This window comes from Arcobacter sp. LA11 (genome assembly GCF_001895145.1).
In the GTDB taxonomy this organism is placed as follows: domain Bacteria; phylum Campylobacterota; class Campylobacteria; order Campylobacterales; family Arcobacteraceae; genus Halarcobacter.
Genome location: NZ_BDIR01000002.1, coordinates 173,015 through 230,685, shown reverse-complemented (window position 1 = coordinate 230,685; position 57,671 = coordinate 173,015). Strand labels below are relative to the sequence as shown.

At 28.4% G+C, this 57,671-nt stretch carries 63 protein-coding genes (2 of these 63 running past the window's edge); 41 read left to right on the top strand and 22 right to left on the bottom strand.

From position 1 onward, the window contains the following. From BT997_RS03130 to BT997_RS03105, 7 genes are all read left to right on the top strand, one after another. Positions 1-157, top strand: the final stretch of a protein-coding gene (locus tag BT997_RS03130) for a hypothetical protein (RefSeq protein WP_072679982.1). 170 nt of this gene lie to the left of the window's left edge; the window shows 157 of its 327 coding nt (coding positions 171-327); its start codon lies off the left edge, out of view; its stop codon occupies positions 155-157. Between the two features lie 15 nt (positions 158-172). Beyond that, a complete protein-coding gene (locus tag BT997_RS03125; protein WP_072679981.1) occupies positions 173-847 on the top strand; it encodes a cytochrome c in 675 nt (224 codons plus the stop codon). After that, positions 837-2,255 (top strand): cbb3-type cytochrome c oxidase subunit I, encoded by a 1,419-nt coding sequence (locus BT997_RS03120; RefSeq protein WP_072679980.1) that lies wholly within the window; start codon positions 837-839, stop codon positions 2,253-2,255. Before BT997_RS03125 ends, BT997_RS03120 begins: the two co-directional genes overlap by 11 nt. Before the next feature lie 12 nt (positions 2,256-2,267). Then, a complete protein-coding gene (locus tag BT997_RS15495; RefSeq protein WP_174247185.1) occupies positions 2,268-2,420 on the top strand; it encodes a hypothetical protein in 153 nt (50 codons plus the stop codon). Positions 2,421-2,551: 131 nt separating this feature from the next. Then, positions 2,552-4,198 carry a nitrite reductase gene (locus tag BT997_RS03115; protein ID WP_072679979.1) on the top strand — a complete coding sequence of 549 codons (1,647 nt, stop codon included), beginning with the start codon at positions 2,552-2,554 and terminating at the stop codon, positions 4,196-4,198. A 78-nt stretch (positions 4,199-4,276) separates the two neighbouring features. Continuing rightward, positions 4,277-5,854: a nitrite reductase gene (locus BT997_RS03110; RefSeq protein WP_072679978.1), complete on the top strand. Its 1,578-nt coding sequence runs from the start codon at positions 4,277-4,279 to the stop codon at positions 5,852-5,854. Continuing rightward, entirely contained in the window at positions 5,854-6,660 is an 807-nt protein-coding gene (locus tag BT997_RS03105; protein WP_083568419.1) for a peptidyl-prolyl cis-trans isomerase, read from the top strand. Before BT997_RS03110 ends, BT997_RS03105 begins: the two co-directional genes overlap by 1 nt. A 13-nt stretch (positions 6,661-6,673) precedes the next feature. On the opposite strand, the gene BT997_RS03100 is transcribed toward BT997_RS03105, so the two are convergent. Continuing rightward, positions 6,674-6,859, bottom strand: coding sequence for a hypothetical protein (locus BT997_RS03100; RefSeq protein WP_072679976.1), 186 nt, complete (start codon positions 6,857-6,859; stop codon positions 6,674-6,676). A 123-nt stretch (positions 6,860-6,982) separates the two neighbouring features. Here BT997_RS03100 and BT997_RS03095 point away from each other — a divergent pair, with 123 nt between their 5' ends. From BT997_RS03095 to cobA, 4 genes are read left to right on the top strand one after another with little or no spacing between them, the layout of a single operon-like run. Further along, positions 6,983-7,312: a cytochrome c gene (locus tag BT997_RS03095; RefSeq protein WP_143145149.1), complete on the top strand. Its 330-nt coding sequence runs from the start codon at positions 6,983-6,985 to the stop codon at positions 7,310-7,312. Then, positions 7,313-8,434, top strand: coding sequence for a radical SAM/SPASM domain-containing protein (locus BT997_RS03090; protein ID WP_072679975.1), 1,122 nt, complete (start codon positions 7,313-7,315; stop codon positions 8,432-8,434). It begins immediately after the preceding gene. Positions 8,435-8,438: 4 nt separating this feature from the next. Beyond that, complete coding sequence (locus BT997_RS03085; protein ID WP_072679974.1) at positions 8,439-9,533, top strand: cytochrome D1 domain-containing protein; 1,095 nt, start codon at positions 8,439-8,441, stop codon at positions 9,531-9,533. A gap of 3 nt (positions 9,534-9,536) precedes the next feature. Next, complete coding sequence (gene cobA / locus BT997_RS03080) at positions 9,537-10,268, top strand: uroporphyrinogen-III C-methyltransferase (protein WP_072679973.1); 732 nt, start codon at positions 9,537-9,539, stop codon at positions 10,266-10,268. Between the two features lie 12 nt (positions 10,269-10,280). On the opposite strand, the gene BT997_RS03075 is transcribed toward cobA, so the two are convergent. The 5 genes from BT997_RS03075 to BT997_RS03055 form a co-directional block, all read right to left on the bottom strand. Next, entirely contained in the window at positions 10,281-10,913 is a 633-nt protein-coding gene (locus BT997_RS03075) for a Crp/Fnr family transcriptional regulator (RefSeq protein WP_072679972.1), read from the bottom strand. 95 nt (positions 10,914-11,008) lie between these two features. Further along, entirely contained in the window at positions 11,009-11,389 is a 381-nt protein-coding gene (locus BT997_RS03070; RefSeq protein ID WP_072679971.1) for a hypothetical protein, read from the bottom strand. Next, positions 11,386-11,958: a bifunctional precorrin-2 dehydrogenase/sirohydrochlorin ferrochelatase gene (locus BT997_RS03065; RefSeq protein ID WP_072679970.1), complete on the bottom strand. Its 573-nt coding sequence runs from the start codon at positions 11,956-11,958 to the stop codon at positions 11,386-11,388. Before BT997_RS03065 ends, BT997_RS03070 begins: the two co-directional genes overlap by 4 nt. A gap of 67 nt (positions 11,959-12,025) precedes the next feature. Then, on the bottom strand, positions 12,026-13,351 hold the full coding sequence (locus tag BT997_RS03060; RefSeq protein WP_072679969.1) for an ATP-binding protein: 1,326 nt from the start codon (positions 13,349-13,351) through the stop codon (positions 12,026-12,028). 2 nt (positions 13,352-13,353) lie between these two features. Continuing rightward, positions 13,354-13,740: a response regulator gene (locus BT997_RS03055; protein ID WP_072679968.1), complete on the bottom strand. Its 387-nt coding sequence runs from the start codon at positions 13,738-13,740 to the stop codon at positions 13,354-13,356. A 432-nt stretch (positions 13,741-14,172) separates the two neighbouring features. Here BT997_RS03055 and BT997_RS03050 point away from each other — a divergent pair, with 432 nt between their 5' ends. The 4 genes from BT997_RS03050 to BT997_RS03035 all read left to right on the top strand — a co-directional run bounded on the left by BT997_RS03050 (position 14,173) and on the right by BT997_RS03035 (position 17,756). Then, the gene (locus BT997_RS03050) at positions 14,173-14,838 is read left to right on the top strand and encodes a cytochrome C oxidase subunit II (RefSeq protein WP_072679967.1); all 666 of its coding nucleotides are present in this window, start codon (positions 14,173-14,175) and stop codon (positions 14,836-14,838) included. A gap of 2 nt (positions 14,839-14,840) precedes the next feature. Then, positions 14,841-16,478 (top strand): cbb3-type cytochrome c oxidase subunit I, encoded by a 1,638-nt coding sequence (locus tag BT997_RS03045; protein WP_072679966.1) that lies wholly within the window; start codon positions 14,841-14,843, stop codon positions 16,476-16,478. Between the two features lie 80 nt (positions 16,479-16,558). Then, positions 16,559-17,158: a hypothetical protein gene (locus BT997_RS03040; protein WP_072679965.1), complete on the top strand. Its 600-nt coding sequence runs from the start codon at positions 16,559-16,561 to the stop codon at positions 17,156-17,158. 1 nt (position 17,159) lies between these two features. Then, positions 17,160-17,756 (top strand): hypothetical protein, encoded by a 597-nt coding sequence (locus tag BT997_RS03035; RefSeq protein WP_072679964.1) that lies wholly within the window; start codon positions 17,160-17,162, stop codon positions 17,754-17,756. Here BT997_RS03035 and BT997_RS03030 read toward each other — a convergent pair. Next, the gene (locus BT997_RS03030) at positions 17,753-18,346 is read right to left on the bottom strand and encodes a hypothetical protein (RefSeq protein WP_072679963.1); all 594 of its coding nucleotides are present in this window, start codon (positions 18,344-18,346) and stop codon (positions 17,753-17,755) included. The genes BT997_RS03035 and BT997_RS03030 overlap by 4 nt on opposite strands. Positions 18,347-18,625: 279 nt before the next feature. On the opposite strand from BT997_RS03030, the gene BT997_RS03025 reads away from it, so the two are divergent. The 7 genes from BT997_RS03025 to BT997_RS02995 all read left to right on the top strand — a co-directional run bounded on the left by BT997_RS03025 (position 18,626) and on the right by BT997_RS02995 (position 25,833). Further along, positions 18,626-19,627 (top strand): Lrp/AsnC family transcriptional regulator, encoded by a 1,002-nt coding sequence (locus BT997_RS03025; RefSeq protein ID WP_072679962.1) that lies wholly within the window; start codon positions 18,626-18,628, stop codon positions 19,625-19,627. 12 nt (positions 19,628-19,639) lie between these two features. After that, a complete protein-coding gene (locus tag BT997_RS03020; RefSeq protein WP_072679961.1) occupies positions 19,640-20,026 on the top strand; it encodes a hypothetical protein in 387 nt (128 codons plus the stop codon). A gap of 192 nt (positions 20,027-20,218) precedes the next feature. Continuing rightward, positions 20,219-21,235, top strand: coding sequence for an amino acid ABC transporter substrate-binding protein (locus BT997_RS03015; protein ID WP_072679960.1), 1,017 nt, complete (start codon positions 20,219-20,221; stop codon positions 21,233-21,235). 77 nt (positions 21,236-21,312) lie between these two features. Continuing rightward, the gene (locus tag BT997_RS03010) at positions 21,313-22,497 is read left to right on the top strand and encodes an amino acid ABC transporter permease (protein WP_083568413.1); all 1,185 of its coding nucleotides are present in this window, start codon (positions 21,313-21,315) and stop codon (positions 22,495-22,497) included. Between the two features lies 1 nt (position 22,498). Further along, positions 22,499-23,578: an amino acid ABC transporter permease gene (locus BT997_RS03005; RefSeq protein ID WP_072679959.1), complete on the top strand. Its 1,080-nt coding sequence runs from the start codon at positions 22,499-22,501 to the stop codon at positions 23,576-23,578. 41 nt (positions 23,579-23,619) lie between these two features. Beyond that, a complete protein-coding gene (locus BT997_RS03000) occupies positions 23,620-24,348 on the top strand; it encodes an amino acid ABC transporter ATP-binding protein (protein ID WP_174247189.1) in 729 nt (242 codons plus the stop codon). Positions 24,349-24,468: 120 nt separating this feature from the next. Next, a complete protein-coding gene (locus BT997_RS02995) occupies positions 24,469-25,833 on the top strand; it encodes an L-serine ammonia-lyase (RefSeq protein ID WP_072679957.1) in 1,365 nt (454 codons plus the stop codon). 7 nt (positions 25,834-25,840) lie between these two features. Here BT997_RS02995 and blaOXA read toward each other — a convergent pair whose 3' ends face one another. Together blaOXA and ald are read right to left on the bottom strand one after the other, a co-directional pair. Continuing rightward, complete coding sequence (blaOXA, locus tag BT997_RS02990) at positions 25,841-26,611, bottom strand: class D beta-lactamase (RefSeq protein ID WP_072679956.1); 771 nt, start codon at positions 26,609-26,611, stop codon at positions 25,841-25,843. A gap of 96 nt (positions 26,612-26,707) precedes the next feature. Continuing rightward, positions 26,708-27,814 (bottom strand): alanine dehydrogenase, encoded by a 1,107-nt coding sequence (gene ald, locus BT997_RS02985; protein WP_072679955.1) that lies wholly within the window; start codon positions 27,812-27,814, stop codon positions 26,708-26,710. 162 nt (positions 27,815-27,976) lie between these two features. Here ald and BT997_RS02980 point away from each other — a divergent pair, with 162 nt between their 5' ends. Then, a complete protein-coding gene (locus tag BT997_RS02980) occupies positions 27,977-28,558 on the top strand; it encodes a helix-turn-helix domain-containing protein (protein ID WP_072679954.1) in 582 nt (193 codons plus the stop codon). 9 nt (positions 28,559-28,567) lie between these two features. Here BT997_RS02980 and BT997_RS02975 read toward each other — a convergent pair whose 3' ends face one another. Then, positions 28,568-29,104, bottom strand: coding sequence for a hypothetical protein (locus BT997_RS02975; RefSeq protein ID WP_072679953.1), 537 nt, complete (start codon positions 29,102-29,104; stop codon positions 28,568-28,570). A gap of 89 nt (positions 29,105-29,193) precedes the next feature. Further along, on the bottom strand, positions 29,194-30,087 hold the full coding sequence (locus BT997_RS02970; RefSeq protein WP_072679952.1) for a glycosyl transferase: 894 nt from the start codon (positions 30,085-30,087) through the stop codon (positions 29,194-29,196). A 194-nt stretch (positions 30,088-30,281) separates the two neighbouring features. On the opposite strand from BT997_RS02970, the gene napA reads away from it, so the two are divergent. From napA to BT997_RS02925, 9 genes are all read left to right on the top strand, one after another. Further along, complete coding sequence (gene napA, locus BT997_RS02965) at positions 30,282-33,083, top strand: nitrate reductase catalytic subunit NapA (RefSeq protein WP_072679951.1); 2,802 nt, start codon at positions 30,282-30,284, stop codon at positions 33,081-33,083. Positions 33,084-33,150: 67 nt separating this feature from the next. Further along, a complete protein-coding gene (gene napG, locus BT997_RS02960; protein ID WP_072680120.1) occupies positions 33,151-33,960 on the top strand; it encodes a ferredoxin-type protein NapG in 810 nt (269 codons plus the stop codon). Continuing rightward, the gene (napH, locus tag BT997_RS02955) at positions 33,960-34,790 is read left to right on the top strand and encodes a quinol dehydrogenase ferredoxin subunit NapH (protein WP_072679950.1); all 831 of its coding nucleotides are present in this window, start codon (positions 33,960-33,962) and stop codon (positions 34,788-34,790) included. Before napG ends, napH begins: the two co-directional genes overlap by 1 nt. Next, on the top strand, positions 34,777-35,385 hold the full coding sequence (locus BT997_RS02950) for a nitrate reductase cytochrome c-type subunit (protein ID WP_072679949.1): 609 nt from the start codon (positions 34,777-34,779) through the stop codon (positions 35,383-35,385). Before napH ends, BT997_RS02950 begins: the two co-directional genes overlap by 14 nt. 2 nt (positions 35,386-35,387) lie before the next feature. After that, on the top strand, positions 35,388-35,894 hold the full coding sequence (locus BT997_RS02945; protein WP_072679948.1) for a ferredoxin-type protein NapF: 507 nt from the start codon (positions 35,388-35,390) through the stop codon (positions 35,892-35,894). Positions 35,895-35,896: 2 nt separating this feature from the next. Beyond that, on the top strand, positions 35,897-36,838 hold the full coding sequence (locus tag BT997_RS02940) for a WD40 repeat domain-containing protein (protein WP_072679947.1): 942 nt from the start codon (positions 35,897-35,899) through the stop codon (positions 36,836-36,838). Between the two features lie 10 nt (positions 36,839-36,848). Next, positions 36,849-37,235 (top strand): chaperone NapD, encoded by a 387-nt coding sequence (locus tag BT997_RS02935; protein ID WP_072679946.1) that lies wholly within the window; start codon positions 36,849-36,851, stop codon positions 37,233-37,235. Between the two features lies 1 nt (position 37,236). Next, a complete protein-coding gene (locus BT997_RS02930) occupies positions 37,237-37,692 on the top strand; it encodes a PAS domain-containing protein (RefSeq protein WP_072679945.1) in 456 nt (151 codons plus the stop codon). A 45-nt stretch (positions 37,693-37,737) separates the two neighbouring features. Then, complete coding sequence (locus BT997_RS02925) at positions 37,738-38,118, top strand: hypothetical protein (protein WP_072679944.1); 381 nt, start codon at positions 37,738-37,740, stop codon at positions 38,116-38,118. Between the two features lie 340 nt (positions 38,119-38,458). On the opposite strand, the gene serS is transcribed toward BT997_RS02925, so the two are convergent. After that, positions 38,459-39,697: a serine--tRNA ligase gene (gene serS / locus BT997_RS02920; protein ID WP_072679943.1), complete on the bottom strand. Its 1,239-nt coding sequence runs from the start codon at positions 39,695-39,697 to the stop codon at positions 38,459-38,461. Positions 39,698-39,808: 111 nt separating this feature from the next. Between serS and BT997_RS02915 the strand changes: the two genes are divergently transcribed. The 3 genes from BT997_RS02915 (at position 39,809) to BT997_RS02905 (ending at position 43,562) form a co-directional block, all read left to right on the top strand. Further along, a complete protein-coding gene (locus tag BT997_RS02915; RefSeq protein ID WP_072679942.1) occupies positions 39,809-41,083 on the top strand; it encodes a TAXI family TRAP transporter solute-binding subunit in 1,275 nt (424 codons plus the stop codon). Positions 41,084-41,257: 174 nt separating this feature from the next. Further along, a complete protein-coding gene (gene trpS, locus BT997_RS02910) occupies positions 41,258-42,217 on the top strand; it encodes a tryptophan--tRNA ligase (RefSeq protein WP_072679941.1) in 960 nt (319 codons plus the stop codon). 10 nt (positions 42,218-42,227) lie between these two features. Continuing rightward, entirely contained in the window at positions 42,228-43,562 is a 1,335-nt protein-coding gene (locus tag BT997_RS02905) for a diguanylate cyclase (RefSeq protein WP_072679940.1), read from the top strand. Between the two features lie 2 nt (positions 43,563-43,564). Here BT997_RS02905 and BT997_RS02900 read toward each other — a convergent pair whose 3' ends face one another. The 7 genes from BT997_RS02900 to BT997_RS02870 form a co-directional block, all read right to left on the bottom strand. Continuing rightward, a complete protein-coding gene (locus BT997_RS02900) occupies positions 43,565-44,158 on the bottom strand; it encodes an FmdE family protein (RefSeq protein WP_072679939.1) in 594 nt (197 codons plus the stop codon). A gap of 77 nt (positions 44,159-44,235) precedes the next feature. Then, positions 44,236-45,117 (bottom strand): SdiA-regulated domain-containing protein, encoded by an 882-nt coding sequence (locus tag BT997_RS02895; RefSeq protein ID WP_072679938.1) that lies wholly within the window; start codon positions 45,115-45,117, stop codon positions 44,236-44,238. Positions 45,118-45,213: 96 nt separating this feature from the next. After that, the gene (locus tag BT997_RS02890) at positions 45,214-45,906 is read right to left on the bottom strand and encodes a bifunctional 2-polyprenyl-6-hydroxyphenol methylase/3-demethylubiquinol 3-O-methyltransferase UbiG (RefSeq protein ID WP_072679937.1); all 693 of its coding nucleotides are present in this window, start codon (positions 45,904-45,906) and stop codon (positions 45,214-45,216) included. Further along, positions 45,906-46,514 (bottom strand): ATP phosphoribosyltransferase, encoded by a 609-nt coding sequence (gene hisG / locus BT997_RS02885; protein ID WP_072679936.1) that lies wholly within the window; start codon positions 46,512-46,514, stop codon positions 45,906-45,908. Before hisG ends, BT997_RS02890 begins: the two co-directional genes overlap by 1 nt. Continuing rightward, positions 46,492-47,118, bottom strand: coding sequence for a type III pantothenate kinase (locus tag BT997_RS02880; RefSeq protein ID WP_072679935.1), 627 nt, complete (start codon positions 47,116-47,118; stop codon positions 46,492-46,494). Before BT997_RS02880 ends, hisG begins: the two co-directional genes overlap by 23 nt. 58 nt (positions 47,119-47,176) lie before the next feature. Then, a complete protein-coding gene (locus tag BT997_RS02875; RefSeq protein WP_072679934.1) occupies positions 47,177-48,037 on the bottom strand; it encodes a TraB/GumN family protein in 861 nt (286 codons plus the stop codon). A 9-nt stretch (positions 48,038-48,046) separates the two neighbouring features. After that, positions 48,047-48,376, bottom strand: a complete 330-nt coding sequence (locus tag BT997_RS02870; protein WP_072679933.1) for a hypothetical protein — start codon at positions 48,374-48,376, stop codon at positions 48,047-48,049. A gap of 101 nt (positions 48,377-48,477) precedes the next feature. Here BT997_RS02870 and BT997_RS02865 point away from each other — a divergent pair, with 101 nt between their 5' ends. From BT997_RS02865 to BT997_RS02855, 3 genes are read left to right on the top strand one after another with little or no spacing between them, the layout of a single operon-like run. Then, positions 48,478-49,260, top strand: a complete 783-nt coding sequence (locus tag BT997_RS02865) for an SdiA-regulated domain-containing protein (RefSeq protein ID WP_174247184.1) — start codon at positions 48,478-48,480, stop codon at positions 49,258-49,260. Further along, positions 49,261-50,055: a threonine/serine exporter ThrE family protein gene (locus tag BT997_RS02860; protein ID WP_072679931.1), complete on the top strand. Its 795-nt coding sequence runs from the start codon at positions 49,261-49,263 to the stop codon at positions 50,053-50,055. It abuts the gene before it with no gap. Beyond that, on the top strand, positions 50,056-50,526 hold the full coding sequence (locus tag BT997_RS02855) for a threonine/serine exporter family protein (RefSeq protein WP_072679930.1): 471 nt from the start codon (positions 50,056-50,058) through the stop codon (positions 50,524-50,526). A gap of 2 nt (positions 50,527-50,528) precedes the next feature. Here BT997_RS02855 and BT997_RS02850 read toward each other — a convergent pair whose 3' ends face one another. The 3 genes from BT997_RS02850 to BT997_RS02840 are packed head-to-tail and all read right to left on the bottom strand — an operon-like array spanning position 50,529 to position 52,615. After that, complete coding sequence (locus tag BT997_RS02850) at positions 50,529-51,350, bottom strand: hypothetical protein (protein WP_072679929.1); 822 nt, start codon at positions 51,348-51,350, stop codon at positions 50,529-50,531. Positions 51,351-51,356: 6 nt separating this feature from the next. After that, positions 51,357-52,007: an SDR family oxidoreductase gene (locus BT997_RS02845; RefSeq protein ID WP_072679928.1), complete on the bottom strand. Its 651-nt coding sequence runs from the start codon at positions 52,005-52,007 to the stop codon at positions 51,357-51,359. Then, positions 51,977-52,615, bottom strand: a complete 639-nt coding sequence (locus tag BT997_RS02840) for a DedA family protein (protein ID WP_072679927.1) — start codon at positions 52,613-52,615, stop codon at positions 51,977-51,979. Before BT997_RS02840 ends, BT997_RS02845 begins: the two co-directional genes overlap by 31 nt. 177 nt (positions 52,616-52,792) lie before the next feature. Here BT997_RS02840 and BT997_RS02835 point away from each other — a divergent pair, with 177 nt between their 5' ends. The 3 genes in view from BT997_RS02835 to BT997_RS02825 are tightly spaced (at most 9 nt apart) and all read left to right on the top strand, a layout consistent with a single transcriptional unit that may run on beyond the window. Further along, a complete protein-coding gene (locus BT997_RS02835) occupies positions 52,793-53,365 on the top strand; it encodes a biliverdin-producing heme oxygenase (protein WP_072679926.1) in 573 nt (190 codons plus the stop codon). A 9-nt stretch (positions 53,366-53,374) separates the two neighbouring features. After that, on the top strand, positions 53,375-54,859 hold the full coding sequence (locus tag BT997_RS02830; RefSeq protein WP_072679925.1) for a GAF domain-containing protein: 1,485 nt from the start codon (positions 53,375-53,377) through the stop codon (positions 54,857-54,859). Beyond that, positions 54,859-57,671, top strand: partial view of a CheR family methyltransferase gene (locus tag BT997_RS02825; RefSeq protein WP_072679924.1) — the 5' portion only. It continues 19 nt past the right edge of the window; the window shows 2,813 of its 2,832 coding nt (coding positions 1-2,813); the start codon lies at positions 54,859-54,861; the stop codon falls past the right edge of the window. The genes BT997_RS02830 and BT997_RS02825 overlap by 1 nt, the downstream gene beginning before the upstream one ends.

The following is a 57,671-nucleotide window of genomic DNA, read 5'->3' as shown; positions in this document are numbered from 1 at the left end:
GGTTTTACAAACATATTGTATGTACTACGTTGCTACAACGATTCAAAGTAATCATTTTACTATTAAAGCATTAATGGTAACTATGGTGTGTTATTTAATACTACCTCACTTATGGTATTACTTAAATCAGCGTGCAGAAGAAAGATACGAACAATAAAATTAGGAGGAACAAGTGTCAAAAAAAACTGTTTCAGTATGGACTAGTATCCCTTTCTGGCGAAGGTCAGCAGGTTGGGTAACTGGTTTTGCAGCGATGTTATTAATATGGCTTACATTTGATACCATGGGTCAAATAGCTATGGGAACAGATGCAGATCTTAAAAATGGTATTACTAAAAGAGTACCAGGACCAACAGTAATTAATTATAAAATTACTTACGAAATGTCTGATAAAAGAGGTCATGAGGTGCCAGTTATTGGTGAAAAAGAAAAATTCTTTGGTAGAGATGATTGGTCAGAAGAAGAAGCAAGAGAGTTATTACACTTAGGTAAACTAGGTTCTCAAGCTAAAAACTGTATGAACTGTCATACACTACTTGGTAATGGTGCTTATTATGCTCCAGATTTAACTAAAGCATGGTTAGATCCTGCATGGGGACCAAATGGACCATACTTAGGTATGACAAACTCAAAAACTAAAGAAGAAGCTATGTCTAAATTTTTACAGTTCCCTTCTCAATACCCTACACATGAGAGAATGATGCCTAACTTAGGTATTACTGAGAAAGAAGCTATGGGATTAGTAGCATTTTTAAAACATATGTCATCTATTGATACAAACGGTTTCCCAAGAAACTTTGGAAGAATGTCAACTGATGGTGTAACAGGAGCGATTCATGGCAAATAATTTAAAATTTGAATCTCAAAAATTAGCAATTAACTACTTTTTTGTAGCTGCTGTTTTATTTGGTGCACAATTATTAATGGGGCTTATTGCAGCAACACAATTCTTATATCCAAGTTTTCTTTTTGAAATCTTTGATTTTTCTGTTGCTAGAATGGTACATATTAATGCACTAGTTGTTTGGATGCTTTATGCAATGATTGGTTCTGTATATTACCTATTACCTGAAGAAACTGGAATTGAAACAGTTGGTATCAAACTTGGGAAATTAGCATTTTATATTTTAACTGCGGCTGTTACAGTTGTTGTTTTAGTATATATCTTAGTTCAAGTTGGACCAGCATCAGAATCTACTATCTGGTTAATTAATGAAGGTAGAGAATATATTGAAGCTCCTAGATGGGCTGATATTGGTATTGTTGTTGTTGTACTTGTTTTCGTATTCAATCTATTTGCTACAGCATTAAAAGGTGAGCAAACAGGTATCGTAACGGTACTTATGGCAGATGTTTTAGCACTTGCAGGTTTATACCTTGCTGGTATGTTCTTTACAGATAATATCTCTATGGATCAATACTGGTGGTGGTGGGTAATTCACTTATGGGTTGAAGCAACTTGGGAAGTATTCGTTGGTTGTTTATTATCTTATGGATTAATCAAAATTATTGGTGCTAGAAGAGAAGTAGTTGAAATGTGGCTATGGATTGAAGTTTCAATGTTATTTGGATCTGGAATCTTAGGTTTAGGACATCACTATTTCTGGATTGGTACTCCTGAGTACTGGTGGGAAATTGGAGCTTTATTCTCTGCATTAGAGCCTGTTCCATTAGTTGCAATGTTCGTTCACGTAGTTTATGACTGGGGTAAAGAAACTGGTCTTAAAGAAGGTCAAAATGAAGAAAAAATGATGACTAACTCACCTGCATTCGCATGGTTTGTTACAAATGCATTTGGTAACTTCTTAGGTGCTGGTGTTTGGGGATTCTTCCATACATTACCACAAGTAAATATTTATACACACGGTACGCAGTTTACTTCTGCACATGGTCACTTGGCATTCTTTGGAGCATATGCTACAATTTTAATAGGAATGTTCTATATGGGACTTCAAGGTAAAAATGGTATTACAAAATTAAGAGCTACTTTTGATTCTAAAATGGCGATATCATTAATTACTATTGGTGTTTTAGGGATGACAGTTTCTTTAACTATTGCAGGATATGGACAAGTACTAGTAGAAAGAGCACAAATGGGTGCTACATGGGAAGCATATTTTGTATCTCAAGACTTTGTATGGTTTGTTCAAGGTATGGGATGGAGACTTGCAACTGGAGTATTAACTTTTATAGGATTTATATTCTTAATAAAAGATTTATTAACTACTTCAAAGAATCCAATCCACGAAAGATAAAAGGAGAATATTATGTTTGAACCATTTACAGATGTTGTACCAAGTATTTTTGGTACATTAAATCAAGGTCCATTAACACTTACTTTATTTCTTCATACAATAATTATACTTCCAATGTTTTGGATTTATAAGTCTGAGAAAAAAAGATTAGAAGAAGAAAGTTAAGAAGTTTGCGGGGGATTGAACAATTCCCCCTTAAAAAAAGTTCGTAAAACTCGCCAAATATTAACGAGAATTTTACGCAAGATTAATAATTTGGCATTTAGTGTAGATTTTATATCAAGGAGAAGAGAAATATGAAATTGACAAAAGTATTAAGTTTAGCAACTATTGCTTGTATTGGATTGGTGTCGACTGCAAGTGCAGAGATTAAATTATCTGAAGCAGAAATGAAGAAAGCAACTCAAGTATATTTTGATAGATGTGCTGGTTGTCACGGTATGCTTAGAAAAGGTGCTTTAGGACCAAGTTTAGTAGCTGAAAAGTCTAAATCGATGGGTACTGAAACTTTAAAATATATCATTAACAACGGAACACCAGGTGGAATGCCAGGTTGGGGTAAAACTGGTGAGTTAACTGCTGAAGAAACTGAGTTAATGGCTAAATATATTCAAGTTAAAGCTCCACAACCACCTGAAAAATCAATGGCTGATATGAAGAAATCTCACAAGGTTCTTATTCCAGTTAAAGATAGACCAACAGCACCTGAAGCTAAAAACTGGAAAGATTACTTTGCAGTTATCTTAAGAGATGTAGGTCAAATTGCTATCGTTGATGGTGTTACTAAAGACGTAGTTTCTGTTGTTCCATCTGGATTCGCAACACACATTACTAGAACTGGTGCATCTGGAAGATACATGTATGTAATTGGTAGAGATGGGAAAGCATCTGTTATTGATTTATGGATGAAAGTTCCTAAAAACGTTGCTGAGATTAGAACTTGTAACGATGCAAGAGCAATCGATACTTCTAAACATCATGACTTTAAAGATAAGTATGCAGTAGTTGGTTGTTACTGGCCACCATCAATTGTTACTTTAGATGCTGATACACTAGCACCTTTAAAAATTGTTTCAACTGCAAGTTACACTTATGATACTCAAGAGTATACAAGAGAAGCTAGAGTTGCTGCAATTATTGCATCACATGATAAACCTGAATGGGTAATCAATGTAAAAGAAACAGGTCAAGTATGGTTATACGATTATTCAAACGTTAAAAACCCAAAAATTACAATGGTTGATGCAGAAAGATACCTTCACGATGGTGGATGGGATTTATCTAAGAGATACTTTATGACAGCAGCAAATGCTAAAAATATTATCTCTGTTATTGATACTAAAGAAGGTAAATTAGTAGCTAATATTCCTTCACAAGGTAACAAGCCTCACCCAGGTAGAGGTGTAAACGTTGATTCTAAACAATATGGTCCTATTTGGGGAACAGGTCACATCGGTTCTAACGATATCGTATTTATTGGTACTGACCCTGTAAACCATGCTAAAAATGCTTGGAAAGTAGTTAAGAAAATTGCATTACCAGGTAAAGGTGGAGGTAACTTATTTATTAAAGGTCACCCAAATTCACCATACATTTTTGCTGATAGACCAGTTAATCCAGATAGAAAATTACAAACTCAGCTTTACGTAATTGACAAAGAGACTTTAGAGGTTGTTAAAACTTTACCAATCCCTGCTAAGTACTTAACGTCTGCATTTACTGCTGATGGTAAAGAAGTTAAATCTAGAGGACCAGTTCACTTTGAATTCAATGCTGACGGTTCTGAAGTATGGACTTCAATTTGGGGGAACAAACTTAAAGCATCTCCAATCTTAGTTTTTGATTCAAAAACTTTAAAATTAAAATCAGTAATTGATGATAAAAGATTAATTACTCCTACAGGTAAATTTAACGTAACTAACACAATGACAGATACGTACTAATCTTTACTTACGTAATACCAAGCTTAGGCTTGGTATTATACTTCTTTAAAAAATTTATTTCATTCAAAGGATTATCAAATGAAAACAAAAATCCTAATTAAATCTTTTTTAGTAACTCTTTTTTTATGTAATGCTCACGCAATAGATGGTGCCGCAGGACATATGGTTGAAGCATTGCCTAAAAAAGAAGTTGGAAAAGAACTATATAATCAATACTGTGCAGATTGTCATCATAAAAAAAGAATTGGTTTAGATGGACCACCATTAATTCCAAAATTTTTACGAAAATACAAAGAAAAAGATTTAGCTGCAAAAATCAAAAATGGGTTTCCTCAAACTCTTATGCCTAAATATGAATTTTTAAATCCATATCAACTTAATCAAATAGCAAGATATATTAAATCTCCAATAAAAGAAAAGATTATTTGGGGAGACAAAGAGATCAATAATTCAGTTACACCTTTTAATGACCCAGTTAATCCTTTAGATATAAAAGATATTGAACAAGTATTACCAGTAGTTGAAAGAGATGGTGATAAAGTTTGGATTATGGAAGATACTAGAATTTTAAGTAAATTCCCTCTTGATAATGTTCACGGTGGTATTAAATACACTATGGATGGAGAAAATATTTATGTTCCCACAAGAGATGGTTGGGTTCAAAGATACTCATTAAAAACTGGTCAAAGGATGAACAAAGTTAGAACTTGTATTAACCTAAGAAATGTCTCTTTAAGTAGAGATGGTAAAAATGTTTTTGCTACTTGTTTATTACCAGAACAAATGGTAGTACTTGATTCAATGACAATGAAACCTAAAAAAATCACAGAAGTTGATGGAAAAGTATCTGCACTTTATGAATTCTATTCAAAAGATGAAGCAATTTTTACATTTAGAAATAAGCCTTTAATGGCAAAAGTTGATACAAAAACATTTGATATTACATATACAAAAATTAAAGAACCTATTGAAGACTTTTTTATTGATCCATTTGAAGACTATTTAATTGGAACTGCAAGACGTGGAAAAGTTTTAAGTGTTTATGATTTAAAAAACTTTGAAACTGTATTTGAACATAAAATGGAAGGTATGCCTCATTTATTCTCTGCAACATATTGGTACAATAATGGTAACTTTTATTTTGGAACACCTCATATTAGAAAACCATATGTAACTGTATGGAAAATGTATGACTGGAAATTTGAAAAACAAGTAAATATAGGTGGAGATGGATTCTTTGTTAAGACACATCCTTTTACTCCTTATCTTTGGGCAGATAATGGTAGTGATGAATTAGTTTTAATTAATAAAGATGATTACTCTATTAAAAAAATGGTTCCTAGAAAAGGTCAACAATATATCCATACAGAATATAGTGGAGATGGGAAATATACATATCTAAGTATTTATGAAAAAGATGGAGCAATTGTTGTAATTGATACTAAAACTTTCAAAGAATTAGCTTCATATCCTGCTAACATTCCTGTTGGAAAATATAATTTTATTAATAAAAATAGAGAGTTTTATCCAAGATTGTTTGGTTGGGATATATTTGAAGAAAAATGTAATAATAAACTTCCTTGTGAAAATGTAAAACTAACTAAATATGAACAACAAAGTTTAAATGATTTTTTAAAAGCAAAGGGAAATAAATAATGAAGCTACTATTTACAGTATTAATTTTATTAGGTTTAGCAACACAAAGTTACGCTCAAAAAGTATTTGCAACAGTAAATAATGAAGCAATTACTATTAAAGATATTAATGCAATGCTTAAAGCATTTAAAGAGCAACGTTCATTTTCAGAATTACCACAAGAACAAAGAAATTTAATTATTAATCAAACAATTGAAAACAAAATATTACAACAAAATGCGAAAAAAGAAGGAATTGAAAATGATCCTTCTTATCTTGCAGCTTTAAATAGTTTTAAAAGTAAGATGCTTGTAGAAACATGGATGAAAAACAACTATGCAAATCTACAAATTTCAGAAAGTGAAATAAAAGACTACTATGACAAAAACAAAAGCGAATTTGATAAAAAAGAACAAGTTAAAGCTAGACATATTGTTGTAGAAAAAAAAGAAGAAGCGCAAGCTTTAATTAAAAAACTTAATGCATCGAAAGACGTACAAAAAACTTTTATAGAACTTGCAAAAAACAAGTCTATTGGACCATCTGCACCCAAAGGTGGAGATTTAGGTTGGTTTGGAAAAGGAACTATGTTAGAAGCTTTTTGGGAAGAAGCAAAAAATCTTAGTGAAAATTCTTATTCAAAAAAACCAATTAAAACTAACTATGGATGGCATATTGTTTTTGTAGATGGAAAACAACCAGCATATACAGTTGAGTTAGAACAAATTAAACCTGTAATAGAAAATAAAATCAAAATGAAAAAATTTCAATCGGTAATTAGTAAAAAAATAGATAAGTTAAAAAAAGAAGCTATTATAAAAAAATAAATTTGAGACTGGATTATAAATAATATAATCCAGCTCCAACTATCAATGATAAAACTATAGTTAAGACTACAGTTAAAATATTATACATTTTATCACTAATTTCCATCTTCGTTTCAAGAAATTCTACTATCTTTATAGCAGGATATATCATAAATACTAAAAGTACTATTGAAAAAACTAATGTCATTATAATTTCCATTTAATCTCCTATAAATTATATTTTTTATTTTATCTAATTTTGAGTATATTTAATTGACAGTAATCAAGTAATAGATTTTTTAATTATGTTACTATTATACACTCAAAAGAAAAGGAGTACAAAATGCGTGTTATTAAGAAAATACCGCTTGTACTAATACTTTTAAGCTCAGTTAGTTTCGCATCAGAAACTGCAGGAGAAAAGGTATTTAAACAATATTGTTGGGGGTGTCACCATCAAACTTCTGTTGCATTTGGACCTTCATTTGAAGAGATTGCAAACAAAAGAACAATTGGTGAAATTCAAGGGCATATAATAGCTCCAAAATCTACATATAAACAACTAGGTCATAAACGTTCAGTTATGCCAAGCTTTAAAGATAAATTATCTCAAGATGATTTAGATGCAATCACAAATTTTATACTCTCTTACAAATCTAAAGGAGACAACTAAATGTTTAGATTGTCTAATTTAATTAAGACTACATTAGAAGAACAAAAATCTAGAACTTTAAATGGTTCTATTATGATTTGGAATTTTACAAATAGATGTAATTTACTTTGTCATCATTGTTATAGTAAAGCCGATGCAAATGAAAAAGATACACTTACCTTTGAAGAGATACAACAAACTATTAAAAAATTAAAAACTGGTGGAGTTAACTTTGTAATTTTCTCTGGTGGAGAGCCTTTATTAAGAAGTGATATTTTTGATATTGCACAATGTATGAAAGACAATGGAATAATGACATATCTTTCAACTAATGGTATGTATATTAAAGAGAATAATGTTGATAAAATTATTGATACTTTTAACTACATTGGTATTTCTATAGATGGGATCGAAGAAGTTCATGACTATTTTAGAGGTCAAAAAGGTGCTTATGCAAAATCTATAGCTGCAATTAAACTTATCCAAGAGCATGGGGGAAATGCAGGTATTAGATTTACAATTACAAAAGAGACTCAAGACAGTTTTTATAAGATGTTTGAACTTTGTGAAGAATTAAATGTAAATAAACTATATCTATCACATCTAGTTTATTCTGGACGTGGTGAGGATAATTTAACTATTGATATTTCTAAAGAACAAAGAAGAGAATATGTCGAGTTTATAATTGATAAAGCATTTGAATACTATAAAAATGATAGTAATATAGATATTGTAACTGGAAACATGGAAATGGATGCTATTTTACTCCTAAATAGATTTAAAAAAGAGTATCCTGATAAGGTAGAACTATTAGAAAGTAAGTTAAAATCTTGGGGTGGAAATTCTGCTGGAAATAGACTTGGAAATATGGATTGGGCAGGAAATGTAAAACCAGATCCGTTTTTTCCTTTTACCGTTGGAAACTATTTAGAAACACCTTTTGATGAGATATGGACTTCTACAAGTAATGAGTTACTTACTAAATTAAGACAAAGCCCAAGGGAAATAAAAGGTAAATGTTCTACATGTGACTATATTGAAATTTGTAATGGTGGTTCACGTTCTAGAGCGTATGCAATTACTGGAGATTTATGGGAAGAAGACCCATCATGTTATTTAACACAAGAAGAAATTAGGAGATAATAAAATGAAAATTTTTAAATTAGCTTTAGCTGCTGTTATAGCAATAAGTACTGTATACGCAAAAGAAAAAATATTTGTAGTAGAAAGAGAAGATTCATCTCTTGCAACAATAGTGAATGATGTAAAAAGTACAAGAATTTTAAATATGAGAAATATGAATCATGGTGTTGTAAAATTTGAAGGTAAAGATGGTTATGTAATCTCTAGAGACGGTTATGTAATCAAATTTGACCCAATAAGCGAAAAAATATCAAACGAATATAAAACTTCAAAATCTGCAATTGGTTTTGTTATTGGAAAAAATTATGTAGCAGTAGCAAATTATGATGATAAAAGTGTAGATATTTTAGATAGAGACTTGAATCCAATCAAAAAAATAAAAACTGGTTCAAAAAATGTCGGTATTAAAATTTATAAAAACTATTTAGTTTTCTCACAAATGGATAACGATACTATCTCAGTTTATAAAGATATGAATGAAGGAAAAGGAAAAGCTAAATTTGAAGTATACAAAGAGTTCAAAGATGTAGGACAACTTCCTTTTGATGCTATGATTAAAGATAATAACTATATTGCTGGATTCTTCACATCTAGCCATTATGGAGTTGTTGATCTAGATACAATGACTTATAAAAAAATAAAAATATATTTAAATAAAGATCGAAAAATGGTTCTTAAAGTACCTCATTTTGGATTCTGGTCAATTGGTGGTGATAAAGTATTTGTTCCAGCAGTTGGAGATAGTAAGGTTTTAGTTTATGATGATAATTTTAAATTTTTAAGAAATATTGAAACACAAGGTCTACCAGTATTTACAAGCTTAAGTCCAAAAAAAGATTTTTTAGCAGTGACTTATTCAGGAAAAGATTTTCCAACAATTCAAATTATTGATACTAAAACATTAGAGATTATAAAAACATTTACTTTTGATGGAAAAGTACTACATATTAGATGGTCTAATATTTCACCAAAACTATATGTTTCAGTTAATGATACAAATAAAGTAGTTGTTGTAGATACAAATAAATGGGTTTTAAATAAAGAAATTTTAAATATTAAAAAACCTTCAGGAATATTTTTATACGAGGATGGAAAATAAAAAATGGCAAAAGTATACTTAACGGGAGCTGGTCCTGGTGATATTGAATTAATGACTTTAAAGGCTGCAAGAGTTGTAAAAGAAGCAGATGTATTAATTTATGATAGATTAGCAAATCCAGAAATTTTAGATATGGCACAAGAAGATTGTGAAATGATTTATGTAGGAAAGCAAGATGGAAAACATTCTGTTCCTCAAGATGAAATAAATGAAATAATTTATCAAGCTGCACTAAAGTATGAAAATGTTGTAAGATTAAAAGGTGGAGATCCTTTTGTATTTGGAAGGGGCGGAGAAGAAGCAATCTATTTATATGATAGAAATATTAAATTTGAAATCATTCCTGGTATTACATCTTCTGTTTCAGTTCCTGCATATGCTGGAATTCCAGTAACACATAGAGGTATTACAACATCTTTTAGAGTTGTAACAGGACATGAATCACCTAATAAAAAAATCTCTCAAATAGAGTGGCAAACATTCTTAAATGATGAAACAATCGTATTTTTAATGGGATTCCACAATATTAAACTAATTACAAATAAATTAATGGAATTAGGTAAAGCTAGAGATTATCCCTGTGCTGTGATTTCAAAGGGTTCTACACCGGAACAACAAGTAGTAGTTTCAACATTAGAAAACATTGTTGAAGATTCAAAAGAATTACCAACACCTGCAATTATAGTTGTGGGAGAAGTAGTTAAATTAAGAGAACAAATTAAATGGTTTAAATAACCATTTAATTTGTTAAGAAAAAAAGCTTTCTAACTTTTCTTTATCGATAGTTTTAGCTTTACTATCTATTAAACCTTCATTTTTAAATACCCTTAAAATTCTAGAAAGAGTCTCTGGTGAGATATTTAATATTTCAGCTATTATTATATTTTTTGTATTAAAAAAATCTTCTGTATGGTCACATAAATATTTTGCAATTCTCTCTTTTGAGTCTAATACTACATGTAAAGATACAAGTTTTTCTAAATTTCTAATTTTTTTGATTAACGAAGTTTGAATTACAAATGACAATTCTGGATCTGAGTATATTATCTCTTTTAATTTTTCAAAATCTATTCTAAGTAATTCACTATCTGTAAAACACTGAGCAGTTGCGGGATAAGGAATATTATCAAAGTTAGCAACCTCAGCAATTAATTCATTTTGATGAAAGTACTTCATTACAATTTCTTTATCGTTTGAAGCTGTCTTATATAACTTTATAATACCTTTTGTAAGCACATAAAGATAATTTGATTCATCTCCTTCATAAAAAAGGATATTATCCTTCGATAATTTTAAAGGAGTAGTTATTTCTTCAATTTGCGATATTGTATCATCGCATAAATCTTTAAATAAAAAAACATCTTTTAATTTAACTTTCATCAAAACTCCTGATTTTCACAAATACTTGAATATGTACTATATTATTTTTTTGAATTATAGTCAAATAAACAAAAAAATAACTTGACTAGGATTAACTATTTAAATTCAAAGTACTCTTTTACCCATTTTTTTTCTTCATCTGTTTTAAGTAATATTTTTGTTACTGTTTTCTTATTTTTATCCATTACTACTAAAATATTGTTTTCTAGTTTTAAGAACTCTTTTCCCCACAGTTTTTCTAATTGTTCTAATCTTAAAAAGATATCTTTTGCCGGTGGTTTCTCTTTTATACCTGTAATCTTACTTTTAATAGAAAATCCACCTGCTCTTTTTTCCACTTCATATGGCATATGTTTTTGTAACATAGTATATATTCGTTCATTTTTTTCTGAAGGCATACCTTGTCTTAATGCTTGTAAACCTAAGAACATAAATACTATAAAAAATGCTACTATTAATAATCTACTTAACTTCATTTTTCTTCCTTCCAAGTTGAAATATAATTTTTTGCTTTCTTATCTAAAAACTGCATTCTTTCTTTTCCTTTTGGTATATTTTTTCTATATTCTCTCATCTGTTTTAAAAAATCTACAATTGAATCAGGAATCATTTTATTAAGCCATATTCTTAAATGTTTTGCCATGGCTGGAGATGAACCAGAAGTTGATACTGCAATTGTCAAATCACCTTTTTTTACATAAGAAGGAAAAATAAAATCACAATACTTTTGTAAATCAACACAATTACATAAACAGTTATAGTTTCTTGATTCTTTATATATCGATTCTTGAAGATTAAAATCATCAACTGCTGCTATGATGATATCAAATCCCTTAATATCACCTTCAACATAAAGTTTTTTAAAATATTCTAATGAATTCTCATTAATTAATTTTTCAGTATTTTCATTATAATCTTTTGCAATAAGCGTAATATTATTAGTAAAGTCTAACAAATGTTCTAATTTTTCATAAGCAATATAACCGCCACCTACAATTAAAATCTTTTTATTATCAAATTTTATAAAAGCAGGGAAATATGCCATAAAAGAATCCTATATAATTTAATCTTCACATTCTAGCAAAAATAGTATGCTCAAACCTTAATTCAAGTCAAGTAGTTTTAAACTCTTTTATAGGTAATTTAATTTTAAAACATGCACCATAATAATTTTTTTGATTAACTTTAAACTCTTGGTTTGAAACTTCTATATAACCATTAAAATGTTTATGAATAATTTCTTTACTCATAAAAAGTCCAATCCCTGTGCCTTGAGATTTGTGTTTTGTTGTAAAATAAGGTTCAAATATTTTATTTATAATATCTTCAGGAACGCCATTAGCATTATCCTGAATAAGTATTTCATAATTATTCTTTTTTTCTTTTAATATTATATTCACAATTTTAGGACTTAAATCTTTTTCTTTTAATACATCTTTTGCATTATTTAATATGTTTAAAATTACTTGCGACATTTCACCAAATCGTCCTTCTATTTTTAAATTAGAAGCTTCTTCTTTAACTACTAATTCAATATTATTACTTTTATAAGAAGCTTCAGTTAAAGATTTACAATGATTTACAACATCTTCAATCTTAAATATCGTTTGTTTATTATCTTCTTTAAAAAATCCCCTGAAATCATCTATTGTTGTTGATAAGTGTTTTGTATGCGTTATAATTTTCTCATAGGATTCAATAATTTCATCATCTTCAATCATATTCATTTTTTTTCTTATCTTTGCACCACTTGCAATAGTACTTATAGTACTTAATGGTTGTCTCCATTGATGAGCAATATTTTCAATCATTTCACCCATTGCAGATGACCTTGATTGCTGTAGTAGTTTTATTTTATTTGCATTAATCATATTATTTGCAGGTCTAAAAATAAACAATGCTTCATTTATTAAAATAAAAAAAGTAAACAACAAAATAAACAATTCTCTTTTACTTAGAGTATAAGTTTTGTCTTCAACTTCTTTCTGATAAATAGATACTACTTTATCAAAATCTATAAGTAATTTTTCAGAATTTTGTAATATATAAGTTAAACTTTTCCCATTTCTATTATCTTTGAACTCTTTTGCATGTTTAAAAAACTCTTTTACTCTTCTATCCAAATAAATTGGTTTCGAATAATACATATTAAATAACTTCTCTGACATAGGCAAAGATATTAAATAGTTATGGCTTTCTTCCATTGTTTCTAAAGAACTTGATAATTTATTAGTCTTATAATAGATTGCATTTAGGGCTATTCTTTGAGTTAACATTCTTTGTTTACCACTTATATTTATGATTTTCCCATAATCTGCTTGCTCTTCTATTAATTTAGATAAATTGAAATACGCTAAGGTTGATAATAAAGCAATAATTAGTAAAGCAAAAGTATATCTTGTAGTAAAAGATAATGAATTAAAAAAAGATATAAACATATTTATTTATTTATTAATTTTATTATAATCTGAAATAATTCTTCTAAATCAATTGGTTTTGATATATTTTCAACTAAGTCCTGTGTTTGAGTGTATTCTAAAAATTCTGAATTGTTAAATGCAGTTGTGAAAACAACAGGTACTGTAGGATTAATTTTTCTAATTTCATCTACCATTTTTTTTCCATCTAAGACAGGCATTAATACATCTGTTATAATAATATCTATGCTATCTTTTTCATTTATATATACATCAAGACCTTCTTGTCCATTTTCACAAGAAATTATATCATTAACAAAAAACTTTAAATTATGAATTACTTCACAACTAACCTCTTCTTCATCTTCTACATATAAAACATTAAGTTTTTTCAATACTTCAACACTCAATACAAAACCTTTCAATAGAACCTATAAGTATATCAAAAAAACTAATTTACTATAAACTTATATCCTAAAATATTATCTGAATATATGATTTAAATCATTAATTTACATCAATATTCTCAAAAATGATTTATTATTTTATTGTTTAATATTCTATATATTTTTTATACAATTAAATAATTTATTTACTAACTGAATATAAAATATACAATTTTTATAATTTGCTCCACTTCTACACATACCATTATATCAGTATCTATACTGTTTTCCTTAACATATATCAATTTTTTAAATGAATATTAAATATTAAAATTTATGTATATTTTTTAACTATTTTTAAGTGTCATTAAATAACTTTGGTGCTAACATTCAATAAAACTTATATATTTTATTAGTTTATAAAATATATAAAATTTTAAGTTTAAGGAGAAAGGAATGGAAGATTCAGCTGGAGTCTTAGCTTTATTAAAAATTGTTTATACAATTTATGTATTTGCAGTGCTAAGTCTAATATATTGGTTTGCAAAAGGAGTATCTAATCCTAAAGGAAAACCAAGAATTGTTAAGCCTGGAACATTTTATATATATGTTGGTTTACTAATTTTTGTAGGTGTAAGTATTCACATATTTACATTTAATAAAATACCTTGGGTGGAGACAGATTTTAAGCGTCATACGATTGAAAAAGATCCTAGTTTTGACAAGTCTAAACAGATGTATAACATCATTGCTAGACAAAATAAAGATAGAAATAGTCCAAATCATGGAGAACAAAAATTTATCTTGCCTAAAGATAGGTTAAATGCAGATGGAATGCTTGAAATTGAATGTGGTAAATATGTTGTATTTGATGTAGTGAGTGAAGATTTAACATATGGATTTGGTTTATTTAGACAAGATGGTTCAATGGTAACACAAATGCAAGTAAATCCTGGAAGTAGAAATGACCTTATGTGGCAATTCCATAAAAATGGAGTTTATCATATTAGATCAACAGAGTATTCAGGAGCAAAAGGTGGTAGACATATGACTATTAAAAATGCTGTTGTAGTAAAAGGTTGTGATGTGGATGATTCACGATCAATGTTAGGAGGTAATTAGTTATGAGTTTTATTAATACATTAATCAACGGAACAGAAGGTGGATTAAAAACTGATGGACTAACTCCTATGCAAAAAGTTACATTAAGAGCAGTTGTTTTTGGTGTACTTTATTATGGACTTGCTGTTCTTGAAGGTCAGCTAATGAGAGCAAATAGTGTTGCACCAGGTCTTTTTGAAGAGAATCATTATTTCTCAATTATGACAGTGCACCCCATTGTTGGTATTTTTGGTTCAACTTATTTGATTGTATTTGGTGCTTTTACATTTTTAGTACCTTATTTAATGAAAAAGCCTTTATACAGTATTAAGATTGCAAATATCACTTGGATGTCTATTGCTACTGGTACATTAATGTCGTGGCTTGGTGGTGCTATTTATCACTATGCTCCATTATATACATTGTACTGGCCATTACCTGTTGACTTTGAACAATTTAATCCTATTGGAGGACTTGTTTTTGTACTTGGTATTGCTATTATTATGATTGGAACACTATTATTTATTTATAATACTTTCGCAACTGTATTCTATACAGAAGAAGGACATGAAAAAAGACCTTTAAAACCTCTTATTTTGTCTGCTCTTGGTATTGATGGTATGTTAAATATTTGGTATAAAATAACTGGACGAGAACCATATGCAAAAGAGCCTGCAGTATCACTTCCTGTTGTTGCTATTTTTAGAGGAACAATTGATACATTTTTAGATGCAATGGTAATCTTAACTTGTGGTATTTTAATTTTAGTATATATTGTTGGAGATTTAAGTGGTGCAGCAATGGACTACACATCTGTAAATGCATTACTATATAAAAACTTCTTCTGGTGGGGGTTAGATTTAATTGCTGATGGACTTGTACTTATTTATGTAGCAGGTACTTGGTATCTCTTAGCTATGATGATTACTGGTAAAAAACTGTTTATGCAAAATATTGCAAGAGCTGCTTTACTTTTAGAATTAATTGTTTCTTGGATGGTATGGTCGCATCACTTATTAGGAGATCAAGGTCAACCAAATATCATGAAACTTCTTTCAGGAGAAATGGTAACAGCATTTGAGCTTGTAACTCAAGGTATCGCTGTATTTATTACTCTAGTAACATTATGGAGTGCAAAACCTCTTAAGATGGATAATAGATTGAAGTTCTTACTTGCTGGTATTATGGGATTTATGATTGCTATTCCAGCTGCTATTTTACAAGCAGATATGGGATTAAATAGAATTTTACATAATACGCAATGGATAATATTTACACATGTGCATGCAGCTATTTTGATTGGTCTTACAATGACTTTATATGCAGCTATTTATACTTTATGGCCAATTTTAACTAATGACGTAAAGTTATACAGTCAAAAACTTGCAGATATCCATTTTTGGGGACACCTACTTGGTGCTTTAGGAATGAGTTGTTTCATGGGACTTGCTGCTATGGATGGAGCTTTAAGAAGAACTATCTATGTTGATGGAGAATATAATCTATATATGATTTTAGGTGCAATTGCAGGAACTATGATTCTTGTTTCTTGGGCTGTATTCTTAGTAAATGTTGTTCTAAGTATCGGAATTAAAGGTCTTATAGGAATCTATACACCTTCAAAAATTGATACAAAAGATTTAGTACCAGCTTCTGAATAATATTAGTTCGTACTATAAAATATTAAATAAGGTTATGAGGGATATTCCTCATAACCTATTTCAATGTATAAGAGAAAAAGATGGTAAATATAAAAAAAGTTGCTCATCAACTTAAATATGATGGGATGTATAATACAGTATACATAGAAGTTCAAGAAGAGTTAAAAAATGAAGATCCTTCTTTAGAAGAGATTGAAAATCTTTTAAATACAAAAGAGTATTATATTTGGGAATATAAAGAATTAAATAGATACGGAGAACTCTCTTCGGTTCATGCTTTAAATCTTGAAATAAAAGAAAATGAAGAAAAAGATATCAAAGAGTTCAAGACTAAATTAAACGATAATGTACAACAACTAAAAAACTTAGAAAACTTTGAAGTAAATTCAAAAAATTCTGCTTATTCTATTTGGATTGGAAGTGTTGGAGTTATGGTTATATTTATGGCACATAATATCATTGCATTGTTTTCTGAATACTATACAACACATGGTACTCTTGTTTATATATCCTATGCAATAATTCTATGGTTAACGTACTGGGGATATAGAAAAGCCAAAACAAATCATGAAGATCAACATGCAAACTATAAAACACTTCATAAAAACACTAGAGAAATGATAACTATTGGATTAAACAATAAGTATTTTACTCATGAAGAATTTTACCAAGGGATTTAATATGGTTAGTATAAAGAAAGTAGCAAAAGATATAAAAAGTAATGGTAAATATGATGCTATTTTAGATTATGTAAAAAAGGCTCTAAATACTAATAAACCGACGCTTGAAGAAATTGAACAATTAGTAAAAGATGATCCATACTATATAAAAGAGTATAAAGACTTAAATAGATGGGGAGAATTGTCTTCTATTCATATTAAACCTTTAAATATAAAAGATAATGAAGATAATCATAGTAAAGAAATAAAAGAGAAGATAAACTCACAATTAGATTATTTAATAAATGGTGAAGAGTATGAAATTCCTTCAAAAAGACTTATATATATGGCATGGACAGGATTTATAGCACTTCCTTCTATTTATGTTATTGATAATATGGTAAGAGTTTCTACTGATTTATATACAACAAATGAAAATGGAGTTTATTTTTCATTTATAATTGTTTTAATAGCGTCAATTTGGGGATATATAAAAGTTTCTAAGAACCATAAAAATCAACATACCAAATACATAAATACACAAAAAGAAGTTAGAGGATATGTAAAGCTTGGCCTAGAAAATAAATACTTTACTTATGAAGAAGTTTACAAAGATTAACTATTAGGTCTATTGGGTACTTCTTCAAGTTTTTCCTCATATACTCTACCAAGATTTATAATCTCTATATTTTCTTTTGAATCAAAAGTGGGAACTAATAAGAGTTTAAAAGAATTATCAAATCCATAATGCTCATAGATACCTCTATGCGTTATATTAAACATCTTTTTTAAAGTTTCCCTCGTATTATTATCAAGTTTCTCATCAAATATTTTTGAAAGATTTAATATAAGTACATAATTTTTATTTTTATCTTTCCCAAACTCTATTTTATTTACATATTTATAATTACCTTTTGGCATAGGTATTAACATTTTTTCATGTGCGTCAAGTAAACCATTTGCTTGAGTTTTTAATATTTTTTCAAAGTTAATTTTATGTTCTTTATTTTCAGGATATAAATTTATAAGTTTTTTATATATTAGATATTTATCTTTATTTATATTAGTATCTTTAGCCAAACTCATTAAAACTTTTTCATCAGTTTGGTCTTTAAATTCAATATCTTCTTTAATTGTTATTACATATAAAGTATATAACATCCCAAATAGTACTGACCAACGTATGACTTTTGCAAATTTATTAAACATTTAATCTTCTTTCTTATTTTGGATTGAATATAGATCATATTATAAGAAAAAAGCAGAATGTAATAACCAAGTGTCAAATTAGGAATCATTACATACTGCTTTTATTAATTATATCTTTTTATGTATATAAATAATATAAATTTTATGTATATTTTCTATTCTTTTTTAATTTTTTAATTTAATTCTTAAATTTAATAAATTTTTCAAAATTGTTTTAAATCAATGTAAGTCTAAAAAATTGCTGATATACTTTTTAAAAATTGATTTTAGGAGAGATTAGTGAAAGATGAAATACTATATAGAGTTCAAAAAAACTTTCCACTTACAAAGAAACCTTTTGAACAAATTGCAAAAGAATTAAACACTACAGAAGAAAATGTATTAAATATATTAAAAGAAGAAAAAAAGAATAATATTATAAGACAAACATCTGCTATTTTTGATACAAAAAAGCTTGGATATAAGTCTTCATTAGTTGCATTTGAAATAGAAGAGAAAGATATTGATGCAGCTGTAGCAATTTTAAATTCTCATCCTGGAATATCACATAATTATGAAAGAAATCACTCTTATAATATTTGGTTTACTTTAGCAATCGCACCTAATTCAAAATCTAACTTAGAAGAAACAGTTGAAATCTTATCAAAATTAACAAATGCAAAAGACTATATTATTTTACCTACATTAAAACTTTTTAAAATCTCTGTTAAACTTGATACAACAAATAAACAAGAAAAAAAAGAAAAAGTAGCTAAAAAAGATTTTAAAGAACTTGTCTTAAATGAATTCCATTATGACATTATAAAAGAAGCACAAAATGACATCGCAATCATTTCGGAACCTTTTAAAGATACAATTGAAAAACTAAATATATCATATGAAGAGTTTTTTAATACATTAAAAGAATTTCAAGAAGCTGGAGTAATGAGAAGATTTGCATGTATTCTTAATCATCGACGTGCAGGATTCAATGCAAATGCAATGGTTGTATGGGATATAGAAGAAGGAGCAAAAGGCGAAGAAATTGGAAAAGTTGCAGCATCTTTTTCTGCAGTATCTCATTGTTACTTAAGGCCTAAATACCCTACATGGAACTACAATCTTTTTACAATGATTCATGGAAAGACAAAAGAAGATACTCAAGAAGTGATTAATAATATTGCAAAAGAAATAGATTATAAATCAAATATGCCACTTTATTCATCAAGAGAATTTAAAAAAGTAAGAATCAAATACTTTTGTGATGAATTTAAACAGTGGGAAGAAAAATATATAAATTAAGGGATAAAAGACATGGAACTATTTTTTAAACTTGAAGCTGGTTATTTAGGTATTGCTGCATTTGCATTAGCTATTACACTATTCGTAACTACAAGACCATTTGTAGTGAAAGGTGCGTATAAAAAAGGTTTAGTTTTAGTAGGTTCTGCATCTGCTGTATTTATTGGTATGCACTACTATGTTACAAGTTCAAGAATGTTTGAAGTTGAAAGTTTATTTCATAAAGGTGAAAAAGTTGTATGTGAAAGTAGAACAGTTAGAAAAGTAGCACAAAGTGTTACAATCGAAAAATCTAATGAATGGTCATTAAAAGATCATATGTTTAGTTCTCCAAACTACACAAGAGAATTCTTTTCTGCAAGATGTATTAAATATGTTCCTGTAACATTAACAAAATAAACATTTAAAAGTAAAAGAAATTAAAACTTCTTTTACTTTTCTTCATTCATAAAAATTCTTATAAAATTGCATATAAATTATACATATTTATCATTTTAATTTCTTTTTTTAGTATTATAATTGTAATTGCTATGTAATTGCTACAATTACAATATACAATTAGTTTGAACAAACTAAAAAAAGGATAAAAAAATGAAGATTTTAAAAACTGCCTCTTTAAGTGTTGCTGCATTAGCTCTAGCGACAACAGTATCAACAGCGGATACTTTAGACTCAATTAAGAGCAAAGGTATGCTAAGTTGTGGTGTTTCTACAGGTATTGCAGGTTTCTCTGCTACTGATTCAAATGGTAAATGGAAAGGCTTAGATGTTGATATGTGTAAAGCAGTTGCATCAGCTGTATTTGGAGATGCTTCAAAAGTAAAATATGTTCCATTAACTGCAAAAGAAAGATTTACAGCACTTCAAAGTGGTGAAATTGACTTATTATCTAGATCAACAACTTGGACAAATACTAGAGATACTTCTTTAGGTCTAAACTTTGCTGGTGTAAACTATTATGATGGACAAGGGTTTTTAATATCTAAAAGTATTGGAGTAAACTCAGCAAAAGAACTTGATGGAGCTACTGTTTGTATTCAAGCAGGTACAACTACTGAACTTAACTTAACAGATTATTTTAAAGCTAATAAAATGACTTATAAACCAATTACTTATGATACATCTGGACAAACAATTGAAGGATTTAAATCAGGACGTTGTGACGTTGTAACTTCTGATGCTTCTCAATTATATGGTTTAGTATTAAAAGTAAAAGATCCAAACTCTGTGAAAGTACTTCCTGAAATTATTTCAAAAGAACCTTTAGGACCAGTTGTTAGACAAGGTGATGACAAATGGTTTAATATTGTAAAATGGACTCATATTGCATTATTAAATGCTGAAGAAATGGGTATTACACAAGCAAATGTTGATTCTATGATGAAAAGTAAAAATCCTGGAATTAAAAGATTACTTGGAGTTTCTGGAGAAGCTGGTAAAAACTTAGGATTAGATGCTAAATGGGCATATAATATTGTTAAAAATGTTGGTAACTATGGTGAATCATTTGACAGAAATGTTGGAAAAGGTTCTCCACTTAAAATTGATAGAGGGTTAAATAAACTTTGGAATCAAGGTGGACTTCAATATGGAGCTCCTATTAGATAATAGAGTATTGTGATACTAGATTTATTTAATAGAAAGGGGAAATTAAATTTCCCCTTTTTTAATGACAAGGTAAAAAAATGAAAAAACATAAAAAAGCTCGTCAACCCGAGGTTGCATTTTATAACAACCCCGAAAATAGAGCCATTATCTATCAAGTACTAGCACTAGTGCTAATATTTTTTGTAACATATTTTGTTTTAAACAATATGTTCATAAATATTGAAAAACGTGGGATTAATACAGGATTTGATTTCTTAAGTAGTGAAGCTGGATTTGGAATTTTGCAATCGTTAATTGCATATGATGAATCAGATTCACATGGAAAAGTTTTTATTGTTGGTCTCCTAAATACAATTCTAGTTTCTGTAATTGGAATTATATTTGCCACAATAATTGGACTTTTAGTTGGTATAGGAAGACTTTCAAAAAACTTTATGGTTGCAAAGTTATCTATGATTTATGTAGAAACTTTTAGAAATATTCCAATTCTATTACAAATTCTTTTTTGGTACAATGTTGTATTAGCCGCACTTCCTAGTCCCAGACAAAGTATCTCCTTTTTCGACTCTATTTTCTTTAATAATCGTGGTCTTTATATTCCAAAACCTATTTTAGAAAGTGGTTTTACTGCCGTAATTATCGCCTTTATTTTAGCAATCGTTGCAGTAATATTTTTAACAAAATGGGCAAATAAAAGACATGATGAAACAGGTGAAGAATTTCCTACTTTTTGGGTATCATTAGGAATCTTAATTTCAGCTCCTATTTTAATATTCTTTGTAAGTGGAACACCTGCAACTTTGGAGTTTGCGGAACTTAAAGGATTTAACTTTAGAGGTGGATGGACACTTATTCCTGAGTTACTAGCCCTTGCTTTTGCACTTAGTATTTATACAGCAACTTATATAGCAGAAGCTGTAAGAGCTGGTATTGAAGCTGTTCCAAAAGGACAAAAAGAAGCTGCACATGCCTTGGGATTAAAAGATCATATAATATTGAAAAAAGTAGTACTTCCTCAAGCACTTAGAGTAATTATTCCTCCAGTTATTAATCAGTATCTTAACTTAGTTAAAAACTCCTCTTTAGCAACCGCAATTGGTTATCCTGAACTTGTAACAATATTCTCTGGAACATCATTAAATCAAGTAGGACAAGCAATTGAAATTATTCTAATGACGATGGCTGTTTATTTAACATTAAGTATTGTAATTTCAATGTTAATGAATTACTTAAATGCAAAAATGCAAATAAAGGAGCGATAAAATGGCAATTTATGAAAAACTAGAAGCTAAACCAGCTCCTTTAGGCACAAAAGGTCCAATTAATTGGATGAAAGAAAATCTTTTTTCTTCAATAGTTAGTACAATATTAACTATTATTTCATTCTATCTTTTATATATAACTATTCCTCCATTATTAGATTGGATGATTTTTGATGCCACTTGGAGTGGAACAAAAGAAGAGATAACAAAAGATGGCGCAAGATGGATTTTTATTTTTGAAAAATTCAATCAATTCATTTATGGTTTCTATCCTGAAGAATTGTATTGGAGACCAAACTTAGCATTAGCTATATTTACACTATATATATTTTTATTTAAATATTTTAACAATACAAAAATAAGAGTATTTATTGTGACTTCATTACCAATTATAACTTATATATTAGTTGCAGGTGGTTTTGGACTTGAACATGTTGAAACTGACAAGTGGGGAGGATTACTTCTTACTGTTATTGTTGCATCTGTTGGTATTGTTGCATCATTTCCTATTGGAATTTTATTTGCACTTGGACGACAATCTAATATGCCAATTATTAAAACAATATCTGTAATGTATATTGAATTTATCAGAGGAGTTCCTTTAATTACACTTCTATTTATGTCATCAGTTATTTTACCCCTATTTTTCCCAGAAAATATGGACTTTGATAAATTACTTAGAGCATTAATAGGTATTACATTATTCCAAGCTGCATATATTGCAGAAGTTGTAAGAGGTGGATTACAAGCAATTCCAAAAGGACAATATGAAGCTGCTGATTCTATGGCATTATCATATTGGCAAACTATGGGATTAATCATTCTACCACAAGCACTTAAAATTTCAATTCCAAATATTGTTGGGTCATTTATTTCGTTATTTAAAGATACAACACTTATCTTAATTATCGGATTATTTGATATTCTAGCAATGGTTACACTAACAAACAGTGATACCCAATGGCTTGGATTTGAAACAGAAGGTTATGTTTTTGTAACAATGATTTACTGGGTAATTTGTTTTAGTATGTCAAAATATGCAAAAGCAGTTGAAGATAGATTTAACACAGACCATAAATAAAGAAGAAAGATATAGGAAAAATTATGAGCGAATTAGAATATATGATTGAAATGAACAATGTTAACAAATGGTATGGAGACTTTCATGTACTAAAAGATGTTAACTTAAAAGTAAAAAAAGGTGAAAGAGTTGTTATTTGTGGTCCTTCAGGTTCTGGTAAATCTACAACTATTAGATGTATGAATAGACTTGAACCTTTTCAAGAAGGTCAGATTATGGTAAGTGGATTAGAGCTTACAGAAGATGTAAAGAGAATTAGAGAAATTAGAACACATGTTGGTATGGTATTTCAACATTTTAATCTTTTTCCACATCTTTCAATTCTTGAAAATCTTATCTTAGCTCCTACTTGGGTTTCTAAAAAACCAAGAAAAGAGGCAATTGAAACTGCAATGCATTATCTTGAGAGAGTAAAAATTGCAGACCAAGCAGATAAATTTCCAAATCAATTATCAGGTGGTCAGCAACAAAGGGTTGCTATTGCTAGATGTTTATGTTCAAATCCTGAAATTATGTTATTTGACGAACCAACAGCAGCACTAGATCCAGAAATGATTGGTGAAGTTCTTGATGTAATGACAGAACTTGCAGATGATGGAATTACTATGGTTTGTGTAACTCATGAAATGGGATTTGCAAAAAAGGTTGCAGATAGAGTGATTTTTATGGATGCAGGACAAATAGTAGAAGAAAATACTCCACATGAATTCTTTGATAATCCTCAATCTGATAGATTAAAGTTATTCTTAGAACAAATTTTAGACCACTAGTAATTGAAATTTTCATTAGCAAATACCTGAATATAGGTATTTGCTAAATACCAACTTTTTACACACTTTATATTGTTAATATATTAATTATAAATCATTTTCAATTTTAAGGTTTTCAACATGAGCATACTAAATCTTTTTAAAATAGGTATTGGTCCATCAAGTTCCCATACAGTAGGTCCAATGATTATTGCTAAAAACTTTTGTACCTTAACAAAAGAATTAAACTATTTTCAGGACATTACTAGAATAAAAATAGAACTTTATGGTTCTTTAGGTTCAACTGGAATTGGTCACCAAAGTGATGTTGCAATAATTTTAGGATTATTAGGAAATCTTCCAAAAACTGTCGATACTGATAATATAGAAGAAACTATAAAAAATATTAAAACAACTTCCTCAATAAAACTATTAAATGAACAGACTATTCATTTTTCTATAAAAGAAGATTTAGTTCTTCATCAAAAAAAATATCTTCCTTATCATCCAAATGGAATAAAACTTACAATATATAATAAGAATAAAGAACTATTTTCAAAAGTATATTATTCTATCGGTGGTGGAGAAGTTATAAGTGAAGATGAAATTGACCTAGAAAAAAAAGAGAATAAAAAACCTCTTCCATATGATTTTTCTAATGCAAAAGAATTATTAGAAAAATGTAGAAAAAACAAACTTACAATTGCAGAATTGATTTTAGAAAATGAAAAAGTTTATAAAACAGAAAATGAAATAGAAGAGTCTCTTCTAGAGATATGGCAAGTAATGCAAACTTGTGTAAATAATGGACTTAAATCGGATGGTATTCTTCCAGGAGGATTAAAAGTTCCTAAACGAGCTTTTAAAATGCATGAAAAACTAAAAAATACACGTACTATAGACCCTTTAGCTTTTGTTGATTGGATTAATCTATATGCACTTGCAGTAAATGAAGAAAATGCAAGTGGAAAAAGAGTTGTCACTGCTCCAACAAACGGTGCTGCAGGTATTATTCCAGCAGTCCTACACTATATAATTAACTTTTTAGTAAAAAAAGAAAATAAAGAACAAGTTGTAATAAACTTTTTATTAACAGCAGGTGCCATTGGCCTTTTATACCAAAGAAATGCTTCAATATCTGGAGCAGATGTAGGCTGCCAAGGAGAAGTTGGAGTGGCATGTTCTATGGCAGCAGCAGGAATGGCTGAGTTTTTAGGAGCATCTATAGAACAGATAGAAAATGCAGCAGAAATTGCTATGGAACATAACTTAGGACTTACTTGTGATCCAATTGGAGGACTTGTACAAATTCCATGTATAGAGAGAAATGCAATGGCAGCTATGAAAGCAGTAAATGCTGCACGTATGGCATTAAATGAAGATGGGAAACATTATGTTTCCCTTGATTCAGTTATAAAAACAATGTACGATACAGGTAAAGATATGCAAAATAAATATAAAGAGACATCAAAAGGCGGTTTAGCTGTTCACTATGTTGAATGTTAATATTTGACTAAATAATATTTTTTAATTTTAATATATCTAAGGTAAGTTTTTTTCTTAGTTTTAAATCAGACCTATCTTTAGTTATTAAATTTATTGCAAAAAACCAAGTATCATTTTTATTTTCTATATAGCCTACAAACCAACCATGGTTAGGTTTAGAAGATGTACTCCAACCTGTTTTTGCCCAAAGAGTATAATTTTTTGTCTTTTCATTTATCATTATTTCTTTTAAAATATTTATATCTTCTTGTTTAAATGGGATTTTATTTAAATATACTTTTTTTAAAAATTCTATTTGTTGTATTGCAGTAATTCGAATATCTCCTGATAACCAAAACTTTGTTACTTCTGAGCCAACTTGTTTATTTCCATAATCTAATTTCTTAAGATAATTACTGTATTTTTTTATTCCTATTTCTTTTGCAAAAATTTGATAACACCAAACACACGATTTTTGAAATGCAGACTTTAAGCTTTGGTCTTTATTCCATACATCCCAACCTCTATCTTTCCCATCCCATTTTATTAAACTATTTTCATTTACTATTTTCTCATTTAACGCAATTAATGTATTTAAAATTTTAAAAGTTGAAGCAGGAAGTAGCAGTTCATTGGCACGTTTTTTATTATGTATGTAAACTTTTTGAGTATTAAAAGATTCTAAAACAATCGTTCCTTCAATATTGTTTTTATCAAAGATTTCTTTTATTTCTAAATCTTCTGAAAATAGTATAGTTTGAATAAAAAATAGCAGTACAAAGATAATCTTTTTAGACATATGTAGCCTTATGTTTTAATTTTATAAAATTGTATATTTACTTGATTTAATTTTAAATAAAAGCCAATAAAAATTAATTATTGGCCTTATGTATTATTAAAAAGTTACAGGTTCAAAAGGAATATCTAAACTAATAGCAACTGGTTCATTAGTTAATTTACCATCATAAGTATTAAGTCCATTTAATAAATGTTTATCATCTGCTAATGCTTTTTCTAAACCTTTATTTGCAATATTTAATCCATGTCTCAATGTAGTTGCAGTTAAAGCTAATGTAGAAGTTAATGAAACAGCACCAGGCATATTTGCAACACAATAATGAAGAACATCATTTACTACAAATGTAGGGTTATCATGATATGTAGCTTTTGAAGTTTCAAAACAACCACCTTGGTCAATTGCAACATCAACGATTACTGCATTTTTCTTCATAAGTTTTAAATCCTCTTTAGATATAAGTTTTGGAGCCGCTGCACCAGGAATTAAAACTGCACCAATTACTAAGTCTGCTTCTTTAATACATTTAATTAAATTAGTTCTATTAGAAAACAGAGTTGTAACTCTTGAATCAAACAGATCATCATAAAAAGCTAATCTTGAAGCTGAAATATCTAGTACAGTTACATTAGCACCAAGTCCAACTGCCATCTTACAAGCATTTAATCCAACAATTCCACCACCTATAATTACTACATTTCCTCTTTTTACACCTGGCACACCACCTAATAAAACACCTCTTCCACCAAATGGTTTTTCAAGGTATTTTGCACCCTCTTGAGTTGCTAAACGTCCAGCTATTTCACTCATAGGAGTTAAACAAGGTAATCCACCTTCAGGAGATGTAATAGTTTCATAAGCAATAGCTTTAACTTTTTTAGCTAGTAAAGCTTGGGCTTGTGGTTTATCTGCTGCTATATGTAAATATGTATATAAAATTTGTCCTTCATGAAAAAAATCATACTCTTCGGGTAATGGTTCTTTAACTTTTACAATCATATCACTATCATCAAAAAGTTTTTTCTTATCCTCTACAATAATTCCACCAGACTCTACATACTCAGAATCTTCAAACCCTGCACCAACACCTGCATTTTTTTCTACATATACTGTATGTCCATTTCTAACATAAGCATCTACACAATCAGGAGTTAATCCTACTCTATATTCATGTACTTTAATTTCTTTTACTAATCCAATTTTCATTATTATCTCCTATTTTTATTTAATTAAATTAAATTTTAGCATATTTTATTGAAATATAATTTAATTTTATTAAATAATTTGAATATTTTATAGACAATATTTAATTTTATTAAAGTTAATCTATATTTTGTTAAACTTACACATGATTAAAAAAGGGTTTTGATGGAAAATAGTTTTAATGTAGGTATAAAAATAAAAGAATTACGCAGTAATAAAAATATGAGTGCAAAAGATTTAGCCTTACAAGCTAAAATTTCTGTTGGTATGTTATCACAGTTAGAAAACGGATCGACTCAAGGTTCAGTAGAAACTTTAAGAAAAATTGCTCGTGTATTGGATACAACTTTAGCTCAACTATTTACAGATGAAGACAACCTAGAAATAAAATGTACAAATGACGACTCATTATATGTTGTAAAAAAAGATAATAGAAAAAAAATATCTTTTCCTGACCCTTTATATAATTGTGAACTTTTAGTTCCTGATTTACAAGGAGATATAGAATTTGTACTTGTTAATTTAGAACCAAATAGAATTACAAATGAGATTATTCCACATACAAAAGGTGGAGAAGAGTGTAACTATGTTTTAAAAGGTGAAATAGTTGTTACACTAAATGATAAAGAGTTTAATCTAAAAAAAGGTGACTGCATTAGATTCAATCCAGAGATACCTCATAAAATTGAAAATAGAAGTTCTAAAAAAGCTTCGTATATTTCTGCAATTACACCTGTTTCTTTTTAAACTATAGTTTTATTTTTGAAAATCTTTTATCATTTGTAAAAGTTCTGATTCATTAGAAGAGACTCTTAATCCTTCTTTTTTAACTTTTCCGGTATTTAAATCTTCAAGTGTTTCCATCGCTTTTTCTATTCTATCAAGAAAACTAGATTCCTCTGTAGTATTTGCTTTTTTTAAATTAGGATCTTCAGCTTTTTCTATAGCTTGTCCTAATATTCCCTTTTTTAGAGCTTGTATTTCTTTTTCGATATTAGAGAGTATTTTTTCTATCTCATCTTCTGAATAATTACCTTCTTCTATTTTCTCTTTTAATTCTCTTAATAGTTCTTGTAATTTATTATATTCATCAACCGTCATACCAGTTTTCATTAAAGAGATAATATCAGCAAGTAAGTCATCTAATGTTTTCTCTAACTTTATATTTTCTTTATCTTCATTCTGTGTGAGTATATTTTGGAATGAAGTACTTTTAGAGTTAGATACCTCTTCTTTATTTACTTTTTCTAACAAACCTATAGATTGAGATTCTATATTTGATGATACTTTCAAGATTCTTCCTTTAATAATAAATACTTATAGATAAATAATATTATTAAATATATTTATAAAAAGAGATTAAAGAAATCTCTTTTTATGAATTAATCAATCATTTCAAAAGCGTCATTTATATTTGTTGCTTTTTTTACAGTTATTAAAAACATTGCTGCATTTAGTTTTGCTAGTTTTTCTAATTCATCACTTGGATTTTTAACCATAGCAATAGATTCTTCAATTGAAATTGGGTTTACTGACCTTACATACTTAATCCCAAAATATTCAGGATCAACTATATGTTCATTAATCTCTCCATTATCTTTTATCCAATATTTAGCTTTTGTGAAAATTTCAGGTGCACCTTCATTTCCTTTTACAATAACTAGATTTTTATAATTAGGACCAAAAAGTGTATGATACTTCTCTACATATGGTTTATGAAATGCTGCATTAATTGCATATTCTGAATTTCCAGGATTTAAAAGTTTTTCAACAGTATTAAAAGCCGTTCTTAATCCTAAAATATTTCTAAGTTTTGTTAAAGCACTTAATTCTTTAAAATATTCTGCTCTATCAAAATAATGAATATTATCATCAAAACCTATAGTATCATGTAATTGCTTTACAGTTAAACCAGCTTTCGCAGGTTGTAATTCATCTCCACTTACAACTAAATTTAAATCAAACTTTTTTAAATACTTACCAATCAATGGTAATAAATAAGGAAAATCAGACTTTCCATCAAATGCATAACCTAGCTCAATTGAGTTTTTGATTGTTTTTCTCTTTACATATCTATCACATACTTCAAAAGTAGCTCTTAACTCATCAGCTGTTTCAAGTCTTACCCTCCAGCCTAATAAAAATGCTGCTATTTGTTCACTTGGAACACTTTGATTTAGAATAGATTCAATTGCATCATCAACTTCAACTTTATCTAGCTCTCTGTTTGATTTAGGTCCAGTTCCTACTGCTCTTATATAATTAAAAAAGTCCATATTATTCCCGTATTTTAAAATTGAATGGTTATTTACCAGATAGAATTCTATCATAAACTAGCATAAAAAGATGGTTTCAGAGTAAATAGGACTCTTTATGTCTTATATTAAACTTAAATAAATTGACTAGGGTCAAAGATTATGTTTAGTCAAAGTGATAAAATTGTTCTTGAATTTCAAATAAGGAGAAATATATGGCACTTTCAAGAAGAGAATTTCTTAAAAGTTCAGCAGCAGCTTCTGCGGCAGCTGCGGTTGGAATGAACGTACCTACTGAGCTACAAGCAGCGGCTAAAAACGCTGAAGGTGGTTGGAGATGGGATAAGGCAGCTTGTCGATTCTGTGGTACTGGTTGTGGGATTATGCTTGCAACAAAAAATGGTAAGATTGTTGCGGTTAAAGGTGACCCAGCAGCTCCAGTTAATAGAGGGCTTAACTGTATTAAAGGTTACTTCAATGCGAAAATTATGTATGGTGCAGATAGATTAAAGCAACCATTATTAAGAATGGGCGCTGATGGTAAATTTGATAAAAATGGTAAATTTGCTCCAGTTTCTTGGAAAAGAGCTTTTGATGAAATGGAATTTCATGCTAAAAAAGCTTTCAATGAAAATGGTCCTGAGTCTGTAGCAGTATTTGCTTCTGGTCAATACACTATCCAAGAAGGTTATGCAGCACAAAAAATGATGAAAGCTGGATTTAGATCAAATGCAATCGATCCAAATGCTAGACACTGTATGGCATCTGCGGTTGTTGGTTTCTATCAAACATTTGGTATTGATGAGCCTTCTGGTTGTTATGATGACATTGAGTTAACTGATACAATCATTTCATGGGGTTCAAATATGGCTGAAATGCACCCTATTTTATGGTCAAGAGTTACAGATAGAAAATTATCTGATCCTAAAAATGTAAAAGTAATTAACTTATCTACATATAGACATAGAACTTCAGATTTAGCTGATATTGAAATTATTTTCAAACCTAACTCTGATTTAGCTTTATGGAACTACATTGCAAGAGAGATTGTATTTAATAACCCTAATTCAATTGATTGGGATTTTGTTAATAAACATATCGTATTTGCAGCGGCGAACACAAATATCGGTTACGGTATGAGAAAAGCTAATGAAAAATCTATGGATAAATATACAGCTAAAGAAAAAGAAATTATGGCTAAAGAAATGAGTAAAATCGTTTCTGAAGATGAAGCTCCAGCATTAGCACCTTACGGATATAAAGCTGGTGATAAAATGGTTATGAATAAGCCAGGACTTCCTCATTGGCAAATTCCTTTCGAAGAATATAAAAAATCTTTAGAGCCTTACACAGCTGAGTATGTAACTAAGATTTCTAAAGGTAACCCAGATGAGTCTGATGCTGAGTTTATGAAAAAAATCAAAACTATGGCTGACTTATATATTGAAAAATCAAGAAAAGTTGTTTCTTTCTGGACTATGGGTATGAACCAACATACAAGAGGTACTTGGTGTAATACATTAGCATATAATGTTCACTTCTTACTAAATAAACAAGCTAAACCAGGTTCGGGAGCATTCTCATTAACTGGTCAACCATCTGCTTGTGGTACGGCAAGAGAAGTTGGTACATTTACACATAGATTACCAGCAGATATGATGATTAAAAACCCTAAACATAGAGCAATATGTGAAAAAGCATGGGGAGTTCCAGCTGGTACTATTAATGCTCAACAAGGTCAACACATCATGAAAATCCATAGAGATATTGAAGATGGTCATGTTAAATTTGCATGGGTAAATGTTTGTAACCCTTATATGGATACAGCATCTGCATCTCATTGGATTAAAGCTGCAAGAGAAATGGATAACTTCATCGTTTGTTCTGATGGATACCCAGGGATCTCTGCAAAAGTTTCTGACTTAATTTTACCAACAGCTATGATTTATGAAAAATGGGGAGCTTATGGTAATGCGGAAAGAAGAACTCAACATTGGAGACAACAAGTTGAACCTATAGGTGAATCTATGTCTGATACATGGCAATGGGTAGAATTTGCAAAAAGATTTACTGTTAAAGATCTATGGATGAAAGATGTTAAAGTCGCTTGGGGTAAAAAGACTCTTAAAGGTATTTCTGCTGATGCTGTTAAAGCTGCAGGATATACTCCAGATACAACTATGTATGAAATTCTATTTGCAAATGATAGAGCAAAATCATACAAATTAAGTCAAGATGATCCTATCCAAGCAGGATACGATAATACTGAAGGTTTTGGAGATTCAAGAAATGTTATGGGATCTGATGGTAAACCATGGAAAGGTTACGGATTCTTTATCCAAAAATACTTATTTGAAGAATATGCTGATTTCGGTAGAGGTCATGCTCACGATTTAGCTGACTTTGATACTTACCATAGAGTAAGAGGTCTTAAATGGCCAGTAGTTGATGGAAAAGAAACACAATGGAGATTTAATGCTAAATACGATCCATATGCTAAAAAAGCAAATACTGGTGATTTCGCATTCTATGGACCATTCTTAAAAGCACAACCTACTGGTACATTAAGAGGTGTGACTAATAAGAAAAAGAACCCTATTCCAAATAAAGCGAAAATTTTCGCTAGACCATATATGGATGCACCTGAAATGCCAGATACTGAATATCCAGTATGGTTATCAACAGGTAGAGTGTTAGAGCACTGGCATTCAGGAACTATGACTATGCAAGTTCCAGAATTATACAGAGCTGTACCAGAAGCATTATGTTACATTCATCCTGCTGATGCTAAGAAATATGGTGTTTCACAAGGTGCTCTTTGTTGGGTTGAGTCAAGAAGAGGAAAAGTAAAAGCTAGAGTTGAAACTAGAGGAAGAAATAGACCTTCTAAAGGGTTAGTATTCGTTCCATGGTTCGATGAAAACGTATTTATTAATAAAGTTTGTGCGGATTATACTTGTCCATTATCAAAACAAACTGACTTTAAAAAATGTGCGGTAAAAATTTATAAAGCATAATTAATGGGGGTATATTGTCTTGAGCAATATAAATCCTCATGAAAAGAAACAAAAGTTGAAAAAAGAAATGAAAAGCGGTGTAACTAAAAAAGAACCTATTAGCAGCAGAAGAAGATTCTTCTTAGATATGGCAAGAGCAGTTGGTCTTGCCACTCTAGGTGGTCTTACTTGGAGTGCTTATGTAGATGAAGTATCTGCATCAAAGTTAACTCTAAGACCTCCAGGAGCTCTAAAAGAAGAAGATTTTTTAGCAACTTGTATTAAATGTGGTATGTGTGTAGAAGCCTGCCCATTTGATACATTGATGCTTGCAAAACCAGGGGAAAACAAACCTTTAGGAACACCTTATTTCATTCCAAGAGAAATTCCGTGTTATATGTGTCCTGATATCCCTTGTGTTCCTGTATGTCCTACAGGAGCACTGGATATTAAGAGCTTAAAAAGTGAAAAAAAAGAATTAGATATCAATGAAGCTGATATGGGTCTAGCTGTTGTTGATGCTGAAAATTGTATAGCATTTTGGGGTATTCAATGTGATGCTTGTTATAGAGCATGTCCAATCTTAGGAGAGGCAATTACTATTGAATATTCTAAAAATGAAAGAACTGGAAAACATGCCTTTATGAAACCAATTGTACATGCAAATGCTTGTACAGGTTGTGGTCTTTGTGAAAGAGCTTGTGTGACAGAGAAAGCCGCAATTTTTGTTCTACCTAGAGAAGTAGCATTGGGTAAAGCTGGTGATTACTATATCAAAGGCTGGGATAAAAATGATGAAAAGCGTCTTGAAAATACAAATTCAGAACATTTAAAACAGAAAAAAGACAGTAAGTCTGTACTTGATTCTTTAAATAGTGGTATGGAAGGTTTATACTAATGAAAACATTAATATATAAACACAGATATCTTATTTTAAGAAGATTCACACAGGTTTTAGTTATGGCTTTATACATAATTGCAAATGTTTATGGAATAAATATTTTAATGGGGAACTTAAGTTCTTCAATGTTTTTAGGACTTATTCCGTTAAGTGATCCTTATGCAGTATTACAAATGTTTTCTGCAGGAGCGATACTTACATTTGACATTATAATTGGTGCTCTAATAATTATGACTTTTTATGCAATTGTAGGTGGTAGAGTTTTTTGTTCTTGGGTTTGTCCTGTAAATATGATTACAGATTTAGCAAACTATTTACGAAGAACTTTTGGTTTTAATCAAATTCAAAAGAAGCAGCCTGCTTCAAGAAATATAAGATATTGGGTAATAGGACTTAGTCTTATAATATCTTTTGTTTTAGGCATCACTGCATTTGAATTTATATCACCAATCTCAATGATGCACAGAGGTATAATATTTGGACTAGGTCTTGGTTGGGCAGCAATGCTTGTAATATTTCTTTTTGACCTTTTTGTTTTAAAAAATGGCTGGTGTGGTCATATTTGCCCACTTGGTGGATTTTATTCACTAGTAGGTAGATTTAGTTTAATAAGAGTAAAACATGATGCAGACAAATGTACAGCATGTATGGAATGTAAAGAAGTTTGTCCAGAAATGCAAGTTTTACATATGGTAACAAAAGAGTCAATCCCTGTATTATCAGGAGAATGTACAAATTGTGCTAGATGTATAGAAGTATGCGACGATGATGCTCTTATTTTTTCAATAAGAAATAAAAATAATGGAGAAAAAAATGAAATTAACTAATATGGCTTTAGGACTTTTTGCAGCAGCGACAGTTTTCATGGTAGGTTGTTCAGCAACTCAATCTATGAGCGAAGAGTCTTTAGGTTTAAGAAATACAAGTTTATATTCTGAAGCAGATGCTATGCCTGTTAAAACAGAATATAGTAAGAAAGCAGCAGGAGAGAGTAAACTAATTGCAAGAGCATTCGAAAATGCTCCTCCAATGATTCCTCATACTGTTGATGGAATGTTACCAATTACAATTAACAACAATGCTTGTACTGGTTGTCACGTACCAGGTGTTGCAGAATCAATGAATGCAACTGCTATTCCAAAATCACACTTTACAAACTTTAGACCTGATACGTCTTTAGCTAAAAATGGTATGATTACAAAAGAAGGAAAAATGGTTGCAAATACAAGTGATTTTAAAGTTATTGGTAAACCAACTAGTAAATTATCTGGAACAAGATTCAATTGTTCTCAATGTCATGCTCCACAATCTATGTCTGAAGCTCCTAAAAATGAGTTTGAAGTAGACTTTAGAGCTGATAGTCATGTAAAAAAATCTAATCTTATTGATAATATCAATGAGGGTGTAGATACACTTAAATAGTTATGGAAAGAAGAGAGCTTTTTAGCTCTCTTGCTTCTTCATTTAATAAAGAAGCAAGAGAAGAATCAAAATCACAAAGTCTAATAAGACCTCCATATTTTAAGGATGAATCTGATTTTCACAAAGAATGTATTAACTGTGATGGTAAATGTAGTAATTTTTGTGAAGAACATATTATAGTAATAGGTGAAGACAAAACACCTTTTTTAGATTTTACGAATAGTGGTTGTACATATTGTGATGAGTGTGCAAATGCTTGTGAATATGAAGTTCTAAATCTAGAAGATAAAAAGCAAATCAATGCTAAAATAAGTATTGATATAATAAAATGTTTAAGTTGGAATCAAACAATGTGTTTTTCTTGTAAAGATCCCTGTTTAGATGATGCTATTGAATTTCTAGGAATGTTTAGACCAGAAATAATTGATGATAAATGTACAGCATGTGGTTTTTGTATTAAAGCCTGTCCAACACAAGCAATAGATATAAAAATTATAGAACAAGGTTGAATATGAAACTTTTAATAAGTTTACTTTTTAGTTTTTCACTACTTTTCTCACAAAATCTAAAACCTACACAAACATATCTTGCAAGTGGAGGAGTAACAGATTTAGTTTTAAAAGAAAATCTCTTATATATTTCTACAGATGCAAGTCTTGTAGATATTTTTGATGTTTCTAGTTCTGAACTTGTAAATAGTATTAAAATTCCTCAAATCAAAGATTTCATAGGTGATTTAATAAATACAAAGATTTATTCTGTTGATGTAATGAAAAATAAAGTAATTCTGGTTGCTCAAGGAGAAAAAGGTTTTAGAAATATTTATGAATATTCTAATAATAAATTAACTCCAATTATTACAATTGATAAGAAGATGTATATTGCAAAAGCAAAATATCTAAATGAAGATTTAATTATATTAGGTCTTCTTAGTAACCAAATATTTGTATATAATTTAAAAGAAAAGAAATTTGTATGGGAAGTACAAGCATCTCAATCAAAGTTTTCTAACTTTGTATTAAATGAAGATAAATCAAAAGTTATTATTGCAGATGAGAGTGGTAGTTTAAAGCAACTTAATACAAAAAATGGAAAAGTTGAAAAGATTTATTCAGGATTAAATGTTGATAATGTCTTTCAAGTTGATATAAAAAAAGAGATTATCATAACAGCAGGTCAAGATAGAAGATGTGCTATTTATCAAAAATATAATCAATATTATAAAAAAGCAGATTTTTTAATTTATAGTGTAGGATTAAGTCCAAGTGGAAAACTTGCAGGTTTTGCAAATAATGAAGATAACGATATCACAATTTTTAATACAAAATCGAAAAAAGAGTTATATACTTTAAAAGGTCATAAGATGACTTTGACTAATATACTTTTTAAAAATGAAAATGAATTATATAGTTCAAGTGATGACAATGAAGTATATTATTGGAAATTAAAATAAGGAAATATAAATGAACGTATCAAGTATAGTAATACAAACATTACCAGAATATTTAGAAGAAGTTGTAGAGAATTTAAAAAATAGTGATGTATGTGATTATCATTTACATGATGAAATTGGAAGAATTATTGTAACAATTGAAGGCGAAGGTGTATCAGAAGAGTTAAAAAAATTAAAAGTTATTGAAGCTATCCCACATGTAATTAGTGCAGATATGCAAATGGCCTACAGTGAAGATGAATTAGATGATCATATGGATGTATTAGATAATGCTGATGCAGTACCTCATATGTTACATGATGATGATTTAAAACCAGAAGATGTAATCTATAATGGTGATTTAAAGAAAAAAGATTTAGAAAGTTTTGCGAAACAATTTGATAAAACAGGAAAGTAACATGGAATACAATCAAAGTAGCTTTTTATGTGAAACAATCGTTCCTAAAAATGAATTGATTGTTTCAAGAACAGATTTAAAAGGAACTATTACTTATGCGAATGAAACATTCGCAAGTATTAGTGGTTATGAAGTTGATGAACTAATTGGTAAAACTCATAATTGTGTAAGACATCCTGATATGCCAAAAGCCGTTTTCAAAGAGTTATGGAGTAGCTTAGAGACTAAAGGTAGATGGTCTGGATTTGTAAAAAACATAAGGAAAGACTTTGGTTTTTATTGGGTTTATGCGGAAGTATCTGGGGTATATAAAGATGACCAGTTAGTAGAATATAAATCAATTAGAACTCCTATCTCATTTAATGATAAGATGTATTATCAAGAAAAATATGATGAAATGAAAAATAAAGAAGGTGAACTAGTAAGGAAAATTTCTTATGAACCTTATACTTCTTAACAAATAATCTACAAAACATCCACAAAAATATAGTAGAATAGTTCTATGAAAAAAGCTATTCTATTATTAATTTTAACATTAACACAACTATTTTCTTATAATACAAATGTAAAAGCAGCATATGCAATAGGTATATTTGATGAAAGTGGTAATGGTGAAAATGTACAACATGTAAGAAAAACAAAACATGATTATAATAATACTTGCTATACAAAAGTCTTTGTAGTAGGTACTTTCTTTAAATTAAAACCTGATGTATATATAGGAAACTCTAAAGGACACTTTCAAAGCTCAAAATCCATATACAACAAAAGAAAAATAAAAATAGGAGAAGTTCTTACATATAAACATCATGCAGTTACAAAAGGCTATTTTAAAGTTCTTTTTAGAAATAAACTTTATGATACAAAAGTTTTTGTGAAATAGGACTTTTTTTGACCTATATCATTTTTATTAAGATTAAAAACTTATATAATTTCCATACAAAGAAGTTTTAACTATATTATCTCTCTCCTAACTAATTTAATATAATTAATAAAAACTTCTTTTAGAAAAAAATATTGAGCTTTTAAATGTAAAATAGAAACCATATTCTATTTTACATTTATTCTATCCTTCTTCACATAGACAACTTCAATAATTAATAATAAAAGAAAATGAAAAAAACTCATATCATAATAAGTCATCCAAATAATTCAAATGAACTATTTAAAAAGTTATGGGAAACCCAAAAGGCTAATATAAAGTAAAATAGGGAATCCCTATTTTACATATATTTTTTAAGAACTTCAGGAATTGTAATACTTCCATCTTCATTTTGATAATTTTCCATGATAGCTAGTAATGTTCTCCCTACAGCTAAAGATGAACCATTTAAGGTATGAGTCAAGATATTTTTCTTACCCTCTTTATATCTAATTTTAGCCCGTCTAGATTGGAACTCTCTAGTATTAGAAATAGAAGAAATTTCTCTATATTTATTTTGACCAGGAAGCCAAACTTCTAAGTCAATAGTTGTAGCAGCACTAAATCCTAAATCACCTGTACATAATTGAACTTTTTGATGTGATAAACCTAATGAAGTTAATAAATCACTTGCACAAGCAACCATTTTTTCAAATACCTCAGTAGATTGTTCTGGTTTTGTAATTGCTACCATTTCAACTTTATCAAATTGATGTTGTCTTATTAGTCCTCTTGTATCTCTACCAGCACTTCCAGCTTCTTTTCTAAAACAAGGAGTATAAGAAGTTAACATTAAAGGTAATTCATCTGAACTTAAAATCTCATCATTATAAAGATTAGTTAAAGATACCTCAGCTGTTGGAATAAGGTATAAATCTTCACCTTCAATTTTAAATAAATCATCTTCAAATTTTGGTAATTGACCAGTCCCTTGAAGTGTATTTGAGTTTGCCATAAATGGAACATACCACTCTTCAAAACCTCTTTGTCTATTAAAATCTAGCATATAATTAATTAATGCTCTTTCCATTCTAGCTGCATCACCTTTAAGTGCGGCAAATCTAGACTTAGCTAGTTTTACACCTCTTTCAAAGTCAATCCATCCGTTATCTAAATCCCAGTGCTCTTTTGGTTCAAAAGAAAATTCTGGTTTTTTACCAATAGTTTCTAATACTACATTTTCTTCTTCATCCACCCCATCTGGAACATTTTCATCGGGTAAATTTGGAACACCAAGTGCAATTGAAGTTAATTTCTCTTCTAATACTCTAACTTCATCTTCCAATGCTTGCTTAGTTGATTTAAGTTCATTAATATTAGCTTGTAAAGGAGCGATATCAAGACCTTCTTTCTTATATCTTCCAAACTCTTTTGATAACTTATTTTGCTCAGCTGTAACATTTTCCATCTCTTGTCTTTTGAGCTTTGTATCTTGTGCTAAAGCTTTTAAATCATCTAATGTTTCTTGCTCAACGCCCTTTCTTTTTAAGGCAGTAGCAATATTTTCAAAATCTTTTTGTAGTTCTCTTACATCAATCATTTTAATCTTTCTTCTAAATTTTTGGCAATTATATCTAAAGTTTACTTTTTAGTATTTTATAATAAAGTTTGTAATAGAGTATGTTATTATTACATTATGAAAGTTTTACTAATGAAATACAGATTTTTTACAGTTACGGTTCCTATTATTCTATTAGTTGTTGGCGCTTTTTATTTTACAGCCCAATTTATTCAACCTAGTCCTAAAAAAGAGATTACTATTGCTACAGGTTCAAAGACTGGTAATTATTATAAAACAGCTCTTGAATATAAAAGGCTTCTTGAACAAGATAAAGTAAAAGTAAATATTATAACCTCTGCTGGTTCAATTGAAAATATAAAACTTCTCCAAGAAAATAAAGCAGACATAGCTTTTTTACAAAATGGAACAATTACAAATGAAGAAGCAAAAGGTGCAAAATCACTTGCTTCAATTTATTATGAACCTTTATGGGTTTTCTATAAAAATGATGGTTATCCTGTAGATTATATAATTCAACTTATAAGTAAAAAGATTTCTATAGGAAAAGTTGGAAGTGGGACAAGAGATTTAGCACAGGATATCTTAAAAGATAATGGAATAACTACTGAAAACTCTACTATATTAGAATACTCTACAAGTGAGGCAAAAGAAGCACTTTTAAAAAATGAAATTGATGCCATGTTTGTAGTATCATCACATAAATCACAAACAGTAAAAGAATTGCTTGCAAATCCAAATATAAATGTACTAAGTTTTAAACGTGCACGGGCATATAGTAGAAAATATACTTTTTTAGAAGCACTTACTTTATATGAAGGAACACTAGATTTATACAGAAATCTTCCAGATGAAAATATCAATTTACTTGCAACTACAGCGAACCTAGCAGTAAGAGATGACTTCTCAGAAGAACTTACAAGATTAGTTTTAAAAAAAGTTGTTGAAGTACATAATAAAAAAGGACTTTTTGCAAAAGCTGATCAATTTCCAAATAGTTTCAATATGAAATTAGATTTAAGTGAAGAAGCCCAAAGATATTTTGAATATGGAGATACTTTTTTAGAAAAAATCTTTCCTTATTGGATTGCGTCAAATATTGATAGACTAAAGATTTTGCTTATTCCTCTTTTAACACTTTTATTTCCGTTATTTAAAGGGGTTTTCCCTTTATATAACTGGTCGATGCGTTCTAAAATATATAGATGGTATGATGAAATTAGAGAAATAGATAATCAATTAGAAGAAACAGAAAAAATAAACTTAAAAGAAGAGTTAGAAAAACTTGAGAAATTAAGATGTGAAATCTCAAAAGAGACAAAAGTTCCTCTTTCTTTTATGGGAGAATACTATAACCTTCAACTTCATATAGACCATGTGAAAAAAAGAGTAGAAAAACTCTTATAAGCACTACTCTTTAACTATCTATTTTAACAACTTTAGATATAATTCCACAAATTAAAGGCTCTAAATGAGCCCTTTAGGATTTTGCTTCTTTTGAGTATTTACTCTTACTACTAAAAAGAAGACCAAAATGAAATGGTTTCCTTTTAATTGGAAACTAATTAAAAGGAATATATTTTGAGAATATTGTCAGGAATTCAACCCTCAGGTACTATCCATATAGGTAACTATTTTGGAATGATTAAAAAAATGATTGAAGCACAAAACGATGGAGAGCTATTTGCTTTTATAGCATCTTATCATGCTCTAACTTCTGTAAAAGATAAAGAGTTTTTAGAAAAAAATATCTTTGAAGCAGCAGTAAACTTTTTAGCACTTGGAATGGATCCAGAAAAATCAACTTTCTGGGTACAAAGTGATGTAAAAGAAGTATTAGAATTATATTGGTTATTATCAAATCATACTTCTATGGGTCTATTAGAACGTGCTCATTCATATAAAGATAAAACTGCAAAAGGTATTCAAGCAAACCATGGATTATTTTCTTATCCAGTTTTAATGGCTGCTGATATTTTATTATATGATTCAAATATAGTTCCTGTTGGAAAAGACCAAATTCAGCATGTTGAAATGACAAGAGATATTGCAACTTCATTTAACAATACATATGGAGAGATTCTTGTAATGCCAGAATCAAAAGTAGATGAAGAGGTAGCAACAGTTCCAGGAACTGATGGAGCTAAAATGTCTAAGTCTTATGGAAATACAATTGATATGTTTGGAACAAAAAAAGGTATCAAAAAACAAGTTATGGGAATAGTAACTGATTCTAAAGAGTTAGATGAAGTTAAAGATCATACTACTTGTAATGTATATAAGCTTTGTGAACTATTTATGAATAATGATGAACTAAAAGATTTACAACAAAGATATGCAACACCAGGTGAAGGTTATGGACATTTTAAATTAACTTTATTAGATAAAATAAATGAACATTTTGAGCCATATGTTCAAAGAAGACAACATTTACTTGATAATCCAAAGGAAGTAAAAGAGATTTTAGATTTTGGAGCAAGTAAAGCAAGAAAAATAGCCTCTGCAAAAATGGATGTTATTAGAAATGCAGTAGGATTATAAGAAGTATATTATGGTTCAAACAGTATATGATATCTGTATCAAAGACGTAGTAAAAATTTCAAATGATAAAACTTTATTTGATGTAATAGAGTTAATGTCAAAAACTAATTTAAGAACTATCGTTGTAGAAGATAAAAAAAATAAAAGATATTATATAGTAACAACAACCAAGCTTTTAGAATTTAAAATTGCAAATATAAACAAAAAAACTATATTAAAAGATTTACCTATAAATGAAAGTAAGGCTTTAGATAAAAATCTAAACCTTCTTACTGTATTAAACTATATAGATTTTAGTGAAGAATATATGGTAATTACTGAATTTGGTAAACTCCTAGGTATTATTTCATATACAGATATTGTAAATAATATTGACCCACAACTTTTAATGGAAAGACAAACAATTTCATCTTTAATACATCAATATAAAGCAATAACAACTGATAAACATAGTTCTACTATACAAGCAATTGAAATCATGAGACAAAATAGCTGTGATGCGATTATTATTACAAATAAAAAACGCCATCCAATAGGAATTTTTACTACAAAAGATTTTATAGATATTATTCATCTTGATAAAGATTTATCAAAACCTATAAAAAAATATATGACTTCTCCTGTAGACACCTTACCAGATGACACTACCATATCAAAAGCTTTAGACTTTATCAAAGAAAAACATTATAAAAGAATAGTTGTAGTTGATGAAGAAAAAAGAGTTTCAGGAATAATTACTCAAAAAGAACTATTAAGAATAGTATATAACAAGTGGATTGAGCTTATTAAAGAAGAAGGTTCTAAAATGTCAAAGACAAATGAGAAGCTTATTCAAACAACAACAGAGCTTAAACAAAAAATATCATTAGATTATTTAACAAAATTAATTAATAGAAATAAATTTGAAGAACTATTAGACAAAGAAATAGAAAGATTTAAAATAGATAACCATTATCTTTTTTCAATACTTATAATTGATATTGATAACTTTAAATCAATAAATGATTCATTTGGGCATCTTTTTGGAGATCATATTTTACAAGAAGTAGCAAGAACACTAACTTTATCTTCAAGAGAAACAGATATTGTTGCAAGATGGGGAGGAGAAGAATTTGTTGTGATTCTTCCTAATACTAATCTAGAGAAAGCAGCAATCACGGCTGAAAAAATAAGAATTTCTATTTTAAATCAACATTTTGAAAAAATAAATAATCTTACTTGTTCATTTGGTGTTGCACATTTTCATAACTCTGATTCAAAAATAGATTTTTTCAAAAGAGCTGATGAAGCTCTTTATCGAGCTAAGGCTCTTGGAAAAAATAGAGTAGAATTAGAACATCTATAAGATTAAACTATTTTAATAACTTCTTGAATATTTTGAGAAATAGCTTCAACTCTTTGTTGCCATAATTTTCCAAACTCTTTTTCTTCTTCTGCTGTTGCAGTTCTTGAAATTGATTTTTGCATTAATTCTCTCATCATAGGACTAGCGCCAATAGAACTTGGGTCATAAATTACATCAACACTTTCATTTGTATCTCTTCGTGTAAATCTAACACTAGAATTTATATCAGATTCAAAAGCCATTAGACTATTTCGTGAAAATAATCCCATGATTCCTTTAAATCCTGTGTTTACTGTTGCCCCTGTTATATTTGTCATAACATTAGCAATAACACCAGCAACACCATCTTCAATTTTTTCAGAATACTCTATTTTAATTTCTCCACGTTTAGGAAGTTCATCTTTATATAAAGCTTTTAATCCTTCAAGTGTCATAAGATATGCACCTAGAACAGTAGGACATGAATGTCCTGCAGTTTTTACAACATCAATGTATGAAAATTCTATAATTCCATCTTCCGTTGCACCTAAAAAGTTAGATAGGTCATCTTTTAATTTTATTTTCTCTATTGTATTAAAAAAATCTGGGTAATTCATAAGTATCTCTTTTTTGATAAATAATACACAAAATTTAATTTATACGCATTGATACGAAACAAGAAATAAATTTTATTTTATAATGCTTTATTAAATCTATAAAAAAGATTAGGTTCACTTACAATAAACAAAGTTCCCTCTTCATCCATTGTAATTCCTTCTGCTTGTGGAACATCTTTCTTTAAACCTAAGAAACCTTTTTCTAAATCTGCAAAACTTACTTGAACACCATCTAGTGAAACCTCTGCTATACTACTTGACTCATCACTTAAAAATAGTAAATGTCTTGAATTATTATCAAAATGTAAACCAGAAAAATCACTCATAAAATGATTTAGAGTTGTAAGTCCATTATCTAAAGATATATTTATTTCCTCTTTTTTCAATAGATTCGATATTTTTATAAGCTCCACTGGAAACTTTTCATTTACTATAAAAAATGTATTTTCAGCTTTATCAAAAGCAATTCCTTCATATCCAAAATTTTTATATGAATTAATTTTTAGAGTGAGTATATTTTGAGTCTCTTTTTTATCTATTTCTTTTGTTTTTTTATCAATACTTAAAAGAAAAACCTCTCCTTTTCTCTCATCCACAATTGCATATGTATTATCATATAAATAAGTTATTCCTTCTGTATCACGGAAACCTTTTAAATTTATTGTTCTTAAAAGTTCACCATTTTTTGTTAATTCAAATATTTTTCTTGGACTATTAGTAATTGCAAAAAGCGTTTTTGTATTTTTATTGTACGTAATGCCAGAAAGATTATCTTCTATACTTTTTATTTTTTTAGCTTCAATATCAACTTCATATTTATCTAAGTTAAGTCTAGTTTGAATACCTTTGAAATCATTTTTAATACTATTTACTTTTGCATAAAGAATATCATTTAAATCTGTTATTGCTAAAAAGATATATAAACCTAATATCATAAGCACTATTTTTTTAATTTTCATATTTTAACCTTTTATCTAAATAAAAGATTACAAAAAAAAGGTGTATATTTGGTTACAAGAAGTTAAATACAAAGTTAACAGTATAACTATTTACTATTATTTTTTACATATAAATATAAGTTTATCAGCCTCTTCATCTGTATGTAAATTAAAGTTTATGATTTCTTCAAGTTTAAATCCAGAATCAATAATTATATTTTTTAGAAATTGTATATCATGATAGTATTGAGTAATAGTATCTGCTTCTTTTTCATATAGATTATTCTTAGTTTTAGAAAAGAGTGTAATATCAGTTTTTAACTCTTCATTTTCAAAAATAGCATCAATTGCAATAAACCTATCTTCATCTTTTATATTTAAACTTCCTTGAGCTACTTCTTCGAAACCAAATAAAGAGTTTATATCAAAAATAAAATATCCATTGTCATTTAAAACACTTGAAGCATCTTTAAAAAATTGTTTTAATTCATTTTTTGGAATATAGTTTATCACATCAAAAATCGCAGTTGCACAATTAAATTTTTCATTTACTTTATCTAAAGATATTGCATCTGCGTTTAAATTATATGCTTGACATACTTTGATTTGTTCAACACTTAAATCAATTCCATAAGCATTTACTCCATTGGCTAAAAGATGCATCATAAAAGTACCTTGACCACAACCAATATCAATAATATCATCTAAGCCTTTTTCAAAAATAAGACCTAAAAAAGTAGAGTGTAATTCTTTTACTTCATCTTGGAAGTTTAAATACTCCTCTACTCTTGCATATAATTCTAAACCCATTAAAGTACAGCTTCTATCTTCTCTTTTAAGTTAAAGATTAAATCTTTTTTTGCATAATATGAGTTTTTATTCGCTATTAAATGTGCTGAACTCTCCATAATAGTAGGACCAACTTCAAGTCCATTTTGTTTCATTGTTGCACCAGTTTCAACAATATCAACAATACAATCAGCTAAATTAACTAAAGGTGCAAGTTCAATTGAACCATATAATTTGATAATCTCAACTGCCATTGCTTTTTCTTCAAAATATCTTTTTGCAATTTTTTCATGTTTTGTAGCAACTGTGATTTGACTTTTTGAAAAATCTAATTCTTCTCCACGTACTAGTCCAAAAGCAACCTTACAACGTCCAAGTTGTAAATCAAGAAGCTTGATTAAGTCATATTCTTTCTCTTCTAATACATCAAGTCCCACAACTCCAAGATCTGCTGCCCCGTGCATTACATAAGTTGGTACATCTTGATTTCTTACATTTAAAAATCTAAATCCTGCTTTTTCAAGTATTAACTTTCTATCTTCAAAAACAAACTTTTCATCAAAAGCTTTTTCAAACTTTTCTAAAGTTTCCTTTGCAATTCTTCCTTTAGGCAATGCAATTGTTAGCATTAATAATCCCTTTCATGTTTTCAAATATCAAATCTTTTTTATAAATACAATTGTCAAAATATCTACTTAAAAATTCACCATCTCCACCAGTAAATATAATCTGCTGTTTTAAAGCTAACTCTTTTATTGGTAATATGATAGATTTTAAAATAGAATAAGATATCGCATCTTGTGTACAAAGTGGGATTTTATCTAAATTTACCTTTGTATTTATTTCATAGTCAAGTTTTGGTGAAATCTGCTTATACAAATTTTTTAAGTTCATTAATCCAGGAAGAATTATTCCTCCATCATGAATACCATTTTTCATAATATCAACAGTAACGGCACTACCTGCATCAACAATAATTGCATCAGAGTAACCAACACATGCAATTTTTCTATCTAATCCCATACCAATATAAGTAGTTTTAAAATCTAAATATTTTTCTAAGTCTATACATTTTGTATAAGTTTTTATCAGTTTTAAAGATGCTTCTTCATTTACAGAAATAAAATATATTATTTCATCAGAACTTGGAAGTTCTTCATTTAAAGAATATTTTTGATGTTTCCCATCAATTAAAAAATGAAAAGTAGTATTTCCAATATCACATAAAATCAATTAGTAAATCCTAAAGTTTTTTAGGATTATAACTAATTAACTCTTTAATAAATCCGTTTTAGATTTTTTCTATTTTATATCCTAACTTTTGAAGTTTATATAAAATACTATCTTCTCCAACAAGATGTAAAAAACCAACAAGTACATATTCAATATCTTTTGATATAAACATTTTTTCTATTTTTGGCATCCAGTTATTATTTCTTCTTACTAGAAGTTCTTCATATGTTTTTGGGAATTTTATTTTAAAATCATGTAACATTTCTTTTTTGATTAACTCTAGATCACCATTTTTCCATGATTTTCTAATCATAGCAATTTGCTTTGATGCATTTTCCATCTCAGCTAAATTATATTTTATAAAATTTTCTTCATTGCCAATACCCATATTTGAAATATATTCTATTTGTTCTTTCCCCTCTTCCAAATAGAAAATTTCTTTATTTTGCTTTTTTGCTTTTTGCTCAAAATAGTTATCAACACCAGGAAGACTCATTCCTTCTTCTGCATAAACAACCACTGCAAGATAACTAATGAGAAAACCTGGTTTCATTTTTAATATATGCAATGGTAATCTTTTTGAATTCAAATATGATTCTAAAGATTCATAAGTCTCTATGCTCAAAAAATCTTTTATAGTTTGACCATTTTTGTATAAACTTTTTTCTTGCACAAATTCTATAAACTCTTGGGTTTGGAACTTTGATATATCAGCTTCAAATACTATATCATCTGAATTATGAAAAGCATCCTCAAATTGCCTCTTTAGAGGGTAATCTTCTTTTGACAAGAGATGTATTGTCCCTCCAATATAAATAAAATTACCATCTTTCTTTGTAACCTTCCAAACAGAAGAATTTCCTTGTAGACTAATAACTAACAATAAAATAAATATTATTAACTTAGAGAAATAAAACATTTTTTTCCTTTAGTAATCTATTCTTACACTCCATTTGTTTTCTTCTAAAAACTTCTTTGCTTTAGAGCATAAAGCAGAAGAAATAAGTAACTCTTTTTTCTTAAAATTATGTTCTTGGAAATCTACTAATTTAGAATACAACTCTAATAAATCATTTGCATTTTTTCTTATAAATCTACTCTTTGCATCAATTATAAATATTGCGTAGAACTCTTTTTTTACAGAAGTTGCAATATATATTTCTATTTTTTTTCTACTACCTAACTCTTTTGGTGATATCTCTTTTATCTCTTTGAATAAAACTTCTTTATCTAAAAAGTATTTTGTTAAATCCTTCAACTATTGTCATCCTTTTGTCATTTAAGTATTGTATTATAATGGAAACTAATTTATAAGTTATGAATATTTCAGTAAAATTACAAAAAAATGAAAGAAAAAATATGATAGAACAAAGTAGAGTCCTACTTTCAAGTAAAAAAATTTTATTAGGAATATTAATTATAATGTCAGTACAAAATCTATTTGCAAAAGAAAAAGTCATAGCAAAAATACCTGAAGCCTCTGGAATAAGTTATTCAACAAAATCAAACTCACTTTTTGTAGTTAATGACGAAGGTTCCTTATATGAATTATCTAAAAAAGGTAAAATTTTAAGAGAAAAGAAAATAGGAAAATATGATTTTGAAGGAATAGTAGTTGATGATAAAAATAATGTTCTTTTATTAGCAATTGAAGGAAAAGAAAATATTTTAATTCTCTCAAAAGATGATTTTAAAAAAATAAATGAAATATCAGTAAAAAGAACCTATGAAGGTGTTAAAGTATTAAAAAAGGGTTCTGATGGAATTGAAGGAATTGCATTAAAAAATAATAAAATTTATCTTTCTAATCAATCAAATAAGCTTTATCCTAAAAATGATTCTTCTGTTATTGTAATAATAAATTATGATTTAAAGAAGAAAAAACAAAAAATAGAAAATATAATAAATCATGGACTTACAGATATCTCAGGACTTACTTTTATTGGTGATATATTATACATGATAAGCGATAATAACAACTTCATAGTTAGCTATGATATCAATAAAAAGAAAATACTAAAAAAAGATAAACTTCCTAAAAAATTTGCTCAAGAAGGAATTGCTTTTGATAAAAAAGGTAATCTTTATATCGCTGATGATAAGGGACAGATACTTAAAATTAAAAAATATTTAGAAGAATAAATGGACGAACAACAAGAAATAAAATTAACTTACGAAGAACAAACTAAAATTACAAGAGCAATAATCAAAGCAGCTGTTTTAATGTTAGAATTTGGAGCAGAAAGTACACTTATAGAAACAACTGCACAAAGGCTTGGAAAAGCTTTAGGTGTGGATTCAGTTGAAGTATCTTTAATTCCATCAGCCATTGTATTAAGTACGCTAAGTAAAAATCAAACTCAATCAGTAACAACTACAAGAAGAGCACACCACAAACCAATCAATATGTCTATTGTTTGTGATGTTCAAAAAATGTGTCATGATGTTGAAAAATTGAAATACAATGTAGATTTTGTATTTAAAACAATAAAAGAGATTCAACCAAATTACTATAACAGATGGTTAGTAGTAATCATGGTAGGGCTTTCTTGTGCTTCTTTTGCATATCTTTATGGAGCAGATTGGCAAGCTTTTTTAACTACTTTTGTAGCTTCATCAGTAGCAATGTTTACAAGACAAGAACTTGCAAGAAAAAAGTTTGTTATGATTATAACCTTTGGGGTAACAGCTTTTGTTGCAACAGTAATAGCAGGACTATCACAAATTTATCATTTTAGTTCCACACCAAATATTGCCCTATCTTCAAGTGTAATTTTACTTGCACCTGGTTTCCCTTTTGTAAATTCTGTTTTAGATGCAGTAAAAGGTTATTTAGCAATGGGTTGGGGTCGTTGGATGCAAGCTGTATTACTTACAATTGCTACAAGTATTGGTATTATTTTGGCTTTTGCATTATTAAATCTAGAAGGATGGTAAATGAATGAATTAATTTTACAATACCTTATAAATGCCATCTTTGCAGCAATTCCTGCAATAGGATTTGGTATGGTTTTTAATGTACCAAAACACACTTTAGTTTATTGTGGTATTGGAGGAGCTATAACTTATACAACGAGATTTATTTTATTAGATTTTGATGTATCAATTGAACTTGCTACTTTTTTAGCTTCAACAGTCATTGGAATAGTTGCACTTTATTGGTCAAGAAAATATATAATTCCAAGACCTGTTTATACTATTGCTTCAATTATTCCACTACTTCCTGGAACATATGCATTTACAGCAATGATAAACTTAATAGATATGAATGCTCATGGAGTAACACCAGAACTTATTTCAATGTTTATTGAAAACTCTTTAAAAACAATTACAATTCTTGGTGGAATTGGATTTGGATTAGCATTGCCATCACTTTATTACATAAGATATAATAGACCTATTATATAAATTTATTTACCAATAGAAAATAAGCCTCTGATTAAATAATAGAGGCTAAAAAGGAAAACTATTGGTAAAAATATGGTTTGAAAAATAAAAGCGATAATTAAAGAGACTATATATTCACTTGAGTTATCAACAGCTTTTTGATACTGATTTACTTTCTCTAGATAATATTTAGAATCAAACTTCTCTATCATCTTATCAAGAAATGAATTATCTTTTTTTTGTATAGTTTCATTTGTAACTTTACTAATATCTTCTTTGACTTTGATAATATTTTCATTAAGTTGTTCAATATTATAATGTGGCTTGACAAAGTACTCATATGATAAATCATTAACCAAGCTAATACAAGGAACAGCAAAACGTAAAAACAATAAAATTATTGTGATTTTAAAAAAAAGTATTCGTATCTTATCATCTTTTCTAAAACGTAAATATAACCAAATATTTAGAACAATTAAGCAACTAGCTAAAGTAATATTATATAAATCAGCTGTTACAAAATTCATCAGTATTTTTTGAATACCAAGGGAAGTTAAACTAGCAAGCATTACAAAAGCAAATTGTTCTACTAAATCATTTATAGGATCTAATATTTCTCCAACTGCAATAGTTAAAAAGGGTAAATCTATTTCTGTACCTTGAGCTAAAGAAATAACTGCATTTAAAGCTTTTGCACTTCCAAAAACAACTACTGCTTGAGTAAAAGCATCATCAATTAAAGCTTTTGATTTTATATCAATTGCAAAAGTAAAAATCACAATAAGAACAATTAATGATATAAAAAAGATTAAAAACTTATTCCAATTTTGTTTTACAAACTCCATGTTATATTACTTCTTCTTTATCTCTAAACGTTGTGGTCTAATAGTAATATCAGTAACCACACCATCAAACTCTATAATTTTTAATACTGATTTAGCAATATCTTCTGCTAAGAGATGTGCTTCTTTATTTTCACTTGGTTCAAAATTAAACTCATCAAAAAAATTTGTTTTTGTAAGATCTGGATTTATTGTGGTAACTTTTACATCAGCTTTTCGCAACTCTTCAAATAAAGCTAAACCAAAATCTCTTAAACCTGACTTTGTAGCTGTATAAAGTGCTGAAAACTTTGAGTGTCTTGTTGCTTCAACTGAAGCTATATTTATAATATGACCTTTTGTTTTTTTAAGACTTCTAAGACAAAGATTCGCAAGAAGTATAGGTGCAGTTAAATTAACATCTATTAACTCTTTTATTTTATGAATTGATATTTCTTCATGGGGCTTAAAAACCCCTACTCCTGCACAATTTACAAGTAAATCTATATCATGAGTCTTTAATAAAGTCTTAACTTCTAATTCTAAGTGAACACTATCTTCAAGTCTTGATTCTAATTTAAAAACTTTATATCCATTAGTCTCTAAGGTTTCACAAATTGCTTTACCAATTCCTGAAGAATAGCCTGTAACTATTGCTTTTGTTTCCACTCTCTTCTCCATTTTTTAATAACACCTTTTTTCATTTTAATTCTAATATAAAATAAAATAAAAACAGCAAGGGCAACTAATATTGAGATAATTATAGTTTTTAAATACTCATCAATTAAGTCCTGATTTGAACCTATAAAATATCCAAGAAGTGCTAAAATTAAAACCCAAATTCCAGCCCCTAAACTAGTATACAAAGAAAATTTCCAAAGATTCATTTTAGCTAAACCAGCAGGAAGTGATATATATTGTCTAACAGCAGGGATAAGCCTTCCTGAGAAAGTAGATATATGTCCATGTTTAGCAAAGAAGTTTTCCATTTTTTCTAAAGTCTCTTCTTTTACTAATACATATTTCCCATATTTACTTAAAAACTGTCTTCCAAACTTCATTGCTAAATAATAATTAAATACTGCACCAGCCAAGCTTCCTGCAATTCCTGCAAAAATCGCAATTGCCAAATTCATTTCACCTTTGTAAGCTAAATATCCAGCTGGAATCATAACTACTTCAGAAGGAAATGGAAAAAATGAACTTTCTAAAAACATCATCACAAAAATTCCAATATAGCCTAAATCACCAACAATTTTTACAACAAAATCTACTATTTCATGAAGCATTTAATACTATCCTTAACTTTTTAATAATGCGATTGTAACTAATTAAAAATAAAATTCTTTTAATCAGCATAAAAAAAATAATAATAAATTAGTTTTTTTTTATTATTAATATACATTAGGTTATAATCTTGATACAATCTTGATACAAAAATAAAATTTAAATAATAAGAGTAATATATGAAAATAGGATTAAAAAGTCATTTAAAAAATACTACTAAGCCTCTACATGACTGGCTTGAGTTTTCAACAATTTTTAATGAAATTAAAGATAATAATTTAACTAAAGAACGATATATTTTTTTATTAATAAAATTATATCAATTTATAAAAATACTTGAACCAAAAATAAAATCTTTTGAAAAACAATTTCAAGAAAATGGTTTATTAGATATAAAAGAGCGACTAGAGAAACAATTATGGCTTGAAGAAGATTTAAAATCTTTCGATATTTCATTAGATACAAATAATGAAAAATTAGAATTTAATACACTTAACAATCTTGATTCAATAGCAGGGGCACTATATGTACTTGAGGGTTCTACTATGGGTGGATTACAAATAGTAAAAATCATGACTACAAATTTTGATAAAGATATTCCTTTAAGATATTATAAAAGTTACAATGAAAATACCATGCCTATGTGGATGAGTTATTCAAATTGGCTTGATAATACAAATATAAATGAATATGAGGCGACATTAGGAGCAAGTGAAGTTTTCATTGCTTTAAAAAAACATATAGACTCATAGGATATAAAAATGAACAATAAAGAACTTGATAAACTATTACAAACCTGCGAACAAGAACAATTACATCTTTCAGGAATGATTCAACCTTTTGGTTCTATTATTGTTATAAACGAAAACAATCTTATAATCACCCATGTAGCAGAAAATATTAATGAATTTATAAACTTTAGTGTTGATGAACTTTTAGGTAAAAGAATTGAAACTTTACTACCTAACTGGATGAACTATTTTAAACTTTTAGATGAAAAATTAGACCATCCATATGTTTATCAAAAAATCAAAGATGAAAATATATATCTTAAAATTTCAAAAACAGATGACAACTTTATAGTAGATATCCAAAAAATTTCACAAAAAGCAAAAGAAAAAGTTTTAAATAGAGATATGAATGAACTTTATATTACCCCAGATTCAGAAGAAAGTTATAAAGACTATTTGCAAACATATATGCAAATGGTTTCAGAAACAATTAATTTTGATAGAATCATGCTATACCAATTTCAAGATGATTGGAGTGGAAAAGTTGTTGCAGAAAAAATTTTGTCAAACTCATATGGAAGTTATTTAGATCTTAGATTTCCAGCTTCAGATATACCAAAAATTGCAAGGGAGTTATATGTACTAAATCCCTCTAGAATAATAGCAGATACAAAAGCAAAAAATGTAGATATTATTGCTCTACCAAAAAATATTCCAGATCTTACATATTCTGATACAAGAAGTGTTTCACCTGTCCATATAGAATATTTGAAAAATATGGGAGTTGAATCTTCATTTTCAATACCTATAATAATTTCTAATAAACTTTGGGGACTTTTAGCATGTCACAATTTTAAAAAGAAACTTCTTGATCCTATTACTAAAAATGCAGCTATTGAAGAAACAAAGCTTTTTTCTTTAGGTATTCAAAACTATTTAGCAAAAGAGAAACTAAACTATATTGATTTAATTGAACATAAAGTAAATGATATTGCAGATTTAATTATCAACAAAGGTTTAATAGAAGATGAAATAATGAAAAATCAAAATAGATTTTTAAATTTAATTTCAAGTGATGGTTTCATTCTAGTTATAGATAACCATATAACAAGTTTTGGAAACTTACCTGATAATAATTCATTTATATATCTAGACAATACTTTTATGAGTAATACTGAAATAAGTTTAGTTAGTAATTCTATTTCAAATGAATTGTTTGAAGATAATCATTATTTAGGTCCAGCAGGAGTATTAGGAATAAAACTAAGAATTAATAACCATGATGTTAGATCTTATTGGTTTAGAAATGAATTTATCGAAGAATTACACTGGGCGGGGAATCCAAATAAACCTGTAATTGAAAATGCTGGAGCATTACAACTTTCACCTAGAAGATCTTTTGAAGAATTTATTGAGATAAAAAGAGGGTTTAGTAAAAAATTTACTACATTAGAAATTTCGGCAGGTTTAAAATTTGCTAATACTTTTTTTAGATATTTAGTTAAGGAAAAATAATGGGGAAGAATAAGTTTTGGATCGGTATTGGTGCTTCTGCAGGTGGACTTGATGCAATAAAAGATTTTTTAAAACACTTAGAGTTTGAAGATAGTATTTATATAATAGCTCAACATCTTGACCCTTCACATCCTACAATTCTAAAAGAACTATTAGAAAAAGTTACATCTTTCCCAATATATATGGTTGAAGAAGATATAAAACCTGAAAAAGGTTCAATATATATTATAGCTCCAGGGCATAATGCAACAATTGAGAAAGAACATATTATTTTATCTCCAGCAGCAATAATTGGACCTAAACCATCGGTAAATGACCTTTTTTGTTCTATGGCAGATGAAATAAAAGAGTTCTGTATTGGTATTATCTTATCAGGAACAGGTAGTGATGGTGCAGTTGGAATAAGTGCAATAAAAGCTGCAGGAGGAATAACAATAGCACAAGATAATCAAAGTGCAAAGTATTCTGGTATGCCAAGGTCTGCAATGGATACTGGGTTTGTAGATTTAGTACTATCACCAAAAGAAATAGCTAGCGAATTACCTAAACTTATATATTCAAGTAAAGAGAATATTAAAAGAGTTACAGAACCAAAAGTTAGAACAAATTTGGAAAAAATCTTTCAAGCAATTTTTGATCAAACTTCATATGACTTTAGTGGTTACAAACTAAAAACTATACAAAGAAGAATACAAAGAAGAATGGTTGTAAATAAGTTTGTTACCTTGGATGACTATGTTGAACTCTTATCAAACTCTTCAAATGAAGTAGAAGCACTTTTTAAAGACCTTCTTATTTCAGTAACTGACTTTTTTAGAGATAAAGAAGCTTTTGATGATTTAAAAGTTATTGTTGATAATATGATTGATAAAAGAGACCATACTGAACCTATTAGAGTTTGGGTTGCAGGTTGTGCAAATGGAGCAGAAGCATACTCTATGGCAATACTTTTTGAAGAAGCAAATAGAAAATTAAATAAACAAATTCCTTTTCAAATTTTTGCAACAGATATTGACGATTATGCTTTAAATTTAGGAAGAAAAGCTGTTTATTCTAGTTCTCAAACAAAAGAGATTAAACCAAATATATTAAAGCGCTATTTTCAAGAAAATGATGCAAGTTCATATATGATAAATAAAACATTACGAGATCATGTTGTATTTGCAAAACAAAATATGATTACTGATCCTCCTTTTTCACATATTGACTTAGTTAGTTGTAGAAATGTTTTAATCTATTTTAATAATGAAACACAAAAAAAGATATTTCAAACATTTCATTATTCACTAAAACCAGATTGTTTCCTTTTTTTAGGAAAATCAGAATCAGCTTCAAATACTTCACCTGAACTTTTTGAAGTTTCAACAAAAAAATCACAACTATTTAAAAGAAGAAAAACCGAATTATCATTTAATTTAGAATATACAAAAGGTGCTAAAAAATTAGTGCATAATCAAAAAATCTCAAGTTTACAATCCAAAGTAAAAATAAATGAAGACATATCTTTAAAAGATAAAATGAATCAAGTTATAAACGAAAAACTTATGCCAGCTTCAATTGTTATAAATTCAATGGGAGAGATGCTTCATATAAATGGAAATTTAAATCCATATTTAACATTTCCAGAAGGAAGATTAGAATTAAATATATTAAATATGGCAAAAGGTGATTTAAAAATAGATATAAGATCCCTTTTACAACAGGCAAAAAGAGATGGAAGAGCAAGTTCACAAGCTCTATTTCATGAAACAAAAAATAAAAATACAATGCTTTATATAGCTATAGAAAAAATCCATCCAGATATAAATGATGAGCTATTTGTTCTTGCATTTTTTGAATTGCAATTATCTTATGAAAGTTCTCTTCCTGTTAATTATCAATCTATTGATGATTTAAGTAAAGATAAATTAAAACAAGAAATTGAGATTTTTAGAGAAAGACTACAAAGTTCTATTCAAGATTTAGAAACAAGCAACGAAGAATTACAATCTACAAATGAAGAATTGCAATCTGCGAATGAAGAGATGCAATCTGCAAATGAAGAATTACAAACTGCAAATGAAGAACTTCAATCTACAAATGAAGAGCTTTCAACAGTAAATGAAGAGTTAGAGGTAAAATCATTTGAATTAGGAAAAGTAAATAACGATCTTACAGCTATGTTAAGTTCAATAGATGACAATATACTTTTTGTAGATAATCGCCTAAGACTTCAAAGGTATACAAATAAAGCAGGTAAACTTTTTGAACTATTACATGATGATATAGGACAAGTAATTACATCTTTTAGCTTTAGTATGGATATTCCAAATTTAAGAGCAGAACTGATAAATGTAATTGAAATGGAAAGAGAATGCATAATAAATTTAAGAAACAAAAGTTTGCAACACGATTTAAGAATTGTTCCTTATAAATTTGATAATAGAGAAGTTGTTGGAGCTATTCTATTTTTTGAAAAAATAAAAAATAAAACTGAAATATCTAATAAACAACACGAAAACTTTATGAACGTACTTGGAAAGTATACAAAATACCCTATGGTTTGTGTTAATATAGCAATGGAATTTGTTCATGTAAACTTTTTAGCAGAAGAACTTTTTGGTTATTCTAATGAAGAATTTACGCATATGAGTTTCGAAGAACTTTTTTTAAATATGACTCATAACCAAATAGAAAATACTATTTTTAAAAATGATATAATTGATAGTGACGGTTGGAGTAGTATTACTATAGTAACTAAAGAAAAAGAGAAAAAAGTTGTAAGATTCAAATATGAGAATTGTCCAGACCAACTCTATACAGATAGAGTTAT

What these genes read in the sequence shown, in the direction of transcription:
- BT997_RS03120 (WP_072679980.1), top strand. Translation starts at nt 837, where the DNA reads ATGGCAAATAATTTAAAATTTGAATCTCAAAAATTAGCAATTAACTAC.
- BT997_RS15495 (WP_174247185.1), top strand. Translation starts at nt 2,268, where the DNA reads ATGTTTGAACCATTTACAGATGTTGTACCAAGTATTTTTGGTACATTA.
- BT997_RS03115 (WP_072679979.1), top strand. Translation starts at nt 2,552, where the DNA reads ATGAAATTGACAAAAGTATTAAGTTTAGCAACTATTGCTTGTATTGGA.
- BT997_RS03110 (WP_072679978.1), top strand. Translation starts at nt 4,277, where the DNA reads ATGAAAACAAAAATCCTAATTAAATCTTTTTTAGTAACTCTTTTTTTA.
- BT997_RS03105 (WP_083568419.1), top strand. Translation starts at nt 5,854, where the DNA reads ATGAAGCTACTATTTACAGTATTAATTTTATTAGGTTTAGCAACACAA.
- BT997_RS03100 (WP_072679976.1), bottom strand. Translation starts at nt 6,859, where the DNA reads ATGGAAATTATAATGACATTAGTTTTTTCAATAGTACTTTTAGTATTT.
- BT997_RS03095 (WP_143145149.1), top strand. Translation starts at nt 6,983, where the DNA reads ATGCGTGTTATTAAGAAAATACCGCTTGTACTAATACTTTTAAGCTCA.
- BT997_RS03090 (WP_072679975.1), top strand. Translation starts at nt 7,313, where the DNA reads ATGTTTAGATTGTCTAATTTAATTAAGACTACATTAGAAGAACAAAAA.
- BT997_RS03085 (WP_072679974.1), top strand. Translation starts at nt 8,439, where the DNA reads ATGAAAATTTTTAAATTAGCTTTAGCTGCTGTTATAGCAATAAGTACT.
- cobA (WP_072679973.1), top strand. Translation starts at nt 9,537, where the DNA reads ATGGCAAAAGTATACTTAACGGGAGCTGGTCCTGGTGATATTGAATTA.
- BT997_RS03075 (WP_072679972.1), bottom strand. Translation starts at nt 10,913, where the DNA reads ATGAAAGTTAAATTAAAAGATGTTTTTTTATTTAAAGATTTATGCGAT.
- BT997_RS03070 (WP_072679971.1), bottom strand. Translation starts at nt 11,389, where the DNA reads ATGAAGTTAAGTAGATTATTAATAGTAGCATTTTTTATAGTATTTATG.
- BT997_RS03065 (WP_072679970.1), bottom strand. Translation starts at nt 11,958, where the DNA reads ATGGCATATTTCCCTGCTTTTATAAAATTTGATAATAAAAAGATTTTA.
- BT997_RS03060 (WP_072679969.1), bottom strand. Translation starts at nt 13,351, where the DNA reads ATGTTTATATCTTTTTTTAATTCATTATCTTTTACTACAAGATATACT.
- BT997_RS03050 (WP_072679967.1), top strand. Translation starts at nt 14,173, where the DNA reads ATGGAAGATTCAGCTGGAGTCTTAGCTTTATTAAAAATTGTTTATACA.
- BT997_RS03045 (WP_072679966.1), top strand. Translation starts at nt 14,841, where the DNA reads ATGAGTTTTATTAATACATTAATCAACGGAACAGAAGGTGGATTAAAA.
- BT997_RS03040 (WP_072679965.1), top strand. Translation starts at nt 16,559, where the DNA reads ATGGTAAATATAAAAAAAGTTGCTCATCAACTTAAATATGATGGGATG.
- BT997_RS03035 (WP_072679964.1), top strand. Translation starts at nt 17,160, where the DNA reads ATGGTTAGTATAAAGAAAGTAGCAAAAGATATAAAAAGTAATGGTAAA.
- BT997_RS03030 (WP_072679963.1), bottom strand. Translation starts at nt 18,346, where the DNA reads ATGTTTAATAAATTTGCAAAAGTCATACGTTGGTCAGTACTATTTGGG.
- BT997_RS03020 (WP_072679961.1), top strand. Translation starts at nt 19,640, where the DNA reads ATGGAACTATTTTTTAAACTTGAAGCTGGTTATTTAGGTATTGCTGCA.
- BT997_RS03015 (WP_072679960.1), top strand. Translation starts at nt 20,219, where the DNA reads ATGAAGATTTTAAAAACTGCCTCTTTAAGTGTTGCTGCATTAGCTCTA.
- BT997_RS03010 (WP_083568413.1), top strand. Translation starts at nt 21,313, where the DNA reads ATGAAAAAACATAAAAAAGCTCGTCAACCCGAGGTTGCATTTTATAAC.
- BT997_RS03005 (WP_072679959.1), top strand. Translation starts at nt 22,499, where the DNA reads ATGGCAATTTATGAAAAACTAGAAGCTAAACCAGCTCCTTTAGGCACA.
- BT997_RS03000 (WP_174247189.1), top strand. Translation starts at nt 23,620, where the DNA reads ATGATTGAAATGAACAATGTTAACAAATGGTATGGAGACTTTCATGTA.
- BT997_RS02995 (WP_072679957.1), top strand. Translation starts at nt 24,469, where the DNA reads ATGAGCATACTAAATCTTTTTAAAATAGGTATTGGTCCATCAAGTTCC.
- blaOXA (WP_072679956.1), bottom strand. Translation starts at nt 26,611, where the DNA reads ATGTCTAAAAAGATTATCTTTGTACTGCTATTTTTTATTCAAACTATA.
- ald (WP_072679955.1), bottom strand. Translation starts at nt 27,814, where the DNA reads ATGAAAATTGGATTAGTAAAAGAAATTAAAGTACATGAATATAGAGTA.
- BT997_RS02980 (WP_072679954.1), top strand. Translation starts at nt 27,977, where the DNA reads ATGGAAAATAGTTTTAATGTAGGTATAAAAATAAAAGAATTACGCAGT.
- BT997_RS02970 (WP_072679952.1), bottom strand. Translation starts at nt 30,087, where the DNA reads ATGGACTTTTTTAATTATATAAGAGCAGTAGGAACTGGACCTAAATCA.
- napA (WP_072679951.1), top strand. Translation starts at nt 30,282, where the DNA reads ATGGCACTTTCAAGAAGAGAATTTCTTAAAAGTTCAGCAGCAGCTTCT.
- napG (WP_072680120.1), top strand. Translation starts at nt 33,151, where the DNA reads ATGAAAAGCGGTGTAACTAAAAAAGAACCTATTAGCAGCAGAAGAAGA.
- napH (WP_072679950.1), top strand. Translation starts at nt 33,960, where the DNA reads ATGAAAACATTAATATATAAACACAGATATCTTATTTTAAGAAGATTC.
- BT997_RS02950 (WP_072679949.1), top strand. Translation starts at nt 34,777, where the DNA reads ATGAAATTAACTAATATGGCTTTAGGACTTTTTGCAGCAGCGACAGTT.
- BT997_RS02945 (WP_072679948.1), top strand. Translation starts at nt 35,388, where the DNA reads ATGGAAAGAAGAGAGCTTTTTAGCTCTCTTGCTTCTTCATTTAATAAA.
- BT997_RS02940 (WP_072679947.1), top strand. Translation starts at nt 35,897, where the DNA reads ATGAAACTTTTAATAAGTTTACTTTTTAGTTTTTCACTACTTTTCTCA.
- BT997_RS02935 (WP_072679946.1), top strand. Translation starts at nt 36,849, where the DNA reads ATGAACGTATCAAGTATAGTAATACAAACATTACCAGAATATTTAGAA.
- BT997_RS02930 (WP_072679945.1), top strand. Translation starts at nt 37,237, where the DNA reads ATGGAATACAATCAAAGTAGCTTTTTATGTGAAACAATCGTTCCTAAA.
- BT997_RS02925 (WP_072679944.1), top strand. Translation starts at nt 37,738, where the DNA reads ATGAAAAAAGCTATTCTATTATTAATTTTAACATTAACACAACTATTT.
- serS (WP_072679943.1), bottom strand. Translation starts at nt 39,697, where the DNA reads ATGATTGATGTAAGAGAACTACAAAAAGATTTTGAAAATATTGCTACT.
- BT997_RS02915 (WP_072679942.1), top strand. Translation starts at nt 39,809, where the DNA reads ATGAAATACAGATTTTTTACAGTTACGGTTCCTATTATTCTATTAGTT.
- BT997_RS02905 (WP_072679940.1), top strand. Translation starts at nt 42,228, where the DNA reads ATGGTTCAAACAGTATATGATATCTGTATCAAAGACGTAGTAAAAATT.
- BT997_RS02900 (WP_072679939.1), bottom strand. Translation starts at nt 44,158, where the DNA reads ATGAATTACCCAGATTTTTTTAATACAATAGAGAAAATAAAATTAAAA.
- BT997_RS02895 (WP_072679938.1), bottom strand. Translation starts at nt 45,117, where the DNA reads ATGAAAATTAAAAAAATAGTGCTTATGATATTAGGTTTATATATCTTT.
- BT997_RS02890 (WP_072679937.1), bottom strand. Translation starts at nt 45,906, where the DNA reads ATGGGTTTAGAATTATATGCAAGAGTAGAGGAGTATTTAAACTTCCAA.
- hisG (WP_072679936.1), bottom strand. Translation starts at nt 46,514, where the DNA reads ATGCTAACAATTGCATTGCCTAAAGGAAGAATTGCAAAGGAAACTTTA.
- BT997_RS02875 (WP_072679934.1), bottom strand. Translation starts at nt 48,037, where the DNA reads ATGTTTTATTTCTCTAAGTTAATAATATTTATTTTATTGTTAGTTATT.
- BT997_RS02865 (WP_174247184.1), top strand. Translation starts at nt 48,478, where the DNA reads ATGATAGAACAAAGTAGAGTCCTACTTTCAAGTAAAAAAATTTTATTA.
- BT997_RS02860 (WP_072679931.1), top strand. Translation starts at nt 49,261, where the DNA reads ATGGACGAACAACAAGAAATAAAATTAACTTACGAAGAACAAACTAAA.
- BT997_RS02855 (WP_072679930.1), top strand. Translation starts at nt 50,056, where the DNA reads ATGAATGAATTAATTTTACAATACCTTATAAATGCCATCTTTGCAGCA.
- BT997_RS02850 (WP_072679929.1), bottom strand. Translation starts at nt 51,350, where the DNA reads ATGGAGTTTGTAAAACAAAATTGGAATAAGTTTTTAATCTTTTTTATA.
- BT997_RS02845 (WP_072679928.1), bottom strand. Translation starts at nt 52,007, where the DNA reads ATGGAGAAGAGAGTGGAAACAAAAGCAATAGTTACAGGCTATTCTTCA.
- BT997_RS02840 (WP_072679927.1), bottom strand. Translation starts at nt 52,615, where the DNA reads ATGCTTCATGAAATAGTAGATTTTGTTGTAAAAATTGTTGGTGATTTA.
- BT997_RS02835 (WP_072679926.1), top strand. Translation starts at nt 52,793, where the DNA reads ATGAAAATAGGATTAAAAAGTCATTTAAAAAATACTACTAAGCCTCTA.
- BT997_RS02830 (WP_072679925.1), top strand. Translation starts at nt 53,375, where the DNA reads ATGAACAATAAAGAACTTGATAAACTATTACAAACCTGCGAACAAGAA.